Source organism: Syntrophobotulus glycolicus DSM 8271 (assembly GCF_000190635.1).
Taxonomy (GTDB): domain Bacteria; phylum Bacillota; class Desulfitobacteriia; order Desulfitobacteriales; family Syntrophobotulaceae; genus Syntrophobotulus; species Syntrophobotulus glycolicus.
Genome location: NC_015172.1, coordinates 1151058 through 1208728 on the forward strand (window position 1 = coordinate 1151058; position 57671 = coordinate 1208728).

Below are 57671 nucleotides of genomic sequence, written 5' to 3' on the forward strand. Positions count from 1 at the left end.
AAAACTGTGATGTCAACGCTAATGAGTGTAAAAGGTGCCCTCCAATGCCGCAGAGTTCTTGGGGAAAAAATCTTTATTAATGCCATAGAGGATGTAAAAAACCGATTCTATGCCTTTGTGGATGAAGAGGAGAAAAATTAAAATGAAAAGAGTTGTGGTTACTGGATATGGAGTAATTTCTTCTTTGGGAAATGAGATCAATCCTTTTTGGGATAATATTCTGGGCGGAAGGAGTGGGATAAAGAGCATTCAAGATTCATCTTTTTCGGAGATCCCCTCGCGAATTGCCGGTTATATTGAAGATTTCCCTGGTAAAGATTATTTTAACGGGAAAGAATTAAACAAATATGATTTGTTTGTTCAATATGCCTATGCTGCGGCCAAGCAGGCAGTGGAGATGGCAAATGTGCAGGAAACAAGTTTTGACCAAGATAGAGTTGGTATTTATGTAGGATCAGGTATTGGCGGCATAAAAAACATGATTAAGAATCATGAAGAATTCATGGCCAGAGGAAACAAAAGAGTTTCTCCCTTTATGGTGCCAATGATGATTAGTAATATGGCCGCAGGCATTATCGCGATTAAGACCGGCTTTAAAGGCCCTAGCTTTTCTCCGGTAGCGGCTTGCGCGACATCCAATCAGGCTATCGGGGAAGGGTTCTTAAGTATCAGGCATGGATATACTGATGCAGTAATCGCAGGTGGTGCTGAAGCATCGATTAATGCATTCGCATTTTCGGGATTTACTAATATGCGTGCAATGTCTACAAATAATGAGCATCCACAACAGGCATCCCGTCCATTCGATAAGCTGCGGGATGGCTTTGTGATGTCCGAGGGCTCAGGAATTTTATTCCTGGAAGAGCTAGAGCATGCCCAAAATCGCGGAGCTGAGATACTCGGAGAAATTGTCGGATACGGGTCGACGACAGATGCCTGTCATATTACAAATCCCGATTATCACGGAGCGGAAAGATCAATGAAACTGGCCATCGAAATGGCAGGAATAACCCCTAAACAGGTGGATTATATTAATGCACATGCCACAGGTACCGCGGAGGGAGATAAATCTGAAACAAAGGCGATTAAAGCAGTATTTAAAGAAGATGCTTACCAGATTAAAATCAATGCGACAAAGTCCATGACAGGTCATTTATTTGGTGCAGCCGGGGGAATAGAAGCTATTATCACATTAAAGGTTCTAAAGGAAGGCATGATACCGCCGACGATCAATTTGACCGTACCAGATGAGGATTGCGATTTGGATTATGTGCCAAACAAGGCAATCAAACATGAAGTAAATTATGCTGTCTCAAATGGTTTTGGCTTTGGCGGACATAACGCTTCCTTGCTTTTCAAAAAATATCAGATCAAGTAGACATCACAATTTTGAGGTGCTGCTTTTCATGGCAATGAGCTTTGCGCAATGAGAGATCAGTCCTCTTTGCAATCTCGAATTGATTTTTAGGCCCTTGCGATCAATCAAGGACCAAACAATAAATATCCGATATCCAGAAAAAACCAAAGCCAGAAAAACATCAGGATCCCGATACATAAGCAGATTTTTGCCGATGAATGTTTTCTTTTCCGGTATTCCAGGATTGTGAAAGGAAGGACAAGCAGAGAAAATGGGGTAGGAGAAAGAAGCAGCATCCCGTATAACTTGGTCTGATGGGTTGGAATAATCTGTATAAACTCATTGAGCAGAACGATAAAACTAATCGCGATAATCACCAGATAGATGAGTTCAAACAGGTGATATTGTCTTTGCCGGATCGTCTGAAGCATGTTCCTGGAATTCTCGTGAATACTCTTGGACAGCGTGGTGAAAACGGATAAACCCACACAAATGCTTAATCCGATGTAAAGCGCTAAGAGTATCAAATGAAGGTAGTCTTTGAACGTAAATAAAACAATGTAAGGAGTAACATTGTGATTACTATAATAAAGGATAAAATATCCGATAAAAAGACCGAAAAATAAACCGACTGTAAAATTGATGATCATTTGATTCCGGGGATTATAGAATTGATGAAAGGCCCCTTTGAGGGTATAAATTGCCGATAGGACCAGAACAAGGGACAAACCCGCAATCAGCTCCGGCAATACTTGGGAAAACGGAACCTTAAAAAATAAGGTGCTGAGATAAACATAAGCAAGAACTAAAAATGCGATTAAATTTAAGGAATAAAAAATAGATTTGTTCCGTTTAAAGTCATGTTCAGAAGGGGATTGATTCATGGTTCCTCATCTCCCAACCAGCGATATGGCTTGAGGGGTATCTGTAATGATGGTAATCGAAAACTGCTCTGAGGTCAAAAAAATTTTGCGCGTAAAGGATTTCCTTGAATTCTTAACGAATTCTCATCAATATGCAGCTGCAATCATGAACCATTCAAATGTTGCAAATCGTTCTCTTCTATGGAGGCCTGGACATGAACAAAACGATCTGTCAAATCGTTGATTCTTCAGGGAGCCTGCCGCGGGATTTGATCAAGGAGTACAACATCAGCGAGGTTCCGTTCTATTTCAAATTCGATAACCCTGAGTATTACTGCGAAAATGTTGATTATGGAAGGGCGGATTTTTATCAGCATATGAGGGAATATCCGGAAAAGATTCCTCAGACATCCGCCCCCAATGTGTATGACTGGCTGAAGGTGTTTGAGCAGCAGTATGCCAGGGGTCTGAGAGAGTTTATTGTGACGACGATTTCCGAAAAATTGTCCGCCAGCTTTCAAACGGCTCTCTTAGCCAAGGAAATGTTTGAAAAGGAAAAAGATGATGTGCGCATGGAAGTGATCAGTTCCAATACATGCGCCTGCGGGCAGGCCGCCCTGGAAATCGGGATAGCCAAAATGATTGATCATCACAGGGGATTTGGGGAGATCGTCAGAACAATACAAAAGCTGGTCACCAATATCAGCACACTTTTTGTCGTCGACAGCTTAACCTATATGAAGGCCGGAGGCCGAATCGGGGGAGCGGCCGCTTTCCTGGGGAAACTGATCAACCTGAAACCAATCTGTGAATTTGTGGATGGTGCTGTTCGGCCGATTAAAACAGTGCGGGGAAGAAATCATTCCCTGAAAACCATGATAGATATCGCGGTTTCGCGGTTTGTGGATATTAATCAAACCCTGATTATTATCCAAAACGCGGACTGCGCGGAAGATGCCGAGGATATGGTCAATTATCTGAGAGAAAAAACCAATGATCCCGGTCAAATATTTCAAAGCGATCTGGGGATTACGGTAGGGGCACATTCGGGTCCGGGCGCCATCGGGATTGGTTTTGTGGAAAATCCGGTTGTGTAGAAATCAATCTGGGAAATTGGAGTAAATAAAATGGGCAGAATTATTCTGAGCGCCGACAGTACTTGTGATTTGGATGAACGGTTACAAGAACGTTATGGGATTCATTCCTCTGCACATCATTTTAGGGGAGAAGAAATACCGGGGCAAGCTGGATTCGGTTTTTAAGCAATATACGAAGGATAAGCTCAGTGACCGTCCGGATCTTAAATTGGACAGGGTCTTTATCGTGCACTCGGGGGTATCCGCCGGCGATATCGGCTTGGTGCGGGAGGCAATCAGCGGATACGCCGACTTTAAAGAAATTCTGGTTGCCCGGGCCGGCTGTACAATTTCTTCCCATTGCGGACCGAATACCCTCGGAGTGATGTTTATGACTGAATAGCAGCGTTTGGCGGCTCTCCTCCAGGTTCCTCCGAACATATCCTGACTTCAGACAAAAAAGTCCGAAACGGCAGCGGTTTGTGGCTAGCTCCAACAAGCGTTTAGACACTGACCTGACCGGCCGTTTTTTTATTATGGGGAGGAATAGAGAGGACCGGAATACCTGGCGGAACAAGCAAAACCGCTTCGTGTTTACAGGCAAGTGTGCAAAAATCGAAGTAATGCGGTAAATCATTGCCATTTATTGCACACAAGTTAAATTTTTGCACAGAATTGGCAGGGAAATTGGTTTTTGACCTGAGAAAATCGTGCATAAGTTAAATTTTTGCACACCACGCAATAGAATTCTTACTGGAAAGAGGATTTGTGCCATTTTTGTTGCCGCAAAATTGAAACGTTTTGGCACAAGGGGAGTCTTATCTATAGGAGGTGAGAAAGTGAGAGACTTGGATTTCGGAGAAATTTATTCAGAATACTTTTCTGATGTATATAAATATGTGCTGATTCTGTGTCACAGTGAGGCCATTGCGGAAGAAGTGACACAGGAAACTTTTTTCAAAGCCCTGCGGCAGATCGACCAGTTCAATGGGAGTTGCAAATTATCCGTGTGGCTTTGTCAAATTGCAAAAAACACGTACTTCTCACTTTCTAAGAAGCGAAAACTGACGGTTCCGGATTTAGATGCAGATTTACCGGCGATAACATCAGGTTTGGAGGACCACTTCTTTGATCAGGAAGCAGCAAGACAACTGCATGTTTTACTTCATAGGCTGAATGAGCCATATAAAGAAGTCTTTACCTTACGGGTTTTTGGAGAACTGCCATTTTCTCAAATCGGCGAGCTGTTCGGGAAAACCGATAGCTGGGCAAGACTGATTTTTTACAGGGCCAAAAAACAATTACAGGAGGCAATGAAATGAAAATATCTTGTGAAATCATCAAAGATTTGCTGCCCTTGTACCATGATGGGGTTTGCAGCAACGACAGCAGGACGATGGTCGAGGAACATCTTGCTTATTGTGATCTCTGCAAAGCCGAGCTTCAGGCAATGGAGGATGAATTGCCCATTAATCAGGCGGAGCAGAATTTGAACGAAGCGGAAGCGGTAAAGAAACTGTCAAGGAGGTGGAAGCAAGGACGGATAAAATCGCTGCTGGAGGGTATTTTACTGACCGGCGTGACCGTTGCCCTGGTGGCCCTTGTTCTTTATAGCGTTATGGGGTTCAGAGTCATGCCAAGACCTTAAAGGATTGGAGGAAATCAGATGAGCGGTTACATGTTAACGGCAGAGCAGATCAGAAAAGAGTACAGCGGGAATCCCGTTTTACGGGATGTTTCTCTTCACATACAGAAAGGCCAAATTTACGGATTGGTTGGTAAAAACGGCTCTGGGAAAACGACATTGTTTCGTATTCTGACAGGACTTATTCAAAAATATTATCTTTGTTATTGATAGTTTGAGATTTTTTCTCAAAACCCTTGTGTTATATGTGGAAATTGGGCATAATATAGAAGATGAACTGGGAAATTATAGTGATTCTTAAGGAGAATGCTTTATGCTGATAAAGTATGTATTTCAAAACTTCCGTTCCTTCAAGGGGAAGACCCAATTGGAGATGAGAGCAGGAGCACAGCGAACTTTGGATGAAAATCTTATCCGAGAAAACGGACTGCGTATTCTTCCCTCTGCCGTTATATATGGTGCAAACGCCAGCGGAAAGTCCAATATAATGATGTCTCTGGCGCTGATGAGGGAGATCGTCTTACAAGGTTCTCTGGAGGCTTCATCTTCGGATCTGAACAATCTTGAATTATACCCGTTTGCCCATGATTCGGAACAAAATCCCATGTTGTTTGAAGTGGAGTTTACAAATGAAGGTTCTCATTTTTTATATTCCTTTGAAGTCATGACCAAGCAGTTTGACAAGGAAAAACGCCAGATTATATCGGAACAGCTATGGATAAACAGCAATAAGGGAATGATTCGGATTTTTGAACGGGACCGGCAGCGAGTTGAGATCAAACGGGATAAGAAGGTTCTTTCCCTTATCCAGTATGATGAAAAGCTTCTGGGGGAATTTGAAAACAAAATCAATAAAAACCTTGACCCGTCTGAGCTATTTTTAACACATGCGTTTAAGACGGTTGTCAGCAGCGAAATTGCCGATAAAGTAATTGATTTTTTTAAAAACAAGCTGATCGTAGTGAGTGATTTTACTCTGAAGAAAACGAATCTTACATTTTCTGCGGCCGAAATGCCGGATAAGGATTTTCTCGCGTGGAACAAAACGCTTGACGGTTTTGTAAAAAACGCGGATTTCGGCCCTCAGAGAATCCTATTCAAATCCCAAAAATCGGAGGATGAGCATTCTGCCGATATGCAGCTTGTCTCGATCTACAAGTCCAGTAAGCGGGATATGATGGTTTCTGCGGAATTGATGGAATCGAGAGGGACCTTGAAGCTTCTGGATTTTGCGATTCCCTTTGAAACCTTTTTCGCCAAGGGAGGCGTTTTTGTACTGGACGAATTTGATGCGGCAATTCATCCCGAATTGATTAAAGGCATCATAGCTCTGTTCAATGATCAGGCGGTGAATAAAAAAGGGGCGCAGCTTATCTTTACTACCCATAACCCGATTTATCTGAGCAACAAGATATTCCGGCGTGATCAAATCAAATTTGTCGAAAGGGATAAGGACACCTTTGAAAGCACCATTTATTCACTTGCCGATTTCGGTTCCACGGATGTTAGGAATGACCAAAACTATCTGTTAAACTATTTTAAAGGAAAATATGGTACACTTCCGTATATTGATTTTTCCAAACTTTTCACCGGAGAAGCAGAGGAGGAAGGATAATGTATCGTAAAACTTACTTCTGCGTTTGTGAAGGGCAACAGGAAGAAATGTATTTAAAGCGTGTGGCATTTCTTTTGAAAAAATTCCCCGAACGTGTTGTGACGTTCAACACAGCCTGCGGTTTACCCGAAAAGTTGAAAAAGAATTACACGGAGTATGATAATGCCGCTCTGTTCGATTATGATTTCAAGGACACGGAGTTTCGTCATAACATAAATATTTGTGAACAGCTTCAGCGAAAAAGCCGGAGAAAAAACGGGAAAAATGTTTATCACGCATACAGCAATGCAAACATAGATTTGTGGTTTATTCTTCATAAGGAGGATTTCAACAGGCCGGTTGCCGCAAATGATGCTTATATAGCTGATGTACGAAGAATCTATGGATTTAATCAAGAAGCTGACATAAAAGAAAAGACTAATCTTGAAAGGATACTGAAGCAAATCACCCTTGAGGATGTAAGAAATGCAATCAGACGTGCAGATCAAATCCGGGCTGGAAAATTAGAATCGGACTGCTTTATGGTAAGTACTGTCACCTGCTATGGCAATCCGGACTTCTCTCTTCATGAGTTTTTGAAGATTGTCTTAAGGGATTGTGGCGAATTGTAGAAACATATCAGCAGTATAGAATTGGTTCTATTTCACCACAACTGTTCCCAGTCCAGAATTTTTAACCTCAATAGATTATGTTATGCTTAAAAGTGTAGTAGATGAGGAGAAAAGCTTTGGGATGAAGATAAAGAAAATAACGTCGGACCGCAATGAAATTGCGATTGTAAAGAGCAGCGGGCACAGAGAAAGCGAGAACTTTGATATGGAAGACAAACGACGGAAATATGCGGTGTTATTTCGGGGAATCAATGCCGGCGGCAAAAATATTGTAAAAATGAACGACTTGAAACAATTTTTGCTTGGACTGGAATTGCAAAATGTTCAAACCTATATTCAAAGCGGCAATGCGGTTTTGGAGTCTGACCTTGACGAGACTGCTTTACAGGATAAGATTCACGATGGGTTTATCGGGCGGTTTGGATTTGAAAGCGGTGTGATAATCAGGAATATTGAGGAGATGCGGGCTCTTATCGGGCAGCTTCCGTTTACGCGAGATGAGATCGCTGCGGCCGAAGCAGCCGACTCTCAAGTGGAACACCTATACGTCTATTTTTTAGATAGTCCCCCGGAACAGATCAGGATTGACCTCATCTGCGAAGGCGATGACGGCCCTGACCGGCTGAGCGCCGGAAAAAGGGAACTGTATCTTCTTTGCCATCAAAGCGTACGAAAATCGAAGCTGGCTGTTCGCATGTCCAAGACCTTTGACATGGCTACGGGACGAAATTGGAAAAGTGTTTGCAAGCTATATCAGATGATGGCAGGCATCCCGGTGAGCTGTACCGTGTAAACAATCTTCATCCTGTTATCGCCGATTTTACCGGTAAGGCTGTCGGCTATTCAAACGCTTCATTGCTTAGGCAGGAGCGAGGTCAAAGGAGCAGACTGCTTGCTCTGAAATGAGAAGCATAAAGCCTGGGATTCAGAATCGCCCAAAAGACGAACGGAAAAGGATCGCAGGGAAAAGACGAAAGCAAACAATATGGAGGTTAAAGTATGGACAGGTTTGAAAAGGTAACCGTGATCAAAAAAGCAAATGTGTATTTTGAAGGGAATGTGACCAGCCGGACCATTATACTGGCGGATGGGACAAGAAAAACTCTGGGGATCATCCTCCCGGGTACATATGAGTTCGGAACCGGAGATCGGGAGATCATGGAAGTCCTGGCGGGTGTCATCAAGGTCTTGCTGCCGGGAAGCGAGACTTGGACACCGTATGCGGCCGGACAAAGCTTCGAGGTGCCGGCCAACAGTGTTTTCCAGGTTTCCGTTGATCAGGCCGCGGACTATTGCTGCTCATATCTCAAAGAGGGATAAGCTTTGCGGAATGGGAACATTGCCGCAGGGAAGGACGCCATTACCTTGTGACATCTTTTTTCCCTTCTCACGGAGGGGAGAGGATACTCAATCTGGGATGTATCCCAAACAGCAGGGTGAAGAAAGGGGCGGGGACGGGATGGCAACAACGGCAGATTTTATCGAATATGTTTGTGAGCAGATCACCGGTGTCGGTGCTGTTCGATATCAAAAAATGTTTGGAGAGTATATGGTTTATGTGAATGAGAAACCGATACTTCTCGTCTGCGATAATACGGTTTTTGTCAAAATGCTTGACTGTATCCGGGAAAAGATGAGAGACGCAGAGAAGGGCTTTCCTTATGGCGGAGCAAAGGAACATTATATCCTAGACATAGACAATTCTGAATTCAGTAAAGAAGTGGCGGCGTTACTGGAGCCGGTTATTCCCATTCCAAAACCCAGGAAGAACAGCCTGCGGAGGTGAAAGAGATGGCGGTTCAAAAGCAATACTTATCGGATGTTGAAGAGATATTGTCCCATAGACAGGATAATGGGGGCGACCTTTGGACCACACCGGACAGGCGGATTCTGAAAGGCTCCCCTTTCTCAACGCTGGGGAGCGCGCTTCTCTTGCTGGAATTGGGGATGGAGCCGGGAGAACCTCTGATGAAAGAAATCTCTGATTTGATTTTCAGTACCTGGCAGGAGGACGGTCGTTTCAAGGTGTACCCGAAGGGTGGTATTTATCCCTGTCAAACCGCGCATGCGGCCAATGCACTTTGCCACATGGGCTATGCTTCTGACCCCAGACTGCAGAAAACTTACCGTCACCTATTGGAAATTCAGTATGCGGACGGCGGCTGGCGGTGCAATAAATTCAGCTTTGGCCGAGGTCCGGAAACAGAGTATTCGAACCCCTTCCCAACCCTCATTGTTCTGAATGCGTTTCGCTTCAGCGACTATCTCAACAAAGAACCGGCGCTTGACAGGGCGGTGGACTTCCTGCTTGAGCACTGGACGATCCGAAAACCAATCGGGCCGTGCCATTATGGCATAGGCACGCTGTTTATGCAGGTCGAATATCCTTTCAGCAATTATAATCTTTTTATCTATGTGTATGTTTTATCATTTTACAATACGGCCAAGAAGGATAGCCGGTTCCTTGACGCTTGGAAAACGCTGGAATCAAAAATGACCGCCGGGCAGATTGTGGTTGAGCGCGTCAACCGGAAGCTGGCCGGTCTTTCCTTCTGCAAGCTGGGCGAACCCAGTATACTGGCAACAAAACGCTATCAGGAGATCCTAAAAAACCTTGGCTGTCCACACTCTTCTGCTGCAGAAGGAAGAGAGGAAAACCCTGAATGATCCAATGCGCGGACATTCACTCTTCCCAGGTCTGACCGGTATCCAGAACCACCTGTCTGGCGGCGATACGATTCATCAGCCCTTGGCGTGCTGCCATATCACCTGGATTTGCTCTGCTTCCGTTTTCCGGTTTTGAATAGGGAAGCGCGCCGGATATCGAATATTACAGACAAGTCGACCCGGAAAATGATAAGATAAAGGGTCATTGGACGGGCATCTTCACTCAAAAAAATGGACAAGCAGAAATTGATTTTACAGAAAATGTAACGACAAAAAAAGTATTGATGAGGCCTTTGGTTAAATTCTATTTGAAAAAACAACAAGCAATTTATATACAAGATTTATCAAAGGCATTGGGAAATTGCGATGAACAGTAACGAAATTATTGAACAATGAAAATCGGAAGTAAATCTGGCTGTTTGATCTAAAATCAAAACAGGAAACACCAAAATCGGGCGAAAAAGGAGGATCTTTTCAGTCCGATTTTTTTTGCTGCTCTTTTCGCGGATACCGGAGATAGAATACTGAGGGATTGGAACATATTCAGGAGCTTGTCCCGGGACATTGTCCGCGCCTGCCGGGCCTGTGGTTAAGACAGCTTTGTGTTGTCCCCGTGATCCAGCAGGCGGTTGATCAGGCCCAGGATCATGAGAACATCGCTGTCGTTGAGGTTGCTCAGGCCTTCGACAGCTTTTTGAATCAGCTGGGGGTTTTCCTGCTTATCATCAAAAAATTGGGCGGGCGTAATGCCGAAATAGGCGCATATAGCAAAAAACTCCGGCAATGGGGGGAGAGATTTGCCGGAAGAGATGTTATAGAGATAACCCCTGCTATGTCCTAAATCGTAACTCATTTGATACTCCGATACGCCCTTATGCAGTCTCAATTGCGTAATTCTGTCGCGAACAAACTTATCATACATTTTAATCACCTCGTCCTCATCATAATTTGAAAAAAGCGTGATTACTCTAATAAGATATGTTGTTCTGGTTGGAATATACAACCCATATATGTTATAATAGCGAATAATATGTCAAAATATAGATATTTTTAGCAAAAATCAAGGATAATTGGATGAAAACATCACTGATTTGACAGCGCGGAAATCAGGCTTGATATCGGAAAGGAACAGTCCCTCAAGGTATACTGGAGGAAGTGGAATGAGTAAAGTCAGCAGGCTAAACAGGTACTTTTTTTCCGACAGGCTGAGAAAACAGCTTGCCCAGATCCCGCGTTATCCATTAACTGTTGTTGAAGCGCCGTCCGGCTTTGGCAAAACCACGGCCGTCAAAAAATATTTGAAAGAAAACCTTCCTCCCGGAGCCCGGGAATACTGGTACACCTGCCTGGGGGAGCCGGCAGCTCTGGCCTGGAAGAGGATTTGCGGCCTGGTGGCCAATGTGAATGAGGAAATCGCCGGCAATCTGCGCAAACTGGAGATGCCGACGGTGGATACTTTGCTGTATATGACAGCGTTTTTCAGGGATTTCCACTGCCGGGCGGAAACGTATCTGGTGATTGATGATTATCAGCTCGTGAACTGCGCTATCCCGCGTGAGTTAATGAATGTTTTTTCTCTGCACGGAAATCCAAATTTACACATGATCTTCATCACCCAGCACCTTGCGGCCAGACAGCTGTTTTCCATGCACAACACCGATATCCATACCATTGACGCCTCGGCTTTTTTCTTTGACCGGGAAGGGACTGACGCCCTGTTCAGAATGGAAAGCATCCGCCTGGCTGACGAGGAACTGGAAAACGTATTCATGACGACAGATGGCTGGGTATCGGCCATCCGCCTGCAAATCATCAATTTCAAGGAAACTGGGTCTCTGGATTATACGGCCGATATTGAGCAGCTGGTGGAAAACGCGATCTGGAAGAGGCTGAGCACGGAAGAAAAAGAATTTCTCCTTGCGGTTTCGGTGCTGGACAGCTTTGACGCCCGCCAGGCGGCAAGCATGCTGGATCAAGATACCTTGCCCGGTCATCTTGAAGATCTGCTGAAGGAAAATGACTTCATTAAATATTTCCCTGACAGCAACCTCTATACCTTGCACAGCATTTTGCGGGATTACCTGCACAACCGCTTTTATCACCATCAGTCCGGGGATTTTCGGGAAAAAATATGGCGTTTGGCGGGGCAGTCCTATGCCGCTGTTTCTCAGTTTTATCCCGCCGCCCAGTGTTTTCTCCAGGCCAGGGATTTCGACAAAATTCTGGCCATGCCTTTCGACAGGGAATACCTCGCCAATCGAAAAGAAAATGATTTGCGGGGGTATCTGGAGGCCCTTGTCAAGGAATGCCCGGAAGAAACGCTCTGCAAATATCCCGCCGCCCTCTTGAATTTTGCCTATCCGATGCTGTTTGAACAGCAAACGGACATCTTCCGGGAGCTATGCCGGCTGATCAGCCTGGCCATCGACAAAAACCAGGCCGGGCTCAGTGCGGAAAAGATGCGCCGGTTAAAAGGAGAATTCACCCTCCTGACCTCTTACACCGCATACAATGATCTCGGGAAAATGAGCAAAGGCCACAAGGCGGCCCTGGAGATTTTAGGCGGACCGGGCAGGATCATGGGGAAGGATCTGCCGTGGACATTCGGGGGCGCTTCTGTTCTCCTGATGTTCTGGCGGGAATCCGGAAAGCTCGAGGAGACCCTCCGCAGTATGGATGAATGCCTGCCGCTCTATCTCAGGCTGACCCGCGGGCAGGGAGCGGGGGCCAACAGCGTGATCAGGGCCGAGGCCATGCTGATGCGGGGCCGGGACAGTGAGGCGGAAATCCTGTGCCATAAAGCGCTCTACGATGCCGGGAATCATCAGCAGGACAGCATCTGCATCTGCGCTGAATTGGTCCTGGCCCGGATTGCCATTCTGCGTGGAGACGCGGACGGCTACTTTACCGCCGTGAAAAACATCCAAAGCTACGAACGGGAAACCGCCCGTCCGCATGTCTCGCGCATGGTGGATCTGGCCCTGGCGGCCCTGAGTCTGATCCTGGGAAGCACAGACAATGTGGCCAGATGGTTTTGTGATATGAAAAGCATCCGGCAGGCTCTCTATGCGCCCGCCATTCCCTATGCCCAGACCCTCTATTCGCGGCTGTTGCTGCTGGAGAAGCGGTACAGTGAATTTCTGGGAATTTCCGGGGAAATGATGGAGACGGCGAAAAGCATGCACTGCCTGATGCCGCAGATCTATCAAGGCAAATACCTGGCGGCGGTCAAGCTGATGGACGGGAATAAATGGGAGGCTATGGCATACTTGGAACAAGCCCTGGCCCTGGCCCTGCCCGATCAGATTTATCTTCCCTTTGCCCAGCAGATGGATTCGCTCGATGTTCTTTTGAAATCAGCGGGCAGAGCTGTCCTGGATGAAGAGAGCCTGAACGCGATCGTGACCTTGAGCGGCCGTCAGGAAAAAGGAGTAAATCTGATTAAAAAGGCAATCCAGCGGGCCAAATCGCCCTTGACGCCCAGGGAAACAGAAATTGCCCGGCTGGCCCGGGGCCGGCTGAGCGCCAAAGAAATTGCCGATAAGCTGTACATCTCGGAAACGACCGTCAGAACGATCCTCAGGAGCGTCTACAGCAAGCTGGATATTCATTCCAAGACCGAGCTGAATTTCAAGGAATTTTGACCAAAAATGAAAAATACTACAAAATAGACGATGTGAGAAAAAATCACCTGCTGTATTCTTCTAGACAGCAGGTGATTTTTTTGTGGGCTTCGGAGGCAGGGGAACAAGGAGCAAAGAACAGAGGGTGAGAGGTTAAGGAGGAAGCAGATTGGGCAACGGATTTTCAAATGAGTCCATGCTGGAGATCTACATCTATGAAACTACGCAAAATATTGAACAGCTTGAAGAGGCGATTCTGAGCGGGGAAAAGGCAAGCTGTTTTGCCCTGGACACGGTCAACCAGATTTTCCGGATCATGCATACCATCAAGGGATCTTCCGCCATGATGATGTATAACAACATCTCCCTGCTTTCCCATAGCATGGAGGACCTTTTTTATTTTATCCGGGAAGAAAAGCCGGAGAACATGGACTGTGCCCTGCTCTCGGACCTGGTGCTGGAGGGTGTGGATTTCATCAAGCTGGAGCTGGAGAAGGTGAAAAACGCTGATCACCTGGATGGGAATCCCGCCGGCCTGATTGAACATATCGGAAAGTTCTTGTCCGCCATCAAGGGGGAAAAGGGCGGGGCGGACAGCCCCGGGAAAAAGCAGGCGGCTCCCGGCCCGCAGCAGTATTACCTGGCGCCCGGCAAGAGCGGCGGAAAGATCGAGCTGAAATGCTATGAAGCGGTCATTTATTTTGAGGATGGCTGTGAGATGGAAAACATCCGGGCCTTCAGCATCATCCATAATTTAAAAGAGATCGCGGAGGATTTCCGCTGCTTTCCCGAGGATATCATCGAAAATAACGAAAGCGTGCGGGTGATCCGGGAACAGGGCTTCAGGATCACCCTCAGAAGTAACAAAAGCTTCGGCGATCTGCAGGATTTTTTTACAGGGACCGCTTTTATCCGGGACCTGGAGCTGAGGGAGCGCCCGGACGGCTCCGGGCAGTTCGCGCGGCCGCGGGAGATGAAGATCGAGCAGTCCCCCGTGCAAAGACCGAGCCTGCGGGACCACCGTGATCCGGGAGAGCGCGGGGAGCCGGGACAGGCTGAAAGCAGAGGCCTTCAGCAGGGGATGATCAGCGTCGATGTGCTGAAGCTGGATAAGCTGATGGATCTGATGGGGGAAATGGTGATCGCCGAAGCGATGGTCACGCAAAACCCCGAGCTTAAGGAGCTGCAGCTGAACAGTTTTCATAAAGCGGCGCGCCAGCTGCAGAAGATTACCGGTGAGCTGCAGGATATGGTCATGTCCATCCGCATGGTGCCCCTGGCGGCCACCTTCCGGAAGATGCAGCGCATCGTGCGCGACATGGGAAGAAAGCTCCATAAAGAGGTGGAACTGATTCTGATCGGGGAACACACCGAGGTGGACAAAAAGATCATCGAACAGATTTCCGACCCTCTGATGCACTTGGTCCGCAATGCCGTAGACCACGGTATTGAAACACCGGAGGAGAGGATAGCGGCAGGCAAGCGGAAAGCGGGGCAGGTGATCCTGGAGGCGAAGAATGCCGGGAGCGAGGTTCTGGTCATTGTCCGTGACGACGGCAGGGGCCTGGATAAAGAAAAGATCCTGCAAAAAGCCCTGGACGCCGGCCTGCTGGGTAAGCTGGAAAGGGAGATGACGGATAAAGAAATTTACAACCTGATTTTTCTGCCCGGCTTTTCCACCAATGATCAGGTGACGGAGTTTTCCGGGCGGGGCGTGGGTATGGATGTGGTGACCAAAAATCTGGAAGCGGCAGGAGGCTCGGTATCCACAGACAGCACGGAAGGGGCGGGAACGGCGACCACGCTGAAAATACCGCTCACCCTGGCGATCATCGACGGGATGAATATCCGGGTGGGCCGGGCGAAATATACTCTCCCCACCACCTCGATCCAGGAAACCTTCCGGGCCCGGAAAAAGGATCTGGTCAAGGACCCCCACGGCAATGAGATGATCATGGTGCGGGGAGAATGTTATCCCATTCTCCGTCTCCATGAGCTGTTCGCGGCAGAAACAGAGGTTACCGACCTGACGAGAGGGATCATGCTCATGATCGGTCAGGACGGCAGGAGCCTCTGTCTTTTTGCTGATGAGCTGCTGGGCCAGCAGCAGGTGGTGGTCAAGGCTCTGCCGGCCTATATGAAAAACATCGGCAGACTGGAAGGGCTTGCCGGCTGTACACTTCTGGGGGACGGCAGCATCAGCCTGATTCTGAATATCAGCGGATTGGTCAGCCTGTGAAACAGGATAGGACGGATATCGGCAGGGAAAAAGAGCGAAGGAGGGGGTAAACATGGCAGAAACTGAAGTACTGAACCTGACGGAGGAAGAAGAAGATACCCTGAGGGGGAAATACCTGATCTTCTCGATGGGCGAGGAGCTCTATGGGATGGAAATCCGCTATATTACGGAAATCATAGGGATTCAGCCCATAACAGAGGTTCCGGAGATGCCCGCATATGTCAAAGGGATCACCAATTTGCGGGGGAAGATCATTCCCGTTATGGACGCCCGCCTGCGGTTTAGAAAGGCGGTCCGGGAATACGACGACAGAACTTGTATTATCGTGCTGGAGACCAACGAGCTGTCCATTGGCCTGATCGTGGACAGTGTTTCAGAGGTGATCGCCATGGCGGAGGAGGACATCGCGCCTCCTCCGGAGATCAGCAAGGGGGGCCACAACTATATCAAGGGCATCGGCAAGGCCGGCGGAAGCGTCAAGCTGCTTTTGGACTGCCATAAGCTGCTGACGGACGATGAGGCCGGGGCCCTGATCAGCATGGCCTGAAGGCGGGAAATTTTATGATAGGGATCAAAGAACGGGAATTCAGGGAGTTTGCCGATTATATCAAAACCAATTACGGCATTCATTTCAAGGATGAGAAGAAAACGTTAATCGAGGGAAGGCTCGGTCAGGTCCTGGCAAACCTCAATTTGGCCAGCCTGACTGAGTACATGGACTATGTGGCGGCGGATCAAAGCGGGCAGGCCGCGGACCTGATGCTGGATAAGATCACGACCAATCATACCTTTTTCATGAGGGAGCCGGCCCATTTTGAGTATTTTCGGGAGACCGTGCTGCCCTATCTGATCAGAGCGGTGAGGGACCGCGATCTGCGGATCTGGAGCGCGGCCTGTTCCTCAGGAGAAGAGCCCTATACTCTGGCGATGATCCTGGACGAATTTTTCGGTCCCCACAAAACCGGATGGGATACGAAAATCCTGGCTACGGATATCTCTCAGGGCATTCTGGCCGCCGCCCAGGCCGGTGTTTACAGCAGGGAAAAAATGGAGGGCCTGCCGGAAAGCTGGAAAAGGCGGTATTTCAAAGAAGACCGGGCCGGGCAGTACCTTTTGGCTGAGAAAATCAGGAAGGAAGTGATTTTCAGCAGAATCAACCTGATGGACCCGGTGTTCCCCTTCAGAAAGAAAATGCACGTCATCTTCTGCCGCAATGTCATGATCTATTTTGATCAGGAGACAAAGGACCGGCTGGCCGAGCGCTTCTATGAGATTACCGAGCCCGGAGGCTTCCTGTTCATCGGGCATTCGGAGGGCCTGGACCGGGAAAAAACGCGGTACAGATATGTCATGCCCGCTGTTTACAGGAAGGAGTAGGGGCAATGGAGACAGGCACTCAGGACCGGAAAGCAGACAGGATTATCGCCATCGGGGCGTCCACCGGGGGAACCGAAGCCATTTTCAGCATTTTGCGCGCTCTTTCCCCCGCCATTCCGGGGATAGTGGTCGTCCAGCATATCCCGCCCGTTTTTTCCAGGATGTTTGCGGAAAGGCTGGACAGCCAGACCGCTCTGCAGGTCAAGGAAGCTCAAACCGGAGATTACGCTGATGCGGGCCGGGTGCTGATCGCCCCGGGGGACCGCCATATGCGAGTGAAGAGGATCGGCAGCCGCTACCGGGTGGAGTGTTTTGACGGGAACAAGGTCAGCGGCCACTGCCCTTCCGTGGATGTTTTGTTTGAATCCTTAGCCCGGGAAGCGGGCAGAAGGGCGGTAGGAATCCTCCTGACCGGGATGGGCTATGACGGAGCGAGAGGGCTTCTCGCCATGCGGCGCCAGGGCAGCCGGACCATCGGCCAGGATGAGGCCTCCTCCGTCGTGTATGGGATGCCCAAAGCAGCCTTTGAGATCGGGGCCGTGGAAAGACAGGCGGCCTTGGGGCGCATTCCCCAGGTCCTGGCCGAGCTGATCGGGTAGGCGGCCGCGATGGACCTGATCGTAGGCATGGGGGAATACAAGGTATCGAACAGAGCGGACGACATCCTGCGGACCTTTTCCCTGGCAACCTGTGTGGCCGTCACCGTCTACAGCCCGCTGAAAAAAGCGGCCGGGATGATCCATGTGGTCCTTCCTTTCCCCTTTGACCGGAAGGACAGAGCGGAGCGTCCGGGCTATTTCGCGGAAACCGGCGTCCCATTGCTGATCAATACGGTTTGCCGGACATACGGCTGCAAGCAAGAAGAGCTTTTGATCCAAATCTACGGCGGAGCGGACTCCCGGCTGGAGCAGGATATCTATAATGTGGGAAAAAAGAACATTGACGCGGTTAAAGCGGCCCTGATCGGGATGGGGCTGACCATTGTCAAGGCAGACCTGCGGGGAAAGGAAAGCAGGACCGTATCCATGGAAGTGAAAACCGGCAGGGTGGAGATCCACCGCCGGCCGATCTGAAAAGAAGAAGGTGATGGGATTGCCGCAAAACACAGACCAATCAGAGCGCCTGGAATTTATCGCCGCTGCCATGGCCGGCATGGGAGATGGTGTGATCCTGACGGATCGGGCCGGCCGGATTTTGGATATCAATCGCTCGGCAGAGCAGCTGACGGGCTGGACGGAAAAAGAAGCGGCGGGAAAGCCCTGCGGTGAAGTGTTTGTTTTGGTCGATACCGTCACCGGCAAGCGCCTGGAGAGTCCCGTTTTCATTTCCCTGAGGGATGAGGCGCCGGTGGGCCTGCCGAAGCACTCCGCTCTCATGACCAGGGAAGGAAAAACGTTTTTTATTTCAGCGAGCTGTTCCCCGGTCCGCGCTTCGGACGGCAAAGCGCAAGGCGCGGTGCTGGTGTTCCGCGATATTGATCGGCTGAAACAGATCGAGGAAGAGCTGAAAAAGGAAAGAAACAATCTGAACAATGTGCTGGAGGCCCTGCCCGCGGGAATCGCCCTGGTCGGGGAAGACGCTGTGGTCAGGTGGGTGAACAGGCCCCTGCTGGAGCTCTTTCAGATCCGGGAGGAAAACATCCTCGGCCAGCGTTTCGGAAACGGGGCCCATTGTATCTACAGCAGGGAAAAAGGGTGCGGGGAAGGCGAAAAATGCCGCTTTTGTGAAATCCGCCAAAACATTGGGCTGGTCCTCCGGGAAAAGGTGAGCCTCAAGGACGTGATGCTCCAGCGTTCTTTCCACAGAGCGGAGGAGGAGAACTGCCGCTGGCTGAACATCAGCTTCATCCCGCTGGCCGCGGCCGGGGAAAAGCGGATCGTGCTCGCCATTGAGGACATTACGGAACAAAAGAATTATGAAGAAGCGTTGCAGAAGAGCCGTGATGAGGCTGAATCGGCCAACAGGGTGAAGAGTGAGTTTTTGGCCAATATGAGTCATGAAATCAGGACCCCTTTAAACGGATTGGTGGGGATGATGGACTTGCTCTCCCGGACCGATCCTGATGAGGAACAGCAGGAATGTATCCGGATGGCGAAATTCAGTGCCAATACCCTTTTTAAGGTCATCGACGGCATTCTGGATTTTTCCAGGATCGAGGCCGGCAAGATCGCCATTGCCAAGATTTCCTTTGATCTGAAGGCCCTGCTGGAGGAGGTCATAAAAATCCACACCGTCCTTGCCGAACAGAAAGGCCTGGCCCTGGAACACGACATTCCCCCGGACCTCCCTCCCTATCTGACCGGCGATCCTGACCACCTGCGCCAGATCTTAAACAACCTGATTGGAAATGCCCTCAAGTTTACGGACAGAGGACAGATCAAGGTCAGTGTCCGGGAAATCAGGCATCAAGGACAACAGGTGGAGCTGGAGTTCTGTGTAGCCGATTCGGGGGTCGGCATTTCTCCCGGGAAAATGGACCTGCTGTTCAAACGCTTCAGCCAGGTGGACAGCTCCGTCACCCGAAGGTACAGCGGGACAGGGCTGGGGCTGGCCATCTGCAAGCAGCTGGCGGAGCTGATGGGCGGCGCGATCCGCGCGGAAAGTGAAATGGGAAAAGGGAGCGTCTTCCGCTTTACCCTGGTATTCACAGCGGCCCCCGGCCCGGGGCCCGCGGAGAGGGAGCAGGCCTTGTCCCCGGTCATCATCAGCGGCAGTGAGCTCAGCCGGCTGGTGGGGGAGGAACCGGCGGCCGGAGCCGAACAAATCATGATTCTGGACAACCAGGCCGGGGCCGAAAAGTGCAGCCGGGTCAGACTGGGAGAGCATGGAGAAATCATCTTCGGGAAGGCGGCAGATACCGGGGAGAAGAGGTCCGCTGAGCTGGACATCCTGCGCCGGGCCTTGGGGGAGCTGCGGAAGATCATTGCGGAGAACCGGTTTCCCCTGCTGGAAGAAGCGGCCCATCAGGTCAAAAAGAGCGCCCTTCGGCTGGGAGAGGACGAACTGGCCGATCTCTCGTTCAAAACCGAGCTTGCCGCAAGAAAGAAGAAATGGGACAGCGCCGCGCAATACTGCCTGGAGATGACGGCGGAATTGCGCCGGCGCGATAAGGAGGCCTAGAACATGAAAATTTTGATTGCCGAGGATGATCTGATCAGCAGAAGTTTTCTGGGCAAATTTTTGGAGAAGTACGGAGAATGTGATCTGGTGGTGGACGGTCTGGAAACCCTGGATGCTTTTCTGATGGCCCTCAAGGATCAGGAGCCCTACCAGCTGATCTGTCTCGATATCATGATGCCGAAAGTGGATGGGGTAAAAACCTTAAAAGCCATCAGAGATCTGGAAAAACAGTATGGGGTGGCTCCGGAAAACAGGGTCAAGATCATCATGACCACGGCCCTTGCCGAAGCCCAGCTCGTGCGGACGGCTTTTGACTATGGCTGCGAGGCCTATGCGACCAAACCGATCGACACCAAGAGGCTGGTGGAGGTCATGGAAAAGATCGGGCTGGTGAAGGAGAGCGGGGGGGAAGAGCGGAGCTTATCCGAGCCAAAGGGAGAACGATATTTCCAGAAGGTCCGGGCCCGCCCCGGCTATCAGCTGGAAGTGACGATGGAGACCGGGACGGCGATTCATTTTGATTTCCGTTCCAGGCTCAATACCGCGCGCTTCGGGATGCTCAAGGATGAAGAATTATTCCGGAGTGTGCGCACTGACGGGTATGACCTGATTTTTGCCAAGGCCGGCCGGATGCCGGTGAAAATCGCCGCGGCTGATTTTATGGATCTTGTTCTGATTGACCGCAGAAGATGAAGAGCGCTGACGGGCATGAGGAGGCGAAGGGAAACGGAGCGGCAATCGCATCACGGAAAGGAAAGTGAACAATGTCAGAGCAAAGCAAAAGGGCCGAAAAGAAAAGGGAAAGAGGAGACGTGATGAAAAATCTATCCATCAGCAAAAAGTTAATTGTGGGCTTCGGGATCGTCCTTGCACTAATGATTATGTCCATTGTGCTGTCCATCGTCAGCATCAGCAGTGTCGGCACCCAAACCGAGAAATATGGGAGCATGACCGTTCCCAACGTCTCCAGCACCTGGGAGATGAGGCGGGACCTGGTTTCGGCCCAGCGTTACATGCTGCGGGCCTTTGTCGCCACAGACCGCCAGGCGATCCAGAAGGAGCTGGACAAGTCGGCGGCCGATGCCCAGAACATCCTGGTCAATCTGGAAAAATACGCGGCGAATCAACCCGATTCAAGTCAAAATGAGAAGGTAAGCGAATTTAAAACAGTGCTGGCAAACGCCGCCACGGCCCGGGAGGATATTGTCGGCAAGCTCCTGCTCGGCACCGATCAGGCTCTGGCGGACGCCGAGAAAAAATTTAACGAGGTGTATGTACCGTATTTCGACCAGGCGGCGGCAATCATTGTCGAGCTGTCCGACGCGGAGGCGGTGCGGGCCGATCAGCAGAGCGCGGCGGCCAAGAGCGCTCAAACGACGGCCTGGGTGATGCTTCTGGTCATCGCCGCAGGATCTCTGGCCATCACCGTGATCGTGATCAGCGCGATCCGCAAATCGATATTGAATCCGGTCAGGGAGATTGTTGATGTGTATGAGGAAATGGCCAAGGGCAATATGCAGGTCGATATCCAATATGAAAGCCGTGATGAGATGGGGAAAATGGCCCAGAGCATCAAAAAAACCAATGCCCTGCTCTCCGGCTATATCGGCGATATTTCCGACAAGCTGGGGCAGATGTCCCACGGCGATATGCGGATCAGGGTGGATATGGATTACATCGGCGATTTTGCGGCGATCAAGCAGGCGATGCAAAATACAACGTCAGCCTTGAATGATACCTTATCCATCATCAATACCGCGGCCGAACAGGTCAGCACAGGGGCGGCCCAGGTTTCCAGCGGAGCCCAGGCTCTGGCGTCAGGCTCGACGGAACAGGCTTCATCTGTGGAGGAATTGACCGTTTCCATCGGAAAAATCGCTGAACAGGCCACGGAAAATTCGGAAAATGTCAAAACAGCAACCCAATATGTGGAAGAGGCCGTGGCGGGAGTCGGTACGGGCAATGAACATATGGAGCAGCTCACGGAAGCAATGGCGGAAATCGGTTCGGCGTCCGATCAGATCACCAATATCACAAAGGTTATCGAGGATATCGCCTTCCAGACCAATATTCTCGCCCTGAACGCCGCGATTGAAGCGGCCCGGGCCGGCAACGCCGGCAAAGGCTTCGCGGTGGTGGCCGATGAAGTCCGCAATCTGGCGGCCAAATCGGCGGAAGCGGCCAAGCAGACGGCAGAGCTGATCCAGGCCTCTGTGGTCACGGTAAACAAGGGGACGCAGACAACGGCTCAGACCGCGCAAATCCTGCATGAGGTCGGAGAAAAGGCCAAAATGGTCAATGACAGCATCATCAAGATCGAACAGGCGTCGGCTGAGCAGGCCGGGGCGATTGAACAGATCAAGGAGGGACTGGCCCAGGTCTCCTCTGTTGTGCAGACCAACGCGGCCACAGCGGAAGAAAACTCCGCGACCAGTGAGGAAATGTCCGCCCAGGCCGCCACGCTGCAAGAAGAGGTCGGGAAGTTCAAGCTGAGTGACGGATATGAGCAGGACAGGCCGGTTTCCAGTTCCTTGTTCCGGGAGCTGCCCGAGACGAGGTCCGGTTTGCTTCAGGCCGCGGCCTCCTCTGATCTGGGCAAGTATTAAGGCTGGCCGGAGCAAGCCCAAAACTCTGATCGTGATCCTGGATAACCGGCGGCATTTTTGCGGCAGCACAGGCATTGCGGGAAGGCATGCGGTGTTCCCGGATAAGGAAAGCCCTTTTTCCAAGCAAGGAGCCGGACTCTTCCCGCCGGTGCCTTGCCCGCAAAGAAAGGATGGTAAAAATGAATCAAGACCTGTATGTGAATATCCTGAATACCCTGCCTTTCGGCATGGGATACCTGCGGCTGCTTACGGACAGTCAGGGCGGGGCGGAGGACTACCTGTACCTGGAGGTCAACCCGGCCTTTGAACAGCTTACCGGCTTGCGCCGCGAGGACATCCTGGGCAAAAAGGCATCGGAGATTTTCGGGGAGAACAAATTGGGGGCCTTTGACTGGATCGACTACTGCTCAAGGGCCGCCCGCTCGGGTAAGGTGCAGGAGACGACACAGTGGATTAAAGAGCGGAAGCGCTATGATAAGGTCATGGTCATTCCCTTGAGCCGGGAGGATTTTGTCGTTGTGATCCGCGATGCCACCGCGGAAATCATTTCCGCCGTTCAAAAGGAAGGAAATTCCCCCTTGCCGGACGACCTGGAGGCGGTGTTCAATCATACCCACGACGCGATAAGCCTTGTAGAATACCTCAATGGCGGGTTCCGCTATATCAGGAACAATGCCGTACATAAAAGAATGACCGGGTTCAGTGACATCAGCGGTCTGGGGCCTGTCGAGCTTCTGGGAGAGGAAACCGGCGGGACGATTGAGAAATATTACGAACGCTGCATGAAGACCGGCCGCCCGCTCACCTATGAACAGGTCTTTCACTTCGCTCCGGGCAAATGTGAATGGCAGACCGAGGTGACGCCGATCCTGGGGGACGGCACAATCCGTTATTTACTGTGCACCAGCCAGGATGTCACCGATCTGAAAGCGGCCCAGAAGGAAAGAGACATCCTGGCCCGCAGGCTGCAGTCCACCTTCGACCAGCATAACGCCGTCATGCTGGTCATTGATCCTGACTCAGGCCGGATCGTGGACGCCAACCCCGCGGCCTGCACCTTTTACGGGTACACCAAGGAAGAGCTGCTCAGCCTCAATATCGACCAGATCAATATGCTGCCCTCTGAGCAGGTCAGCGCCATGTACAGGCAGGCCAACGGGAAAAAACGGAACTATTTTCTTTTCCCGCACCGCCTGAAAAACGGGGAGATCCGGCCTGTGGACGTCTTTTCCTGTCCGATAGAGGACGGGGAGAAGACCCTGCTTTCTTCGATTATTTTTGATGTGAGCGACCGGGAGGAATACCGGGGCGAGCTGTACCGGGAAAAAGAGCTCCTGCGCACGACCTTGCAGTCCATCGGGGACGGAGTGGTGACCACAGACAGCGCCGGGAGAATCACCAGTCTCAATAGTGTGGCCCAGGAGCTTACAGGCTGGAAGAACAGCGAGGCCAAGGGCAAATACTTTTCCGAGGTGTTCATTTTGCAGAATGAAGAAACGGGAGCGCCGGCGGAAAATCTCGTGCGCAAGGTTTTGGAAACCGGCCGGATCATCGGCCTGGCCAACCACACCGAGCTGATCGACCGCAAAGGGCGGCCGGTCCCCATTGCGGACAGCGCCGCCCCCATCAAAACAGAGGACGGGGAAATCTCGGGTGTCGTCATGGTTTTCCGCGATATCAGCAATGAGCGGGACCAAAACAGACAAATTCGTTTTTTAAGCTACCACGATTACCTGACGGGGCTGTATAATAGAAGATATATGGAAGAAGCGATGATTCTGCTGGATACGGACAGGAACCTGCCCCTCTCTGTGGTGATGGGCGATGTGAACGGCCTGAAGATTACCAACGATGTATTCGGACATGAGGCCGGGGACAATCTGCTCCGGCACATCGCCAGGCTGTTTGAGAAAAACTGCCGCCGGGAGGACATCATTGCCCGCTGGGGCGGTGATGAATTTGTCGTGATCATGCCCCGCACCGGGTTGGACGAAGCGGATCAGATCATCCGCAGGATCAAGCGGGATCATGTCGAGATGGACGAGAGCGGTCTGCGCCTGAGCCTGTCCCTCGGCTGCGCGGTCAGGGACACGATGGACAGGAGTATCCGGGCCGTTTTGCGAGAAGCGGAAGGCAATATGTATCAACAGAAGCTTCTGGACGGGAAAAGCAGCCGCAACGCCATCATCAATACCCTGCTGGCGACGCTTTATGAAAAAAGCATGGAGACGGAGGGTCACGCCAAGCGGATGGAGACCCAGTGCCATTGTATCGGCAGAAGTCTTCAGCTGTCCTCCAAGGAGCTGGATGAATTGTCCTTGCTGGCCGTCCTGCACGATATCGGGAAAGTGGCGGTCAACCCGGCTATTCTGAAAAAGCCGGGCCAGCTGACGGCGGAGGAATGGGCCGAGATGAAGCGCCATCCGGAGATCGGGTACCGGATCGCCCAGGCGACGCCGGAGCTGGCCAATGTGGCTGACTTTATCCTCTCCCATCATGAAAGATGGGATGGAAAGGGATATCCGCGGGGGCTCCGGGAAAAAGAGATCCCGCTGCTCTGCCGCATTCTGGCCGTGACGGACGCTTATGACGCCATGACCAATGACAGAGTATACCGGAAGGCGAAAAGCAGTGAAGAAGCGCTCAGCGAGCTGGAGGGAAACGCCGGAACCCAGTTCGATCCTGAAATTGTCAGGTTGTTTATCCAATCTCTGCAGACCGAGGGAGCGGGGCGCGCCAGCGAAAGTCCGGACTAAACAAAGGGTGGTGCAGATGTGATGAAAACCTTTCTCCTGATCGCGCTCATCATGATAACAGGACTGATCTTCCCGCTTGCGGTCCAAGCGGCGCCGGACAGTCCGGGAACGGAGCTCGGCGCGAGGGATGACGGCGGGGGGCCGGGCGGGAGCGGTGAGGACGGGCCCGGGAAAACGGAGCCGGCGGCCGGACGGGAAAAGCTGCTCAGCGCGGCCGCCCTGGCCGGCGCTGTCCTCCTGGTCCTGACGGCGGTGCTCCTGAGGATGCTCCGGAAAAACAATCAGGCCCTCGCGGCCGCCCAAAAGGAGCTGGAGAACAGCCGCCGCCTGATGCAGACCTTTATCGACGCCGATGACACCATGGTCTACCTTAAGGACGAGCATCTGAACTATATCCTGCTCAATCAGGCTTTCGCCGATTTTTACGGCTGTTCGCCGGAAACCATCCTCGGACGTGACGAGTTTGCGCTGTCTGCCCCGGAATTCGCGGAAGGCCGCAGGAAGCAGGATCTGGCCGCGTTAGAGCGAGGGGCGCTGGTGATCGAGGAGATCGCGGTCAAGGGCAGAACCTACACGGCGCGAAAATTCCCCGTGCGCATGCCCGGCGGAGAGTACGGTGTCGGCGCTTATATCCGGGATATCACGGAAGAACACTTCCGGCAGCGCAGCCGGGAACGCATGCTCAGACAGAACAAGCTGCTTCTGGAGGTGCTGGGCCGCAGCTTCGGCAGCAGGCAGGAGCAGCTTGATTATGCCCTGCATGAGCTTCTGAAATTAGCGGAGAGCCGCTATGGCTGCATCTGCTTTTATGATGAGGAAAAAGAGGAATTTACCCTCCAGGCCTGGGCAAAGAGTATCCCCGGGGAAGGCGGAGTGCCGGGCCGGGGAGAGGGGCCCGCGGAAATCGGAATCTGGGGGGAGGCGGTCAGGCAGCGCCGCCCGCTGATCGTCAATGCGTTCACCCCACCCGGTCTCCGGAAAGAGGGAGACCTCAAAGGGCATCCCGGACTGCAAAAGTTGATGGCGGTTCCCCTTTTCATTGAGGGTAAAATCGTGGCCGTCGCCGGCTTCGGCAACCGGCCGGCCGATTATGGCCAGGCGGACGCCGGGGAAATGACCATGCTGCTGAGCGGGGTATGGAACGCCGTACAGCGCAGAGCATCGGTGGAAACCCTGGCCTACGAGCGCAACAAATACCGCCAGACCCTGCTGTCCATCGGGGACGGGGTCATGGTGATCGACAGGGATAAAAAGATTGAGATGCTCAACGCGGTGGCCTGCAGGCTGACGGGCTGTTCGCCGGAAGCGGCGGTCGGTGTGAATTACAAGGAGGTCTTCTCTCTGTCCCATGAGCAGGAGGGGTTCACCATAGACGACCCCATCGAAAAAGTGTTTTTGACGGGAGAAGTCCAGGAGCTGGGAAACCACGCCATCCTCACGGCCAGGGACGGAACCGAGTACAATCTGGAGGACAGCGCCGCCCCCATTAAGGATGACAAAGGGGCGCTGGCCGGTGTGGTCCTCGTGTTCAGAGATGTCACGGAGAAAAAGGAACAGAGAAAGAAAATTGAATATATCAGCTTCCACGATTCCCTGACCGGCCTGTACAACCGGCGCTTTTTTGAGGAAGAGCTGCACCGGATCGATACCGGGCGCAATCTGCCGATTTCCATCATAATGGGCGATGTCAACAGCCTGAAGCTGACCAACGATATTTTCGGCCACGCTTTCGGCGATATGCTGCTGGAAAGAGTGGCCGAGGTGATGACCAGCATCTGCCGGGCCGATGATATCATAGCCCGCTGGGGCGGCGACGAATTCATCATCCTGCTGCCGCGAACAGACTCCGCACAAGCCGAGTCCATCGCCGGGAGGATAAAAGAAGAGGTGAGCGCCCAGCAAATCCGCGCCATCAGAAGCAGCATTTCCATAGGCCATGCCACCAAGGTGAGGATGTCTCAGGATATCATGCAGGTCCTGGGCAGCGCGGAAACGAAAATGTATTCCGTCAAAACCCTGGAGCGCAGTGATGTGCAGAGCCGGGAGCTGGCCGCCATCATCAATTCCCTCTCCGCAAACAGCGAGCTGGAAAGCCGGCACGCCATGCGGGTGAGCGCGCTGTGCCGGGAGTTCGGCAGGGCGCTGGAGCTGCCGGAATCGGAGATCCAGAAGCTCACGGAAGCGGCGCGGCTTCACGATATCGGGAAAATTGTCCTGGAGCCGGGCTTTCTAAAAAAAGGGGACAATCTCAGTCCGTCAGAATGGAGCGAGATGTACCGGCATCCCGTAATCGGCTACAGGATCCTGAATTCGTTCGACCATACGCTGGAATTGGCGGAGGTGGTGCTGGCTCATCATGAGAACTGGGACGGCTCCGGCTATCCCAAGGGGCTCAAAGGGGAGAAAATACCGCTTCTGGCCCGGATCATCTCAATCGCCGGGGTGTATGACCGCCTGAGGCATGACCCGGCCCAAGCCGGGACGAGAAGCCGGGAGGAGGCGCTCCGGGAGATCAGGCACTACGCGGGGACGCAATTAGACCCGGGGCTCGTGGACGCCTTTGTGGAAATGCTGGAAAACGGCCGGCTTGCGGAACCGGACCACTCAGTCTGATGGGCAATGCAGGAAGGTTGTAAAAGGACCGCACCAATACATAAAATAAGGCCCGACCAGGGAGGTTGAATGAAACGTTAAATTCTGGCAGATGAAAAGGCCGGGGATGCAAAAGAAAGAGCCGGAGGCATTTTATTAGGATTGCAGCGCCTAGAAGAGCTTAAAAGGCTGTAACCGAATGATTGGTTGATTGTCTCCAACCGCGCCCGTCAGATGCTGACGGGCCATGTTCGTTTCCTGGCGCAGAAAAGCCCTGCTGCTTGCTTCCACATTATTGCCATGAAACCTGCAAGGGTTCCCTGTCCACTAATCGTTTAAAAGTATAGGCCAGATATCCAACGAGCAACGCACCTGTGACGCTTTTGTTCTCGGGAAGCTGGAGAAGTTGCAGCAGAGGTTCATATCCCGCTGCAGCGCAATATTCGAATAACCCTGACCAGCAAGTGCCGAGCCCAAGCGCCGGTGCATAGAGCTGGGCATAGGCAAGCGCAAAATGAGTGTTGTCCCGGCCGAGAGCGAAACGCTCTTTCTGTGCCGTGGCGATGATCACACAGGGCGCATCCCTTAAAATCGTATCCTTACCATTTTCACGATATCCGCGTATGGTATTGACGGTGTTTTTCGACCATGGGGATTTCCCCAAAGCACCGTGTCTTAAATCATCCTCTGCCCAATCCGCAACCGCAGCTGCGATTGCTTTTAAGGTCGCAGGGTCATCCACAACAAGATAGGATACTCCTTGTGAATTGCAGGCTGTTGGTGCGAAACGGGCAATATCAAGAAGTTCGCAGATGGTTTCGCGCGGCACACGCTTCTTTTGGAAAGAGCGGACAGACCGCCGTGACCGGAGAAAGCGGACTGCCGTATTGGCGTCCGGCATGGATGCTTTTTCAATCAAGACCTGTTTTTCAAGCGGGGCCAGTCTGTGATCCAATGCTCCGTTTGGGCAAACCGCTACGCAATGCCCGCAGGCAATGCAGAAATCATCGACGACCTCGGGGCCATGCCCGCCCATGCCAAGCGTACCTCGACAGACCTTTACGCAAAGCCCGCATTTTATGCATTGCTCCTGATTTACCTGAATCAAATTCTCTGCGGCCATGGTCACTCTCCAGCCGGTACAATATTTAAGGCTTTAATTTTTCCGTTTTCAACCGTAAAGTGAAAATCCAGCGGAACCGGGCTGCCCTCGAAGCTGCCGGAAAGAGTAGCGGTGACAACCGTTCTCCCGTTTTTCTCCATGCAGCCGGTGATTTCGGTCCTGACGTTAGCGTCCCGGTTTGCCGCCAGAATATGTCCGCTGACGGCTTCTGGTCCATGATCGTCCATTCCCTCGTCAGCCGTAAAGCAGCCCGCAAGCAGAATATCGTCATACACATCGGAGGCATGATAAAAGGCCGCAATCGGCTGCGGCAATGGGATTGCCCTGCCGTTGGAGGAAAGAGCAGTGCGCAGGCGCGTGACTTTATCCCCATCGACTGTAAAGTGAAGATCAAGATAGAGCGGGTCCGGCAGTCCGGTCTTGTCATAATCTCCGTCTGATTTTGCGGTGACGACGAGTTCTCCGGCATCCTGAACGGCGTTTGTGACTTCCAGCCTCAGATGGTCGCCGAAATAGTCGCGGTCGCTCCACGCTTTGATTGCGGCTTTCCCGCGATATTCTTTCCCGGCGTCTATGACAACGGCGTCCTCGGCAAAAGTGGAAAGGAAAGCCACGGGGGCGTCTGTGTTTGTCGCCTGAAAATGTATTTGGACCGGTTTTGGTAATTTAAATTGATTGTTTGCCATGATTTTCATTCTCCTTTATTGTGCGGACAATTCCGCCGTCGATTGTATGCTCCGCCCCCAGAATGGAGGAAGCGCGGTCGGATACCAAGAAAGCGACAAGTTCAGCCACTTTTTCTGGCCGCGCAGTACGCCCTAGGGGGATACCGCCTAAAGAGTCCATCAATGACTGCCGGGCATCGCTATAGTCGTATCCCCGTTCCTGTGCCATCCGCTCGATAAGTCTCTCGGCGGCCTTTGTTTCCGTGAAAACGGTTTCGTATTAGGTCGTTTGCATGTTCCAATCATATCAGCCATAACCTGACAACATCACGTCAAGTTCTATTTTTATATTTGTTCACCATGTCATTTAATTCGTCCCGGAGCGCGTCGCGTATTTTCTGAGGGGATAACACCTCTACATCAGCGCCGAACGAGAGGAGATAGCTGATCAGCCATTTGCTGTCCGGCAAAGAGGCGGTGACGGTTAAGGAGCCATCCTTGTTTTGCGTAATATCCTTTTCATCAAATTCACCGTATACCCGATATGCGCCTTGGGCGGAAGTCTTCAGACACAAATCAATCCAGTTCTGGGCTTTTGGCGTCTGCCCGCTTTCCTGCAATTCGTCCGAATTTTTTTTCGCGAATGTCTGGGGCGTCATTCGCAAATTCGACATCCGCGAAATTTTAAAGGTAAGATTGGTGTTTTTAGTCAAACAGAACGCTTGCAGGTACCAGGCGTTTACTTTGAAAACGAGTTTTACCGGTTCCACTTTCCGGGTGCTTTTTTCACCAGATGAATTAAAATAATGAAATTCAATGATTCGGCGACTTAAGATGGCATCTTTCAAAACAGTAAATTGCCCTATGCTGCTTTCGTCACTGCCCCAGGGACTAAAATCCACCTCAATCCAACTTGTTTTGTTCTTATGAAACAGACTGCTCAGTTTAGCAAGCACTTGATCCGTCTGGGGAGCTTTCGTGACTGACAGGCTTTGCAGGGCATATAGAATTTCGTTTTGTTCTCTTTCTGAAAGGATAGATTTATCGAGCACATAATCATCCAGCAACGAGATTCCGCCGCCCTTGCCTTGGCTTGCATAAATCGGTATCCCTGCCGAAGACAGAGTTTCGATGTCTCGATAAATGGTTCTTTCAGATACTTCAAAACGCTCCGCCAGTTTTTTGGCGGTTGTGGTCTTTTTATCAAGCAAAATATAGATCGTTTCAAACAGCCTGTTAATTTGCATATCATCACCCCGATTTCATTATAAACGTATAACTTGACAATAGTATGTCAAGTTATACATCAATGAACCAAATATGTGGTTTCATTGCTCAAACTTCGGCTGTCGCTGCGCAGAAAACCCAGAAACGACTCCTTCTGACGCTGTATCTGCTCGGCTTCCTGCATCAGGCGCTATGCGGGAACGCAATTAGACTCTGCTTTATTCAACGATTTGCTCATTTTTGCAACTTTTGCGGTATGTTTTCCGGCCAGACAGAGTCTTTTAAAAGAAAAGAGACGTAAAATTGTGTATTTTACCTGCATATATATCGCAAAAGTTGAAATTTTGAGCAGTTTATTGGGATGTATTGACAAAACGGCCATGAAAGCTTAGAAGATTAATATCCATAAGAAGGCGGACATTAAACTACCGGGAATCCTGGATGCTGCCTGAACGATTCTCAACTATAAGTTCGTTTAATGTATGCATTCATTCGGTCCAGTCAGGTGACAAGGTGCATTTTTTTATGGTTGAAATCAAAAGAATGAAAAATAATTGTATCAATTAGTACATTAAATATTGACGATCAGCATATAATAGCTTAAGATAGTGTTCGACAGGGAGGAATCCGATGAGCGAGCACTATAATACGAGCTATTCGAAAGAGGAAATAGCGGCGATTTTACAAAAAATACAGGATTGCGTGCGAGCGGGGAAATATACAATCGCACAAAATGAGAAACGGGCACAAAACCAAGCCCTGATACGGGAGTATAACCTGCGGACGGAAAGACAGAGGCATATCCTTCTGCAGATAGAGCCGGAGGATTTTTGCCATTCTTTGCAAAACACGAACATCGGGTTTGAACATGAAGTGTTGTATGTGTTCTGTCCCCAGGTCATTCTGTTTAACTTCCACGGGGAGGAGAAACAGGTGGACATCTATACGAAGTTCAATATCATTGATCTGGACTCGGGGAGCCTCATAGTCGTTATTTCGTTCCATGAGCGAAACAAGCCGATGGATTATCTTTTCAGGTAAGCGATCGGAACCATTGAAAAGGAGGAATTGCGATGAGTAAGCAGATTGTCTTTTGCCCAGAGTGCAGACAGGACGCAAAGTATTCTGTCAAAGAAAAAACGGAATCTGCTGAACTGAAGGGCGAAGTCTATGAGTTCACAGCGCAAACGGCCTACTGTGAGCAGTGCGGGGAGGAAGTCTATGTTGCGGAGCTGGAGGACGCCAATTTAAAGGCGCTGTATGATGTGTACCGTCAGAAGAACGAAATCATCTCTCTGGAGGATATTCAGGCCATTCCTGAGAAATACAACATCGGGAAAAGACCGTTGTCCCTTTTGCTGGGATGGGGGGAGCAGACCTTCAGCCGTTATTATGACGGTGATATGCCCACAAAGCAGTATTCCGAGATACTAAAGCAGATCTATGCGGATCCTGCTTATTATCTTTCCCTGCTTGAGAAAAGTAAGGAAAACTTAAAAAGCGAAAAGGCCTATGAGAAAAGCAAGGCCTCAACGCAAAGGCTCCTTGATATTCCGGTGGTGGAGCCGCAGGCAAAAATGGATGTGGTTGTAGATTATCTCTTATCCCGGTGTCAGGATATTACACCGTTGTCCCTGCAAAAGGCACTGTATTATGCCCAGGGGTTTTTCTATGCCTTCTACAGGACTTACCTGTTTACAGAGGATTGCGAAGCCTGGGTGCATGGCCCCGCGTATCCGAAAATTTACCGTCGCTACAGCAACTATTGCTTCGATCCGATCGAGGGTGTGGATGAAGTGGAGGCTTCGGCCTTGTCGGGAGAGGATCAATTGCTTTTGGACAGCATCGTCAAACACGTTTGCTGCTACAGCGGGAAGACTCTGGAGGCTTTCACTCATACTGAAACACCCTGGGTTTTGGCCCGGGCGGGGTTACCGGCGGAAGCTTTGTCGAATCGACCCGTAACGAAAGAGTCCATCGGTGAGTTCTTTACTTTGGTAAAGGAAAAGTACCGCATGCTTACGCCCGCAAATATCAAAGACTATACCAGGGATTTGTTTACCCAGATCTAAGCTTCGGGGGGATGCCCTGAAAACAAAAGGACCACCGGTTAGGAATTTCTCATGACCGGCGGTCTTTTTCTTGAAGTGGAAAGTGGAGACGAAAGGAAAGGATCCCTGTACTTTCACGACCTGACGAGATGTAATCAGGTTATGGAAGTAAGGTCTGGCGGATATGTTGCCCCGAATAGAAGTTGCCTTCATCCGGTCATTCGGCCATTCTCAGGCGTTCGACGATGCTTTGCCGGCTGGTTGCCCGGTAGGCGAGATAGGGGATGAGAAGGCCCAGCAGAAGCAGGACGGGCAAAATCAGCACCAACGGACGGAAAACAAAGGCAAAGCTCAGAAACCAGATCTGAGCAGAGAGCGGGCGCACGATGAGCAGAGAACAGCCCAGGCTCAGGATGATGGATCCGGCCGCCGTCAGGGCCGCATAAGAGGCCCCTTCACAGCAGAGCATGGTCACCAGCTGTTTCCGGGTCATGCCGATGCTGTTCAGCACGGCAAATTCGCGGCGGCGGGACAGGATGCCGGTCAAAACCGCGTTCACAAAGTTCAGGACGCCGATCAGCCCGGTGATCAGGGCCAGACTGCCGCCGATCAGAACCACCGTATCCCGCAGGCCCTCCAGGGAGGCCAGGGCGGTAAACTTGGAGTTGTAGCTCATCAGGGGCTCGGAGCTGCCGGTGTATTGCCGCAAAAAGCTCTCCATCGAGCTTTCCTGATCAGCGGCCACATTGAAGGCATAGCTCATGGGATGGACAGTGCCGGTAAATTCCCGGAACACCTCGCCAGGCAGGTAAAAGACAGAGCCTCCCCAGCGCCCGCTTGTATTGACGCCGGAGCGGGCAAGCACATGGGCCAGTACGGTCATTTCCCTGCTCTGGCCGCCGCAGGTCAGGACAATGCGGTCGCCGGTCCGGTGGTTAAAGCTGTGCGGATCCACTTTGCCGTGATCATCGGCCTGAACACCCTCCAGAATATAGCTGCCGCCGGCAAGCTTTTCCGGGTCCAGTTGGCCGTCCACCAGGCGCAGGCGTGAGAACGGAAAAGCATCAAGGCCGTAAATGTCTGTGGAGAAGGAGCCGTCCGGCCGCCGGTTCATGGTCTGCTTTGAGGTTTGGCTGGTGTAGCTTCCCCCGCTGCCATAGAGGCGCCCTCCGGTCTCAAATCCCTCCCGGGTGCTGACGGCGCTGATCAAGCTCTCGCTGAGCGCGCTTTCTCCGCCGTTGTACTGGTGGTTGAACAGATCGGCGTGGCCGATCAGAAAGTCCGAATCGCTGAAGCGGTCCAGGGCTTTGGCCGTGTCCACACTCTGAGACAGGGTAAACACCGTGTTGGTGAGGACAATGCTCAGGCTGAGGCTCAAAATGACCAGCACGGTGCGTCTTTTATTGCGCCCGAGGTTGGCCAGGGCCATACCCCCCGGCCTGCCGCCGTTTTGGGATTTTTTCAGCGGTTTTCCGCTCCTGTACGCGCTGCCGGTATAGCGGGCCGCTTCCACGGGAGAGACCCTTGCCGCCATTTGCCCCGGCTTGTGGGTGCTGATCAGTACGGTAAACAGGGCGAAAAGGGCCGCTCCGGCAAAAATGAGGGGATGGGGCGATACGGAAGGCGTACTGCCCGCATAGGAGGATTGTGCCATTAAATACGGCACCAGGGCCTTTCCGGTAAAGTAGCCCGCCCCCAGACCCGGAGGAATCCCGAGCAGGGAGAGCAGGAAGGCCTGGCGGCGGATAATGGCCCGAAGCTGGCGGCCGGTGGTCCCGATGGTTTTCAAGAGTCCGTAAAAACGGATATCCCGTAAAACGGAGATTTGAAAAATGTTGTAGATGATCAGATAGCCGGTGAGGACAAACAGCAGCAGGGCGCAGGCCAGGGCGGTCAGGCTTCCGGCGTCCGCTGTGAGGCCGGTGGACAGATAGGCCCAGTTGATCCCGGTCTCCAGGTAGTTCGGCGCGCCCTCCTCCGGGGAGAAACCGCTTTCGGTCAGGACGGTCCCCAGCTTTTGCTCGATGTTCAGGCTGTCGGCGAACTTGATGTAGCCGTAGACGGTCCCGGTAAGGGAGGAGTCCTCCTGATAAGTGTTCCGCAGTTCAGCCGGGCGGGCGTCTACATAAGCGCGGGAAGAAAGGATCTGCCCGGTCGGGTATCCCGGGTCGCTTTCCCACCAGCCGGCCAGCACGAAAGCACGGGTGACCGGGCTGCCGTGGACGGTCAGCTCCAGGGTGAGCGGCGCGCCGACGGTCAGGGGGACTCCCAGAAGCTCCAGGGTTTTGGTGTCGGCGATCACCTCATTCGCGGCCTGGGGCTTGTGCCCGCCTGTGGGTTCCGCAAAGAGGTATTTCAGTCCAATGTCGTCATTGTACCAGAATTCCGTGCGCCGCTTGCGCAGAGCCTCGTTGTCAACACTGTCGCTGAGCATCCGGCAGTAGGCGATTTCCTTCACCAGCGGATGCTTGCTTATGGCTGTGTATTCCTGATCGGTGACATACTTGACAACGGCGTGTCCGTCCCCGCCGGACATGATCATGGCAGCGCGCTGGAGGCTTTCCGTCAGGCCGGACCCCATAGTGAAAAGGCTGGTGAATAAGAGCGCGGTCAGGGCAATGGCGAGGACGGCGATCACATTGCGCGTTCCGGCGGCGCGAAAGCTCCCGGCGGCCAGCCTGCGGAGCGCTTTTTTGTTGTTTACTCGGATCATGGGCGCTCACCGCCCGCGATCCGGCCGTCTTCGATCCGGACGATGCGGTCCGCAAGCTGGGCCAGTTCTTCGTTATGGGTAATCATGACAATGGTTTGCCGGAATTTTTCCCCGCTCACCTTTAAAAGGCCCAGCACATCCTGGCTCGTTTTGCTGTCCAGATTGCCGGTCGGCTCGTCGGCGAGGACGATGGCCGGCTTCGCGGCCAGGGCCCTGGCAATGGCCACCCGCTGCTGCTGCCCGCCGGAAAGATTGCAGGGCAGATTGGGCAGCTTGCTTTCCAGACCCAGTGTTTGGATGATCCGCCCGACATAAGCCTCATCCGGCTCATTGCCGTCCAACTGGATGGGCAGGACGATATTTTCATACACGTTCAGCACCGGCACGAGGTTATAGCTTTGAAAGACAAAGCCGATCCGGCGGCGCCGGAAAATCGTCAGCTCTTCGTCCTTCAGGGAAAAAAGTTCTTGGCCGCCGACGAAAACGGTGCCGCCGCTCGGGCGGTCGAGCCCGCCGAGCAGGTGAAGCAAGGTGGATTTTCCGCTGCCGGAGGTTCCGACAACAGCGAGAAACTCCCCGTCTTCCACCGCCAGATTGACGCCGTCAAGCGCCCGTACGGCCGTCTCGCCGCTGCCGTAATATTTTTTCAGGTCCGTTGTTTTTAAAATGGGCATCAAGGCTCCTCCTTCAAAGATTCTGAATCACAAAAAAGCCTGAAGAATAAAAAAGTCCGGATCACTTTTTTGTGATACAGACAGGATAACAAAACAATCTTTCCAGAGCGTTTCGCAAATCTGACAGTTTGGCAAGATTCAGCTTTTCTGTGCCGGCAGGAAAAGGGAAAAGACACAGCCCTGTCCCGGTTTGGAGGCCACCTTGAGATACCCGCCCCCGGAGGCCAGGATTTCTCTGGCCAAAAACAGGCCGATTCCCACGCCCTCTTGCTGGGCGGCCGCGGGGGAGCGGTAAAAACGGGCGAAGATTTTGCTCTGCTCCTCCTCCGCGATACCGGGGCCCTGATCGGTGACATCAATCCGGAAAAACAGCTCATAGGGCCGGGCCGCAACCCTGATCACGCTCTGGCGGGGGGAGTATTTCACCGCATTGTCGAGGACATTGGCCAGGGCTTCGGCCGTCCATTTGGGGTCGTAATAGGCTGTGCCCTCGGCGGCCGGCGCTTCAATGGTGATTTCCCGGGCCTCCGCTTTTGGTCCGATCTGAGGGATGACGGCATCCAGCAGGGACTGCACCGGGTTTTGGCGGGGAGTCATCGTAATCATTCCGGTTTCCAGGCGGGACATTTTGACAAGGGATCCGATCAGAAAGTCCAGCTTCTGCGCTTGGGCGGACAGGGCATTGACACACAGGGCACAGTCCGCCGGCAGCCGGCGTTCGCCCAGAAGCTGCGAATAAAGCAAAATGTTGGTGAGGGGGGTTTTGGTCTGATGGGAGATATCTGAAATCAGCTCTTTGATCTGTTTTTTTTCCGCGCTCAGGCTTTGGGCGGACAGGGCGCAGAGGGCTAAAAAACGGGCCATTTTGGCTTCCACGGCCGAGAGGAGGGACTCATCAAAGCTGCGCTCAGAAAAGCTCCCGTTTATGGCCCTGTCCAGCATGGTGTTCAGGGCATCCATGATGCGCCGGGTTTTTCGGCGGGAGAGGAGAACCGCCGCGCCCGCGCCGGCAATCCCGGCAGCAGCCGCGGTGATGGCGGCAATCCCGCTTGGCCCCAGCCAGTCCGCCATCATTGCGCCACCCATGTGTAGCCGATCCCGTAAACGGTTTTAATGTACCGGGGGGAGGACGGGGTGTCTTCCAGCTTGTCCCGCAGCCGCTTGACCGCCACGGAAAGCGCGTTTTCCTCCACATACCCGCTGCCGTTCGTCCATATGGCATCCACCAGCCGGGCCCTTGTCAGAGTATGGCCCCTGTTTGCCAGGAAAAGGCGGAGCAGCTTTTGCTCGGTTTTGCTCAGCTCGACCGGCACACCGTTTTTGAAAAACTCCATTTGATCGAAGGAAAAGCGGAAGCCGTCGATCTCGATCCTATCCCAGGCGGGGGAAGGTCCGCTGCGCAGGCGGGCCTTAACCCTGGCCCGCAGGATCATCAGGCTGAAGGGCTTGGTGAGATAATCGTCCGCCCCCAGCTCAAGTCCTGTCACCACATCGATTTCCAGGTCATTGGCGGTCAGGATGATGACCGGGACGGCGGAGGACCGGCGCAGGGTTTTCAGAAAATCAAGTCCGTTTCCGTCCGGCAGGTTGAGGTCTAAAATGATCAGGTCGAAGGCGGCGCTTTGGATATGCTGCCCGGCCTCGGCCAAATTTTTGGCCCGGACAAAGGTAAACTCGCTGTCCTTGAGGGCAAGGGCGATCCCCGCGCTCAGGGACAGGTCATCTTCAATGATCAGGATGGTTTTCAGATCAATCGCCTCCCGCCTGAAATTGTCCGGCAGCTTGAACCCATCTTTCTCGGATAGGATTCTGCTCTGTCACCAGTATTGTAGCATAAACCCTCCCGGATGAGAAAGAAGGGGCAAAGCCGGGCCGGGCGGACGAGGGGGAGGGCGGTTAGCCTTTCTGAGGATCACAGCGGCAGGGATTTCCTGAGGCATTGTCGAACTGGACATCAATATGGGAAGCACCAAAAGACGCAGTTTGAATAGGAGAAACGATCAGGCACAGTCTGAATGGGGGAAGCGATAAGATGAAGTCTGAATAGGAGAAACGATCAGGCATAGTCTGAATGGGGGAAACGATAAGACGCAGTGTGAATAGGGGAAGAGATAAGAGCAGTCTATATAAAGAAGTGATAAGACACAGCCTGAATCGGAGAAGCCATAAGACACAGTTTGAATAGGAGAAACGATCAGGTACAGTCTGAATAGGGGAAGAGATAAGAGCAGTCTGAATAAAGAAGTGATAAGACACAGCCTGAATAGGGAGGATTCGACCGTGAATGTCGTCAAGTTCATAAAAGATGATCATTTGAAGAGCTTATTTCCGTTACATACGAATCTTTTCTTTACTGAATATGGGGAGAAAGAACTGAGAGATTTTATTTATCACAAGGTTTTTGACCCGAAAAATCCCGGTATTTCCTTTCTGCCGGCTCCTTCCGTTTATGCCCTGAAGGATCAGTTCCACCTCAGAAAATCCCTCCAGCTCGACCCTCTGGGAACATTTTATCTTTATGATTTTGCCCTGAGAAACTCAGCTTGCTTTCAACAGGCTTCTGACCAGAAAGCCCTGCGCTTTAATTTCGGTTATGGGTTCAGAGGCTCGTCATGTATCAGCTCGTATAAGGAATATCATGCGTTCAGAGAGCGGAAATATGAATTGAAGAAGCAGTTTAAATACTTCGCGAAGTTGGATATCGCAAATTGCTTTAACAGCTTCTATCACCATGATCTTGTGAGCTGTATTGCCACCCTTGTTTCTCAGCCGGAGTCCGCCCAAATCGGCCAGTTTCTGCGGGAAAGCAGTGGGGGAAGGTCAATTAACTGTTTCCCGCAAGGGATATACCCGGCGAAATTGATCGGAAATTTTTTCTTGAAATTTATCGAGGAATCACGAGAATTAAAGAGCTCTGCCCTGATCAGGTTTCTTGACGATATTTTTATCTTTTCCAATAGTCAAAGGACAATAGAGCAGGATGTGATCAGAATACAGATGTTCATTGGTGAGTATGCCCTCGCTCTGAATGCCGATAAAACGAAGTTCGGTTCCCGTGCCTCTGATTTCGAGGAAAGGAAGCTTGACGCGATTAAAAAATCGCTGCTGAAAAAACGGGAGAATGCCAGCGATTATGACGATGAGGAAGGGGCGCCTGTGGCCCTTGACCCCGAAGAGGTCGAATATCTTGTCTGGCTGATCGACCAGAGAAATGTGACGGAGGAGGATGTGGAGCTTGCGCTTTCCCTGCTGAAAGAGGATGAGGAGGAAGCGGGCCGGCTGACAGAGCTGGTTTTAACCAAATATCCCGGGCTGATCAGGAATTTATATAAATTGATTGATGAAATTGAGGATGAAGGAAAAATCTGGGAATCCATAACGAAAAGGCTGCAGGCGGCGTTCATTCAGGAATATGAGTTGTTCTGGATTGCCCGAATCGTCATCGACTTATACGCATTCAATGAAGACTGTGCCGAAGTATTATTAAGGATATTTAACCATCCGTCGTCGACGACTATTGTAAAATCCGCTGTGCTTGAAGTGCCCAATAATGATTATGGACTATTTGAATTGAAAGATGCCTTTCTGAAAAATTCCCCCGGCGGGATTCAGGCGGCTTGTGCCATCGTGGGGTTAAATACGGTGGAAAAGGCCAAGCGCAATCAGATTTACAAATATGCCGGGAAAGCCAGTCCGGTCATGAATCTGTTGTGTCAGATTGCGGCAAAGCACGGATGACGGACAAAAAAAGAAATCTTCCAGCGACAGCAAAGGCTTAAAGGAAAAGGAAAAGCCATAATCAAAGGATTTTGATCAGAAGGGGGTTGAGGGACATTGAGAGATGAAGATTTAGTGAAAAAGGTTGAACGTCTGGAATTTTATATTCAGCTGCTGCGGGATTTTGCGGTAGAGCCAGAAGCGTTTGTCCTGTGGGACTATGTGATGACCGAAGAGCTTGACGGGGAACAGACAAACCGGCTGATGAATATTCTGGGAAAGCATAAGGGCCTGATTTGGGCGATAGATGAACAGACCGAGCCTTATTCTGATCAGACGGAAGAGGAGCTCAATGTGCTGGAAGCGCAGCTGAAGCCCTTATTCCAATCATTTAAAAATCCTCATCCGACGGATCGCGATGCTGTGCTGAGGGTGGTTCGAAGAGCGGCGAAACTGCCGGAAATGATTCTGTATAAGCGGATGTAGCCGAGGGTTTTTTTCTGTACAGCTTCCATAGAACGCGGGAATTCATGGGCGGTTATTGCGCCCATTTTTTATTTGACTTTCGGGGATGAGGATAAAGATTTCAGAGAAAAGGCCATGAAGTTTTATATCATTAATATCAGGCGGTAACGACAAATTTTAAGAGAATAAGGTAGAACTTGTAAATTGCGCATGTGCCTGGTGCAGTAGTATAATCGAGTAAAGAAAGTAAAGATGTAAAGAATAAAGAGAAAGGTGGTTCTGTGATGGAAATATCAAGAATTAGCTCAAAAGGACAGGTTACGATTCCAAAGCCGATACGAGACCTGTTGAAATTAAGTGAGGGTGATCGGGTCGCATTTTTGGAGGATAACGGCAAGGTTGTCATTACCAAGGCCAGTTTAATTGCCTTCCGCGAATTGCAGGATGCCCTGAGTATAGAGGCACAAGAGAAAGGGATTACCGAGCAAGACCTTCTTCATGAACTGGAAGTGGTTCGGGAGGAAATGTGGAATGAGCGAAAAAAATAATGCCTTACGCGTATTTGTTGACTCAAATATCCTCATATCTGCGGTGTTATCAGAATCATCAACAGCAAGTAAGCTTCTGACTTTGCTTATCGGGCAACATCACTTGATTATTTGCAGTTACTCAATAACGGAGATCTCCAAAGTCATTGAGCGGAAATTTCCAAAGATTATTCCCAAATGGGATAAATTTCTTACAACTCTTGAGTTTAGGATAGCCTATACTCCTTCAGACTTATCCGCAATAAAAGTTCCCCATATAAGAGACCCAAAAGATTTACCAATTTTGGTTTCTGCTATGGTGGCCCAGCCGGACATCCTTGTTACCGGAGATTTTGATTTCCACACGCCAGAAATTCAGGAGCATTTTGCCGTAATGACTCCGGCTGATTTCTTAAGAGCTTTCTCTGATGACTTAAGTCATTGAGCAAACGCAAAGCGCGCTGTTGTCCGCGGGATGAAACTATGCTATGATAAAAACAATTGCAAACGGTTTTTACGGTCAAATCTGATCTGATGAAAGTCTGATCAGTGGAGGGTTGAATACCTAAGTCTTCGGGATAGGGTTGTCAATCTGTGAGAACTTGGCTTACTGGGGTGGGTAGTCTGTACATCAGGCTGCCTATCCCTTTTTTATTTTGCCGAAAGCCCAAAAGGGATGATCCGCGGCAGATTTTGATTTGCGGATGATCCCGGTAAATTTTGATGGCAAAAGGAGGAGGCGGGCACGGAAAAGACAAAGCTCACGTTCCTGGTAAAAAGGAAACTCCTGCTGACAGTTATCCTGAGCTCCTGAATGGAATCGCGGTCAGAGGAGAAGAATTGAATGAGATAAGGTTCGAATACAGGAAGAGGTTCAAATACAGGGAAAGGTTTAGAATACAGGCTGTAGAAGCGGAGGACAGGGACAATGGCAAAGCAGAAAAGAAAAACGATCAGTTTATTGCGGGAGTTTTCAATTCCCCTGATTTCGGGCGTGTTGATCGCCTTAATCTGGGCCAATGCGGCGCCGGCAAGCTATCATCACTTTGTGGACAATAAGATTTGGGGTGATTTTACCCTCCATTTTTTCGTCAATGACCTTTTTATGGTGTTCTTTTTCGCGATAGCGGCGGTGGAAATAACCCAAAGCTTATTGCCGGGCGGGGACTTAAACCCGCTGAAACGGGCAATCAATCCGATGATGGCCACATTGGGCGGAATCGCCGGCCCGGCCCTTTTATACCTGGCCTTGAATACCTTCATGGGCAGTCAGGAACTCGTCCGGGGCTGGGGTATTCCTACCGCCACAGACATCGCGCTGGCCTGGCTGGTGGCCAGACTGGTTTTCGGAGCGGCTCACCCCGCTGTTTCTTTCTTATTGTTATTAGCGATCGCCGACGATGGGATCGGTCTGATCATCATCGCCCTTTTTTATCCCGACCCGGCCAATCCGGTCGTTCCGGTATGGCTGCTCTGCACACTGGCAGGGATGCTGATCGCTTTGGCCCTGAAAAAGGGGAAGGTGAAAAGCTACTGGCCATATATCCTTCTCGGCGGGGCCTTAAGCTGGACCGGCCTTTACCGGGCGGGGATTCACCCCTCCCTGGCCCTGGTGTTCATCGTACCGTTCTTGCCTCATTCCCCGGGGGAAAAGGCGCATTTGTTTGAGGATGATCCGGAGGATTATTCCACCTTAAGGCGCTTTGAACAGGAATGGAAGTTTTTTGTGGATATGGGGCTTTTTCTGTTCGGTCTGACCAATGCCGGGGTGGAGTTTTCAGCGGTCAGTACAGTGACCTGGCTGGTGTTCCTGGCCCTGCTTTTCGGCAAAACAGCGGGCATCTTTCTCCTGGGCTCCCTGGCTTCTTTCCTGGGCTTCCCCTTGCCTGAGGGAATGAGGCACAGGGAGCTTTTGGTCGCCGGCCTGATCGCTTCGATCGGGCTGACGGTGGCTTTATTTATCGCCGGCGTGGCTTTTTCGGACCCCGGCCTGCAGGGAGCGGCCAAAATGGGGGCATTATGGAGTGTTTCCGCCGTGATCATCGCTGTAAGCGCAGGCAGGCTGCTGGGCATTGAAAGAAAGACTGCCACGCAGGAGCCCGTCTTGCCGGTGGAATCGCAAGGAAGAAGAACAGGGGAAGGCTGACGGGTGCAGACTGAAAAAAATCAGCTGTTTTTTTCGTGTTTCCAGAGCTCAATTCCATGTATAAGGTCATGCCCGGTGGGCTTCTGATAAAGGCGCAGGTCGAACAGCGGCGCGACAGACAGAATGTGGTCGAAAATATCCGCCTGGATGGATTCGTACGTATTCCAATCCGTCGTACTGGTAAACGCATAGATTTCCACAGGCAGTCCTGATTCGCAGGGCGCCAGCTGCCGGACAAGGATGGTCATCCCCTGATGAATCTGCGGGTGATGCTTCAGATAAGCCCTCAAATACGCGCGGAAGGTTCCGACATTGGTCAGCCGCCTGCCATTGACCAGACTGGAAAGATTGATGCGGTTATGTTCATTATAGGCGCGAATTTCCGCGGTTTTTTCGTGCAGGTAGCGGTGGATGTACTGAATCTTTCTATACTGGTCCAGCATTTCCTTCGTGCAAAAGCGTATACTGGTCGTGTCGATCAGAAAAGAACGCTTGATCCTTCTTCCCCCGGCTTCCGTCATGCTGCGCCAGTTCTTGAACGATTCCGAAATCATGGAGTAGGTCGGAATGGTCGTCACGGTTTTGTCCCAGTTTTCTACCTTCACCGTGTATAGAGTGATTTCCTTGACTTCACCGTCCGCGTTGTGGGCCGGCATTTCGATCCAGTCGCCGATGCGAAGCATCTTGTTTTCCGTAAGCTGGATGCTTGCCACAAAGCCGAGGATCGTGTTTTGGAACACGAGCAGAAGCACGGCGCTGGCCGCGCCCACTCCGCCCAGAAGCAGGGCGGGAGAGCGATTCAGAATCACGCCGACCATCACGATGATCCCGAGGACATAAACCGCGATTTTAATGACCTGCAGAAAGCCTTTGATCGGTCTGGTTCTGGATGCTTCCGTCTTTCTGTAGAGGGTATCCGCCACACCAAGACATTTGTCCGCTGTTCGCAGGATGCCGAAGATAATCATGCAGACAGCCAGCCGCGCCAGCCAATTCTGGCCGTCTTTCAGCAGGGGAGACAGCAGATAAATGATGAGGGCAGGAACAAAAATCAGCAGCTGGTCGAATACCCGGTGCTCCTGAAAGACGTCGTCCAGCCGGGTGCTGCTTCGGGAAATAATGTTGAAGATGAGCTTCAGAAAGACACCTTTGAATAGGCGGTAAGCAGCGCCGCTCAACAGGGCGATCACCAGGACGCATACCGCTGTGGCGAGATAATCGGATGCGGTTTGGCTCAGCCCGGTGTTATCCATCAGGCGGTATACCCAATCACTCATGCGGATACCTCCCCGCTGTCTGATGATCCAAAGACTCCCGCAAGGCGTCAAACCGGCTTTGGACGCGCATGATCAGGCCGTGGTCCGCCTCCCGGTCCAGACCTTTGTAGAGGCCCCTGTGATAATCCCCTGAGTAAGAGAGCACATCGGCTACCGAATGATGAGCGGCATACAGGGATTTGACCTTTTTCGCCTCGGCGTCAACCGGCTTTTCCGCGAGTACACAGTTCAGAATGGCGCAGGCGGCGCCGAATTCAAGCCCGTCCGTTGTGATCCCGTAGGACTGCGACAGGCGAATAGTGCCGATAATCCGTTCTTCCCGCTGCAGCTTTCGCAGAACGTCCCGGCCAACGCGTGAGCATCTATCTTTGAAGGATTTCCGGCATCGCTTGATAAAACTGCCGATAAAATCCTGAATATACCGGTCGAATTGTGGGGCTTCTTTTAGTAAGGCCGGCATGATTTCTTGTTTCATCATGCGCCGCGCCAGCGACTCCACGCGCGGATCACCCATTCCTTGACCGATTGTCTGATAGCCGAGCAGCATAGAGTACCAGGCGATGACCGCGTGCGTACCGTTGGAGAGCTTGTTTTTGATTTCCTGCAGGCTCCGGATATCCTCGACCACGATCACTTGCCGCAGAGAATCCACGACCGGGCTGCCGGAAGCCGCATATAGAGGCATATCCGGCTCGGCGATAAACATTGTATTGGTCACCTCGTTCACTGCGTCAGACAAATGACGGAGTACGGAGAGGCTCTTGGACACGTTGACCGGCTCCGTTTCCGTCCAAGCCGGTGTTTGGAGCTTTTTTCTCTTGTGTTCGGAGCTCTTGGCCATCTGCAGGAAAAACCGGGTGATCTCATTCATGTGATCAAAAATATCCTGCATGTTATGGTGCAGGAGATACAAGTCGTTTTGAAATTTGGACAGCAGGAAATCTTCCGAAACCGGCATCACCATACGGTTGACCACCGTTTCGACAAAACGGGTTCGGGCTAATATCTGTTCCGTTTCTGCCGTGTCCGTGATGGAGGTTAGGGCGCTTTTCACATGCTGCCGAACAAACCTTGCCGCCCCCGTCTTATTCATGGCGATCAGGATTGTCAGATCCTTTCCGAGGCTTGCATAACGGGCCCGCAGCCCGGAGGCTATGGTTCCGGCCTGCTGTCGGATCGCGTTTTCAGGGAGGGCCAGGCCGATGATGTCCGATTGCGTGTACATTGAACACATAGCCGCTTCATCGTCCATGTGGATCAGGCACACCGGGGATATCGTCTGAAAATAGGCCTGACTCTCATAGCGAATCCGATATTTTCCCAACGCGTTGACCAAATGGATCATCAGCTGGTTGCGTGTCGCGCCAATGATGCGGCGGGGCCTGGTATATCCGTCCCAGTGTGAGAAAATCGGCGCCAAATACCCGCCGCCGATAGCGCCGAAGCCATGGATGCCGGCCGTGATGTTCTCGTCATTGAGCGGAAATTGTTCATTCAGCTTCGGCATGGGAAGCTTTGGGGTGAATGGCGCGAAATCGTCCAGAAACTCGGTCATCGCGTCATACGCCCGAAAGGCCAGGGCCTTGACGCCGGGCTCGGGCTCCTTTATGTCCTGAATAAAAATAGGAATACCGCCCGCCGCGGCGGCAGCTGCCAGACCGTTTGGTGAATCCTCGAAAATCAGGCATTCCGACGGCGGACACATCAGCTCGGACGCCGCTTTCAGGAAGATTTCCGGATCAGGCTTGCCCTTTGCCACATCATCCCCGCAGACGAGGATATTGAAATAGCGGTAGACCTTGGCCTGAATCAAATAGTCTTCGGCAACGGCGCGCCGGCTGGAGGTGGCCAGTGCGAGGAAAACATCATTTTTTTTCAGCCGCTCCAGCAAATTGTACAGCCCGTCCTTGACCGGTACACCCTGCCTGTGGATGTATTCCCGCTCCATTTCATCCGCACGGGCGCGTATTTCCCGGTAAGGGTAGTTCTGCCCGTAACGCTCCCGCGCCATTTGCTCCGCCGTGATGGCGCTCACACCCAGACAATCGATCAGCAGTCCGTCGTCCATCTCCTCGCCGTATAGTTCCCGCGCCGCCTTTTTCAGCATGTCCATGCGCAAACGCTCCGTATCGAACATCGTTCCATCCATATCAAAAATCGCCGCGGTAAATGGCTTGTCAAAAAAACGCATCTCTCTCTCCTCTCACCTTGGATAAGGTTACTTATGATCTTATGATATAAAAAAAGAAGCCCTTTGATGACCATGGGGCTTCCTTGCCACTGAACAGAAAAGAAAAGCGTCATGAATTTTCGCGCTATTGGATAACCAAACGTAAAAAGAGTGGAATTCAGTCTGACTTAAGGTGTGTAAGCAATCCGATTTTTGGCCCCTATGGGATCAGCAGGTCAAACAGGATTCCCAAACTTAAAACACAGTGATCAAATAGCAGTTGCCCCAGATAACTAACAACTTTATTGTAATTAAAAAGTTGTTAGATGTCAACGACAAAGTATAAAGGGAAGAAGATTCGCGGAAAAGCGGAAACTAAACATAACGGATGAGCGTCAACAGACAGCGATACATCTAATGATTTCAGCAATTTTTTCGATATATATCATAAATGAAAGTTTTGAAAAAACATTGTTTTCTTTTCGAATCTGTTCAGTCGTTCAATGCGGATAAATTTCTCGGTCAAGACAGATTGATTTCTAATCTGTGCTTGCCGTGATGGACTGCTGCAAGCTTGGTTAAGGAGGCTAATCACATGAACATCAACACGGATACCTACTTCATGGGGGCATATAATCAGCGGATGGCAAAGCAAAACAGCATGCGGTCTGCCCCCATGACGAAGATGCAGGAAGTTACGGCAGAACTGGAGAAAATCGGTTTTCAGGAAATACCTGCAGTGGTATCTTTGTCTGATAAAGCCAAGATGTTATTTGCTGATTCAGCGGTGGACAAGTTGCAAAATGATCGGGAAGAATTATATCAGAAGGCCATGGCAACCCGTTTGAAGAATGAAGGTACTGATGAATTTGCTGTAAACGGCAATGACCAATGGCTCGTGTTCAGTAATTTTTTGCACAATGTTGGATTTTATGACGAGATGTCAAATGAACACCTGAAAAAAACAGAACAAATATTAATGAAAATTACTGACGGAATGGATGATGTATTTAGCTGGGAGCATCACGTCGGATTTGATTTATCTGACCAATTTCATGGGGAACAACTCGATTCTCATGAAGCTCGGGTAGAATTGGAAAGTTCTACGGCGGCACTTCGATACTTTTCTGAAAATTTATTGGATGGAGAGATCAAAACAGGTTTCGATGAATTGATAAAAAAATGTGATATCCATAACTCTGCGATACTAAATGATGGATATTCCTCAATCGAGGAGAAGTTCCGTTCAGGGCGCAGTCAATTGTCCGCCGATACCAAGGGAAAATTAGAAGCAGAAAGACTCCGGCAGCCAGAAAGCCTTAGGAGTGAACAGGCTGCCAAGGATTTAGAAATAGGAGATATTCTTGGTTCTATGACCTCTATTACCGAGGAAATCAATGCGTATACGGCTGAAATAGCCGACTTGTTTTCAAGCTTAAATCAGGAGAATCAAGTTGACATTTTTAATCAAGTGAAAAAAAGATTTTTCGCATTTGTGATAAAAGATAGCGATAATGAAGCGCTCAAGGAATTTGTGATGAGACATTCTGATCATGTATTTAATAATATAAACAATTATTGGAGTGATCTTATGAAAAGAGTTGAGGAAGAAAAACAAAACTGAACCGTTGCCGGCGATAAGCCGGTAGAGTGTCACATGGCCCGAAGGGCTTCTTCGAGAAAAGCATCCTGCGGGCAGAAGAGGCCAGAGGGCCCGCCTTGCCGCTGGAACCGCAAGGAAGAAGAACAGGAGGGAAGAGGAACAGGGCGGGAAGGCTGAGGCCGGAAAAATAAGCACCATCAGCGCTGCCCGTCCGGGATCGATGCTTCACCCCTCAGACCGCGGAATCCTCTTTGACGGTTAAGCCTTGCTTCTTTTTGGGGAACAGTCTTGCTGCGGCGTCCGGCAGGGCCAGCACCGCCGGCAGGAAGACAGGCAGCAGGATGAAGCAAAGCACGATTAAGCCGGCAATGACCGCTGCCGCCAGTTGCACTAAAAGAGTTAAGCCGGAGGGCAGAAGGGTGGCGAAGGTGCCGCCCAGGATGAGGGCTGCCGATGTCACTACTCCGCCTGTATGTCTGGAGGCCAGAACAATCGCTTCCTTGGCCGACAGTTGGGGGTATTCCTTAAAGCGCATCATCAGGAAGATGCTGTAATCGACCCCCAGGGCTACGATCACAATAAAGGAGAAGAAGGGAACATAGGAAGAGATGCCCTCCAGGCCCAGCAAATTGAGGAAAATATAGTTTTGGGCAAACATAGCCGCATAGTAGGCCCCCAGCAGGGAGGCCGTGATGAAAACAGACGGCCACAAGGATCTGATCACCAGAAGCAGCACCAGGAATACCCCTGTCAGCACGATTACGATCATCCTGTTTAAGTCCCGATTCAGAACATCGTTCATATCGGCAGTCATAGCGCTCGGGCCCGCCACGCCGAATTGGGCGCCGGCAAGGACTGTGCCGTCAAGTCCGCTCGTCAGGGTCTCGTTGATCTGCCGGACCGTATCTAAGGCCTGCTCGGAGTAGGGATCAGCATCCAGCACAATGATCATTTTGGTCATGGTCCGGTCGGCGGACAGGAACATTTCCAGGGATTGCTGAAAGCCTTCGTCAGTCAGGGCTTCTGCGGGCAGATGGAAGGTTTGGCTGGTATTCAGCTGGGAGAGAAAGCCGTTTGTCAGGCCCAGACCGGCGGAAAGTTGTTCCAGGCCGCTGTTGACAGACTTTAAGCGGGTACCGAAGGAGCTGAACCCGTCAAGTCCGGCCGCAAGCTGCTGCTGTCCTGATTCCAGTTGGCTGAGCCCGGCGGTGACACTGTCCATATTCTCAGCGATTGTGCCGAGGCCTGAGGCTGCTGTATCCAGGGCGCTTTGCAGCTCTTGCAGCCCGGAAGAGATTTGCTCCAAACCGCTTCTCATTGCCGCCAGGCTTTGATTGGCGGCGGCAAAGCCGGAAGAGAGGGCGGCATAGTTTTCATTCAGGGCTTCGATTCCCTGGGGGGTGATTCCGCTTAAGGATTGGGTTAAGCTGTCCACGCTCTGCTGTAATTGCAGGTAATTGGGATCGCTCTGGGCCCCGGCGTAGCTGCCGCCGAGGGCTGTGATGACTGCCTGCAGCTGGGTCAGGGCGCTTTTGGCCCCGAGCAGGGCCTGGGCCGCCTGTTGGTATGAGGCGCCCATCTGGGCATAACCGGCCTGGATGGTTTCATAATTGGCGGCCAAAGCGGCCACCCCTCCGCTCATCGCGGCCAGATTGGTTTCCAGGACCGCCATCCCGTTGCTGAGGGTCGGGGAATCAGGCGAGCCGCCGGCAAGCCCGGCCTGAACCTGCTTCAGGCCATCGGTCAGAGCTGTCATGCCATCTTGCAGCCGGACTGTGCCGTCCGCGATCTGGCCGGCCTGGGAAAAATCAGCGGAACCCAGCTTGTCCTGAGCCAGCTTCAGTCCGTCCGCGATTTGCTCCGTACCGTCCTGCGTCCGGCTCAGGCCGCTGTTGACAGAGCCGACTTGGCTGCCGATATAAAAATCGGGAATTGGGCTTCCTTGAGGCTGGGTGACGGAGGAGACCTGATCGACCCCCTCGATTTGCTTGAGTCTTTCGGTCAGGGTGTCGATAACGGCAAGGGCCTCATTCTGATCAAGGGCCGCATGATTGTCGATAATAACACTGACCGGCATAGCCCGGCCCCGCCCGAAATGGTCGGCCACGATGGCGAAGCCTTTGGTCGAGGGATAGGCAGGACCAAGCTCGGCAATATTGTCAAAATTGAGTTTTTGTTCGTGAAAATAGACGGTTGGCGCAACCAGCAAAGCGATAAGTAAAACAGCAATCACCGGCCGCCTGGTTGAAGCGGAGGAGATTTTACCCCACAGGGTGCTTTCCCGGTGGCCGCCTGTTTTTTGGGAAGGCCAGAAGAGCCTATGACCCAGGACCTTCATGGACAAGGGAGTCAGGGTCATGATTTCCAGCAAAAGAACGGCGACGCCGATCACGACCACAATGCCGGATTGATAAATGGGGGATTCGGAAAAAATGAGACTGCAAAAGGCGATAAAGACGGTGAGGATACTGTAGGCGATGGTTTTGCCTGCGGATTTGTAGGTATTGAGGATGGCCTCATCAGTCGGACAGCCATGAGCCAGTTCTTCCCGGAAACGGTTGAAGAGCAGGATATTGTAGTCCGTCCCGATCCCGAAAAGGATCAGGACCAGGAGAACCTGGGTGAGGCTGGTGACCGGAAAACCGGTGTTGGCAATCAACTGGGCGGCAATCCCCATCGAGCACAGATAGGAAAAGGCCACAGCCGCCAGGGAGACCAGGGGTGTCACCACCGATCTGAACAGGATGATCAGGATGATGAAAATAAAGAGCACGGTCAGGACAGCGCTCTTCTCGACGCCGGCCAACGCCGCCTCAAGATAATCATTTTGGATAAAATCCTCCCCGGTCAGATAATGCTCCGCCCGGACATTGCCGAGCTTGCCGGCAATGGCGTTTTCAATATCATCTATTTCTCCCGCTTTCTGGTCAAGCTTGAAGCTGACCATGACAGTTGTCCCGTCTCCTGAAATCAGGGAGTCCGCAGCCTCAGGCGTACTGAAGGGATCGATGATCTTCGAGATCCCCAGTTCGGAGCCGCTGTCCCGGATGGCCTGCACTCCGGCCCGGATGCGCTCCATTTCTTCGGCGGAAATGCTGTTTTCGTCATAAAAAACGAGCAGGCTGTCGGTGCCCTGGGACATCTCCATTTTACTGAAGAGGGCCTGGGCGGCCGCTGTGGGACTGTTCGCGCTGAGAGCCTGCTGGCCCTGCTGTCTCAAGATGGCATTGATATCAGGCTGAAATGCCGTTAGGGCGATGGTGGCCGCCAGCCACAGGGTAAAAATGATCCAGCGCGCTTTGATGATTTTTGTCATCCCGATTGCTCCTCTCCTCTAAGCGTTTGCGATTTTATCATACATAATGTTGAATAACCTTCATTGTTGAATTATAATATTCATAATGTCCAGTTTCAACCGGCAGATTTGTTGAGATTGTGCATTTTGCTACAGAGTTGGGAGTTTTGTCGGTTATCCTCAAAAATGGAAAAAGGAGCAGTCATGAAAACAGAAAAAACAGACCGCCGGGTTAAATATACGAGAATGCTGTTGAAAAACAGTCTCATGGAGTTGATGCGGGAGCGGCCGATCTCCAAGATATCGGTCAAGCTGTTGTGCGAAACGGCGGATATTAACCGGAGCACCTTTTATGCCCATTATACGGACCAGTATGATTTGCTGAAGCAGCTGGAGCAGGAAGTGATTGCCGAAGTGAAAAAGCACATCGCCAAAGACGCCTTCGCCAAGCCGACGGCGCAGACCATGCAGTTGATGAACCAGATCCTGGACTATATCGCCCAAAATGCCGACTTGTTCAAGATTCTGCTCAGCGAGTACGGTGATTCTACGTTTCACAAAGAAATCATGCTGCTCGCCCAGCAAAAAATCATCACGGATATTCACAACAATCTCGTCCTTGATTCCAGAACCTCAGAATACCTGCAGTATTTTGCCGTCACAGGCGCTTTGAGTATTATCCAGAAATGGCTGCAGGACGGGATGAGGGAACCGACCCCAAAAATGTCCGAGCTGATTGCCAGACTGCTTTACAAAGGAGTTTTGGATTTTTCGCCTCAGACTGGGGCGGATTCAGGGCAGGATGCCTGTTCTGGCCGGCGGCCGTGCTGACGGGAGGAGCAAGGGAGAGGACTGAGGAAAGACAATCCCTGGGAAACGGGGGTTAAGGAAGCAATGAGCGGGCGGGTCCTCCGAAACCGGATTAATCGACACAAAACCAGCAGGAATCATTTTTCCTTGCTGGTTTTTTCAGGTGCGCCGTCCATGGGCGCGCGATTTGGCGGTGAAAGTCGTTATGGGGCCGGCAGTGGGCACTGGCGGCGACAGGGCAAGGGTGTGCCGTTGTGTTGTGTCTTGAAAGGGTGGGTGAGTAAAGGAAATTGAAGCCGGTGAGATCAGGAAGGTGAAGCCTGCGCACAGTCCTTTTGGGCCAGCACCTTGTCCAAAATCTCACCAATACATTCCTGGGTAGCGGGCTTGCTGACCACTTGCAAAGGCTGGACCGGCATGAATTGATCATGATCCTCCGCGGAGGTCACAAACACGATACTGCAGCCCGCCATGGCGGCGGATTGCCGTATTTGTCTGGCGGTTTCCAGACCGGTCAGCTTTTTCATGCTGTTGTCGAGAAAAAGAAGGTCAAAAACCATACCCTGCCTGTCAATTTCTTCGAGGAGCCGTTCACCGCTGTCAAATTGGTGAACATGAAAGAACAGCCCCTTTTCTTTTTCATAAAGACGAAGAAAGGATTCCCATAACCGACGACACAACGGCCTGTCATCACAGATCCCGATTGTAAGCAAAGCATCTCCTCCAAAGCCAGTTTTAGATACAACTAAAAAGGTAGTAGAATCATTATATAGCGATAAAAATACAATTACAAGTGTATAAATACCTCTGTACTTTGTTAAGAATGCGGTTCATAATTGCTAAAGTAAACAAGGTGATAAGATTTGAAGATTGATTACAAAGTATTAGGTGAGCGGATTGCGAAAAGGCGCAAAGTGTTGAACCTGACGCAGGACGACGTCGCGGAAGCTACAGGACTGAGCAACAACCATATTTCCAACATAGAAAACAATCACTCTATTCCCAGCATTGAAACATTGCTTAAAATATGCGAAGTTCTGGACATCACGCCGGATTACTTCCTGCTGGGCATTGTCAGACACAAAAATGACGGCCTGCTTTCTCAAATTAATCAAAAAATCAAGCTGTGCGAAACAAAAAAACTGGAACTGGTTGATCATTTCATCACTTGGGTAGTTGATGAGAAAATATAGCTTCCCCAAAAGTGCGGCAGTATCCCGGTGCGGCTGTCGCTGAGGTGCCTTTTTCAGGAGGGCCCGGAAATGCCCGGCTGCATCCTCAGGGCGGAGCAGCGCCCCGGCCGGCTGAACAAAAAGCGGACTTACGCAGTTTTGAGTAAGTCCGTTTGTGATTGGCAAAAAACCGTCCTGCTCGCCCGGCAGCCGCAGGCTCTGTATTCTTTTATTAATGGAAAAGCCGGTTATACTAAGGACATCCAAAATTTTGACACGAGGAGGCCAAGCATGTCTTACGAAAGATTTCTTTCCCCGGGGAAGATCGGTTCCCTGACCCTGAAAAACCGCTCCATCTTTCCGCCGATGGGCACCCATTTTGTGGCGGACGGCTTTGTGACCGGGCAGATGATCGCCTATCAGGCCCGCAGGGCCGCAGGGGGCTGCGCCATGAATATCGTGGAGATTGCCAGTGTGCACCGCACCTCTTCGGCCAAACTGATCCTCGGGATTGATGACGATAAATTTGTTCCGGGGCTGGCCAAGCTGGCCGCCGCCATCAAGGCCGGGGGCGCCAAAGCCTGCATCCAGCTCTGGCATGGCGGCAGGCAGCATCCGGGCGCTGAGTTCGGCGGCCAGTGCTGGGGCCCTTCCGCGGTACCCTGTCCGATGATCCAGGAGGTTCCCCATGTCATGACCTTGGGTGAGATCCGGGAGATTATCGACGCTTACGGGGAGGCGGCGCGCCGGGCCAAAGAAGCGGGCTTTGACGCCGTGGAGATTCACGGGGCCCACGGTTATCTGATCGATTGCTTTTTAAACGCGTATTCCAATACCCGTACTGACGAATACGGCGGTGATCTGGAGCGGCGGGCCCGGTTCGGGCGGGAGGTGATCCGGGCCGTGCGGGCCGCGGTCGGGGCCGATTTCCCGGTTTTGATGCGCATGTCGGCGCGGGAAAATTATCCGGGCGGCATTACCCTGGAAGAGGGCATCAAGGCCGCCAGGCTCTATGAAGCGGAAGGGATCGACGCCCTGGATATTTCTCAGGGCTGCTACGGGGCCATGCCGTATACTGTTCCTCCCTACTACCTGCCGGAGCGTGTCAATGTCTACAACGCTTCCCAGATTAAAATGAATGTCCAGATTCCTGTGATTGTCGCCGGCAAGATTTACACCCCGGATATTGCCGAGGAGATCCTGCAAAACGGGGAAGCGGATTTCATCTCTCTCGGCCGCATCCTGCTCACCGATCCGGATTTTGTCCGGAAGACGCAGGAGGACCGGCCGGAAGAGATCAGGCATTGTGTGGCCTGCAACTCGGGCTGCGTGGAGCGGATGTTTGCCGGCAAGGTGACCAGCTGTGTCTTTAACCCCCTGACCGGCTACGAGACCGAGATCGAGATCAAGCCGGCGCCGGAGAAAAAGCGGGTGCTGGTGATCGGCGGCGGTCCGGGCGGACTGGAAGCGGCCCGGGTGGCGGCCGAGCGCGGTCACGCTGTCACCCTGTTCGAGCAGACGGGCGACCTGGGCGGCCAGTATATCATTGCCGGGCGTTCCCCGCATAAGGTGATGATGGAAAACGCCGCCCGCCATCTGGGCTACCTGGCCATGCGGGCAGGTGTCAACGTGCGGCTGTATACCAAGGCCACACCGGAACGCATTCAAGCCCTGCAGCCGGACGCCGTGATTGTCGCTACGGGCTCGGAGCCGCTCATTCCTTCGGTGGAAGGGGTGCGCGGCAGCAATGTCTATGAAGCGCGCAAGGTCATCAATGGCAATGTGCGGATCAGGGAACACCAGGTGGCGGTGATCGGCGGCGGTCTGGTCGGCCTGGAGGCCGCTGAATTTCTGGTGGAACAGGGCAAGCGGGTCTGCATCATTGAACGGCTGGACCAGGTCGGCAAGGACCTGGAAATGTATATCCGGCCTCATATGATGCAGCTTCTGGAAGTCAACAAGATCGATGTCCATGTCCGGTCCAAATGTGTGGCCATCGGCACGGACAGTGTGACCGTGGAGAAGGACGGCCGCCGGGAGAGCATCGCCGCCGAGGCCGTGGTGATCGCCGCGGGCGCCAAGAGCGACCCGGGAAACGTGGCCGCGATGGCGGCCCGGCTCGTGCCCCAGTGTCAGGTCATCGGCGACGCCAAAACGCCAGGCAACGTGATTGACGCCATCTGGCAGGGAAATGAGGCCGCCCGGTCCCTGTAAACAGGCAGCAGGACGCCGGGTGGACCGGAAAGGATAAAGCCGGGAAAGCAGATGAGGAAGGTCATCGGTTTCCCGGCTTTTCTTTATTTAAACGGCCCTAAAGGCTTAGAAGGTTAGGCGATGTCTTTTCCGGCGTAAGCACTGCCGCTATGATCGTTTGAGAGATATTCCCTCTTTTTCCCCGTATTCAAAAAAATGCCGCAGCCGGTTCAAACCGGCCTCATCCAGGGGGTATTGCTCCTTGATCGTCCCCTGCTCCAGACAGAGCACATAGTTGCAGCAGCGTACAATCAGCTCCGGGTCGTGGGTGACGATGAATACGGTCTGCTTCCCGCCCAGAGAAGCCAAAAGACCTGCGGTTTGCTCCATGTGACGGAAATCAAGACCGCTGGTGGGCTCGTCGAAGACCAAAAACTCCTTGCCTGCCAGGAGGGCGGAGGCGATGGCGACCCGCTGCTTCTGCCCGCCGGAGAGGGAAAGGGGGTGCCGTTCCCGGAAGCTTGTCAGTTCCAGAGCGCTCATGACCCGCTCCAGTTCCGCCTGATCTTCTCCGCTCATTCCCAGACGAAGCTCTTCCTCCACACTTTCGCAAAAGAGCTGGTGGTTCACATCCTGCATCACCATATAACTCTTTTTCAGCATCCGGCGGCGGGAATAGGGGACTTCGCCGCAGACGCAGACTCCCTTTTGGTGCTTGACCAGCCCGCACAGGCATTTGGAAAAGGTGGATTTTCCCGCCCCGTTGTGGCCAAGGACAGCAATGACTCCACCCTTTGGCAGACTGGACTGGGGAATGTCAAGAGCAGGGGACCGGCCGGTGGGGTAGGCATACCGGTAGCCCCGCAGGGTAAGGCTTTCTGCGGGCGGCGGCTGTATTTTCTTTTGTGGCAGGGCGGCCAGGGAAAGGGTGCGCAGGTCCAGCTCCGCCAAGGTCCCGGCGCTGTAGCCGCAAAACTCCGCCATAGGAATGTCCAGTGCGATTCTTCCTTCCCGAAGATAAATCACCCTGTCGCACAGCTCTTTCAGCCAGTACAGCCGGTGCTCGGCAATGAGAATGGTTTTTCCTTGCGCCTTCCAGAGCCGAATGGTGTCTTTTAAATCCCGGATGGCCCGGATGTCCAGATTTGAGGTGGGTTCGTCCAGGACAAAGACCTCCGGGCCCATGGCAGATACCGAAGCGCAGGCGATTTTCTGCTTTTCACCGCCGGACAGGTGAAAGATGCTGCGCCCCAGCAGGTCTGTGGCATGCAGCTCGCGGGTGGCCAAGGCCACTCTGCGGTCGATTTCCGCGGGCGGCAGGCCGAGATTTTCGCAGCCGAAGGCGATTTCCCCGGTGGTGTCCACACAGAAGAATTGACTGCGGGGGTTTTGGAACACGCTGCCCACCAGCCGGGCGGTTTCATACAGCTCCGCGTTCTTTATGTCCAGACCGCCCACAGTGACCTTGCCGGACAGCTCTCCTTCGTAGTAGTGGGGGATAAGGCCGTTGATGAGACGGGTGAGGGTGGTCTTGCCGCAGCCGGACTGACCGCACAGCAGCACGCATTTTCCGCGCTCCACCTGCAGGGAGATGTCCCGCAGGGAGCCTGAAGCGGCGTTGGTATAGTGAAAGCTGACGTGATGAAGATCAATCATGGCCTCTCCTTCACAATACGCCCAAGTGTGCCAACGCGGC

At 51.9% G+C, this 57671-nt stretch carries 51 protein-coding genes and 1 pseudogene (2 of these 52 cut by a window edge); 36 read left to right on the forward strand and 16 right to left on the reverse strand.

Annotation, left to right across the window (positions count from 1 at the left end; all coding sequences use genetic code 11):
* Positions 1 to 141, forward strand: partial view of a TetR/AcrR family transcriptional regulator gene (locus SGLY_RS05820; protein WP_013624348.1) — the end only. The gene continues 426 nt to the left of window position 1, outside the view; 141 of the gene's 567 nt are visible here — the last part of the coding sequence; its start codon lies off the left edge, out of view; its stop codon occupies positions 139 to 141.
* A 1-nt stretch (position 142) separates the two neighbouring features.
* On the forward strand, positions 143 to 1378 hold the full coding sequence (gene fabF / locus SGLY_RS05825; protein WP_013624349.1) for a beta-ketoacyl-ACP synthase II: 1236 nt from the start codon (positions 143 to 145) through the stop codon (positions 1376 to 1378).
* A gap of 104 nt (positions 1379 to 1482) precedes the next feature.
* Here fabF and SGLY_RS05830 read toward each other — a convergent pair whose 3' ends face one another.
* Complete coding sequence (locus SGLY_RS05830) at positions 1483 to 2241, reverse strand: hypothetical protein (RefSeq protein ID WP_013624350.1); 759 nt, start codon at positions 2239 to 2241, stop codon at positions 1483 to 1485.
* Between the two features lie 194 nt (positions 2242 to 2435).
* Between SGLY_RS05830 and SGLY_RS05835 the strand changes: the two genes are divergently transcribed.
* From SGLY_RS05835 to SGLY_RS05885, 11 genes are all read left to right on the forward strand, one after another.
* Positions 2436 to 3317 carry a DegV family protein gene (locus SGLY_RS05835; protein WP_013624351.1) on the forward strand — a complete coding sequence of 294 codons (882 nt, stop codon included), beginning with the start codon at positions 2436 to 2438 and terminating at the stop codon, positions 3315 to 3317.
* A gap of 73 nt (positions 3318 to 3390) precedes the next feature.
* Entirely contained in the window at positions 3391 to 3699 is a 309-nt protein-coding gene (locus SGLY_RS05840; protein WP_041444687.1) for a hypothetical protein, read from the forward strand.
* 436 nt (positions 3700 to 4135) lie between these two features.
* On the forward strand, positions 4136 to 4618 hold the full coding sequence (locus tag SGLY_RS05845) for an RNA polymerase sigma factor (RefSeq protein WP_013624352.1): 483 nt from the start codon (positions 4136 to 4138) through the stop codon (positions 4616 to 4618).
* On the forward strand, positions 4615 to 4944 hold the full coding sequence (locus tag SGLY_RS05850) for a zf-HC2 domain-containing protein (RefSeq protein WP_013624353.1): 330 nt from the start codon (positions 4615 to 4617) through the stop codon (positions 4942 to 4944). The genes SGLY_RS05845 and SGLY_RS05850 overlap by 4 nt, the downstream gene beginning before the upstream one ends.
* Positions 4945 to 4962: 18 nt before the next feature.
* Positions 4963 to 5151: an ATP-binding cassette domain-containing protein gene (locus SGLY_RS05855; RefSeq protein WP_013624354.1), complete on the forward strand. Its 189-nt coding sequence runs from the start codon at positions 4963 to 4965 to the stop codon at positions 5149 to 5151.
* 103 nt (positions 5152 to 5254) lie between these two features.
* The gene (locus SGLY_RS05860; protein WP_013624355.1) at positions 5255 to 6556 is read left to right on the forward strand and encodes an AAA family ATPase; all 1302 of its coding nucleotides are present in this window, start codon (positions 5255 to 5257) and stop codon (positions 6554 to 6556) included.
* Complete coding sequence (locus tag SGLY_RS05865; RefSeq protein ID WP_013624356.1) at positions 6556 to 7167, forward strand: RloB domain-containing protein; 612 nt, start codon at positions 6556 to 6558, stop codon at positions 7165 to 7167. The genes SGLY_RS05860 and SGLY_RS05865 overlap by 1 nt, the downstream gene beginning before the upstream one ends.
* Before the next feature lie 121 nt (positions 7168 to 7288).
* Positions 7289 to 7960, forward strand: coding sequence for a DUF1697 domain-containing protein (locus tag SGLY_RS05870; protein ID WP_013624357.1), 672 nt, complete (start codon positions 7289 to 7291; stop codon positions 7958 to 7960).
* Between the two features lie 206 nt (positions 7961 to 8166).
* Entirely contained in the window at positions 8167 to 8487 is a 321-nt protein-coding gene (gene ppnP, locus SGLY_RS05875; protein WP_013624358.1) for a pyrimidine/purine nucleoside phosphorylase, read from the forward strand.
* Between the two features lie 139 nt (positions 8488 to 8626).
* Positions 8627 to 8953, forward strand: a complete 327-nt coding sequence (locus tag SGLY_RS05880) for a TfoX/Sxy family protein (protein WP_013624359.1) — start codon at positions 8627 to 8629, stop codon at positions 8951 to 8953.
* 5 nt (positions 8954 to 8958) lie between these two features.
* Positions 8959 to 9834, forward strand: coding sequence for a prenyltransferase/squalene oxidase repeat-containing protein (locus tag SGLY_RS05885; RefSeq protein ID WP_013624360.1), 876 nt, complete (start codon positions 8959 to 8961; stop codon positions 9832 to 9834).
* 589 nt (positions 9835 to 10423) lie between these two features.
* Here SGLY_RS05885 and SGLY_RS05890 read toward each other — a convergent pair.
* Entirely contained in the window at positions 10424 to 10756 is a 333-nt protein-coding gene (locus SGLY_RS05890) for a helix-turn-helix domain-containing protein (protein WP_013624361.1), read from the reverse strand.
* Positions 10757 to 10994: 238 nt separating this feature from the next.
* Between SGLY_RS05890 and SGLY_RS05895 the strand changes: the two genes are divergently transcribed.
* The 11 genes and pseudogenes from SGLY_RS05895 to SGLY_RS17040 all read left to right on the forward strand — a co-directional run bounded on the left by SGLY_RS05895 (position 10995) and on the right by SGLY_RS17040 (position 28168).
* Positions 10995 to 13478, forward strand: a complete 2484-nt coding sequence (locus SGLY_RS05895) for a winged helix-turn-helix domain-containing protein (protein ID WP_013624362.1) — start codon at positions 10995 to 10997, stop codon at positions 13476 to 13478.
* Positions 13479 to 13626: 148 nt separating this feature from the next.
* Positions 13627 to 15696, forward strand: a complete 2070-nt coding sequence (locus SGLY_RS05900; protein WP_013624363.1) for a chemotaxis protein CheA — start codon at positions 13627 to 13629, stop codon at positions 15694 to 15696.
* Between the two features lie 52 nt (positions 15697 to 15748).
* Positions 15749 to 16243, forward strand: a complete 495-nt coding sequence (locus SGLY_RS05905; protein ID WP_013624364.1) for a chemotaxis protein CheW — start codon at positions 15749 to 15751, stop codon at positions 16241 to 16243.
* Positions 16244 to 16257: 14 nt separating this feature from the next.
* Positions 16258 to 17073, forward strand: a complete 816-nt coding sequence (locus SGLY_RS05910; RefSeq protein ID WP_013624365.1) for a CheR family methyltransferase — start codon at positions 16258 to 16260, stop codon at positions 17071 to 17073.
* Positions 17074 to 17078: 5 nt separating this feature from the next.
* Entirely contained in the window at positions 17079 to 17672 is a 594-nt protein-coding gene (locus tag SGLY_RS05915; RefSeq protein WP_013624366.1) for a CheB methylesterase domain-containing protein, read from the forward strand.
* A 9-nt stretch (positions 17673 to 17681) separates the two neighbouring features.
* Entirely contained in the window at positions 17682 to 18146 is a 465-nt protein-coding gene (locus tag SGLY_RS05920; RefSeq protein ID WP_013624367.1) for a chemotaxis protein CheD, read from the forward strand.
* 19 nt (positions 18147 to 18165) lie between these two features.
* The gene (locus SGLY_RS05925) at positions 18166 to 20193 is read left to right on the forward strand and encodes a PAS domain-containing sensor histidine kinase (RefSeq protein ID WP_013624368.1); all 2028 of its coding nucleotides are present in this window, start codon (positions 18166 to 18168) and stop codon (positions 20191 to 20193) included.
* A gap of 3 nt (positions 20194 to 20196) precedes the next feature.
* Positions 20197 to 20589, forward strand: a pseudogene (locus SGLY_RS18395) (response regulator); the annotation flags it as partial.
* A 419-nt stretch (positions 20590 to 21008) separates the two neighbouring features.
* Positions 21009 to 22799 carry a methyl-accepting chemotaxis protein gene (locus SGLY_RS05935; protein ID WP_013624370.1) on the forward strand — a complete coding sequence of 597 codons (1791 nt, stop codon included), beginning with the start codon at positions 21009 to 21011 and terminating at the stop codon, positions 22797 to 22799.
* Positions 22800 to 22978: 179 nt separating this feature from the next.
* Positions 22979 to 25555, forward strand: a complete 2577-nt coding sequence (locus tag SGLY_RS05940; RefSeq protein ID WP_013624371.1) for a PAS domain S-box protein — start codon at positions 22979 to 22981, stop codon at positions 25553 to 25555.
* Between the two features lie 21 nt (positions 25556 to 25576).
* Positions 25577 to 28168, forward strand: a complete 2592-nt coding sequence (locus tag SGLY_RS17040; RefSeq protein ID WP_013624372.1) for a diguanylate cyclase — start codon at positions 25577 to 25579, stop codon at positions 28166 to 28168.
* Positions 28169 to 28439: 271 nt separating this feature from the next.
* Here SGLY_RS17040 and SGLY_RS05950 read toward each other — a convergent pair whose 3' ends face one another.
* The 4 genes from SGLY_RS05950 to SGLY_RS05965 all read right to left on the reverse strand — a co-directional run bounded on the left by SGLY_RS05950 (position 28440) and on the right by SGLY_RS05965 (position 31182).
* Positions 28440 to 29270: a nitroreductase family protein gene (locus SGLY_RS05950; protein WP_013624373.1), complete on the reverse strand. Its 831-nt coding sequence runs from the start codon at positions 29268 to 29270 to the stop codon at positions 28440 to 28442.
* Positions 29271 to 29272: 2 nt separating this feature from the next.
* Positions 29273 to 29956 (reverse strand): nuclear transport factor 2 family protein, encoded by a 684-nt coding sequence (locus tag SGLY_RS17865; protein ID WP_013624374.1) that lies wholly within the window; start codon positions 29954 to 29956, stop codon positions 29273 to 29275.
* Positions 29937 to 30164, reverse strand: a complete 228-nt coding sequence (locus SGLY_RS05960; RefSeq protein WP_041444688.1) for an SDR family oxidoreductase — start codon at positions 30162 to 30164, stop codon at positions 29937 to 29939. Before SGLY_RS05960 ends, SGLY_RS17865 begins: the two co-directional genes overlap by 20 nt.
* A gap of 103 nt (positions 30165 to 30267) precedes the next feature.
* Positions 30268 to 31182 carry a helix-turn-helix transcriptional regulator gene (locus SGLY_RS05965; RefSeq protein ID WP_013624375.1) on the reverse strand — a complete coding sequence of 305 codons (915 nt, stop codon included), beginning with the start codon at positions 31180 to 31182 and terminating at the stop codon, positions 30268 to 30270.
* A 610-nt stretch (positions 31183 to 31792) separates the two neighbouring features.
* On the opposite strand from SGLY_RS05965, the gene SGLY_RS05970 reads away from it, so the two are divergent.
* Both SGLY_RS05970 and SGLY_RS05975 read left to right on the forward strand, forming a co-directional pair.
* The gene (locus tag SGLY_RS05970; protein ID WP_013624376.1) at positions 31793 to 32203 is read left to right on the forward strand and encodes a hypothetical protein; all 411 of its coding nucleotides are present in this window, start codon (positions 31793 to 31795) and stop codon (positions 32201 to 32203) included.
* A 32-nt stretch (positions 32204 to 32235) separates the two neighbouring features.
* Positions 32236 to 33234, forward strand: coding sequence for a type II TA system antitoxin MqsA family protein (locus SGLY_RS05975; RefSeq protein ID WP_013624377.1), 999 nt, complete (start codon positions 32236 to 32238; stop codon positions 33232 to 33234).
* A 196-nt stretch (positions 33235 to 33430) separates the two neighbouring features.
* Here SGLY_RS05975 and SGLY_RS05980 read toward each other — a convergent pair whose 3' ends face one another.
* The 4 genes from SGLY_RS05980 to SGLY_RS05995 form a co-directional block, all read right to left on the reverse strand.
* Positions 33431 to 35926, reverse strand: coding sequence for an ABC transporter permease (locus SGLY_RS05980; RefSeq protein WP_013624378.1), 2496 nt, complete (start codon positions 35924 to 35926; stop codon positions 33431 to 33433).
* Complete coding sequence (locus tag SGLY_RS05985; protein ID WP_013624379.1) at positions 35923 to 36600, reverse strand: ABC transporter ATP-binding protein; 678 nt, start codon at positions 36598 to 36600, stop codon at positions 35923 to 35925. The genes SGLY_RS05980 and SGLY_RS05985 overlap by 4 nt, the downstream gene beginning before the upstream one ends.
* A gap of 138 nt (positions 36601 to 36738) precedes the next feature.
* A complete protein-coding gene (locus SGLY_RS05990) occupies positions 36739 to 37671 on the reverse strand; it encodes a sensor histidine kinase (protein WP_013624380.1) in 933 nt (310 codons plus the stop codon).
* Entirely contained in the window at positions 37671 to 38312 is a 642-nt protein-coding gene (locus SGLY_RS05995) for a response regulator transcription factor (protein WP_242823011.1), read from the reverse strand. Before SGLY_RS05995 ends, SGLY_RS05990 begins: the two co-directional genes overlap by 1 nt.
* Here SGLY_RS05995 and SGLY_RS18405 point away from each other — a divergent pair.
* The 6 genes from SGLY_RS18405 to SGLY_RS06020 all read left to right on the forward strand — a co-directional run bounded on the left by SGLY_RS18405 (position 38229) and on the right by SGLY_RS06020 (position 43455).
* Positions 38229 to 38405: a hypothetical protein gene (locus SGLY_RS18405; RefSeq protein WP_242822985.1), complete on the forward strand. Its 177-nt coding sequence runs from the start codon at positions 38229 to 38231 to the stop codon at positions 38403 to 38405. The genes SGLY_RS05995 and SGLY_RS18405 overlap by 84 nt on opposite strands.
* A 475-nt stretch (positions 38406 to 38880) precedes the next feature.
* On the forward strand, positions 38881 to 40338 hold the full coding sequence (gene drt5 / locus SGLY_RS06000; protein ID WP_013624382.1) for an antiviral reverse transcriptase Drt5: 1458 nt from the start codon (positions 38881 to 38883) through the stop codon (positions 40336 to 40338).
* Between the two features lie 96 nt (positions 40339 to 40434).
* Positions 40435 to 40803 carry a hypothetical protein gene (locus tag SGLY_RS06005; protein WP_013624383.1) on the forward strand — a complete coding sequence of 123 codons (369 nt, stop codon included), beginning with the start codon at positions 40435 to 40437 and terminating at the stop codon, positions 40801 to 40803.
* 263 nt (positions 40804 to 41066) lie between these two features.
* Positions 41067 to 41330, forward strand: a complete 264-nt coding sequence (locus SGLY_RS06010) for an AbrB/MazE/SpoVT family DNA-binding domain-containing protein (protein ID WP_013624384.1) — start codon at positions 41067 to 41069, stop codon at positions 41328 to 41330.
* Entirely contained in the window at positions 41314 to 41754 is a 441-nt protein-coding gene (locus tag SGLY_RS06015) for a putative toxin-antitoxin system toxin component, PIN family (protein ID WP_013624385.1), read from the forward strand. Before SGLY_RS06010 ends, SGLY_RS06015 begins: the two co-directional genes overlap by 17 nt.
* A gap of 483 nt (positions 41755 to 42237) precedes the next feature.
* A complete protein-coding gene (locus SGLY_RS06020) occupies positions 42238 to 43455 on the forward strand; it encodes a Na+/H+ antiporter NhaA (RefSeq protein ID WP_013624386.1) in 1218 nt (405 codons plus the stop codon).
* 20 nt (positions 43456 to 43475) lie between these two features.
* Here SGLY_RS06020 and SGLY_RS06025 read toward each other — a convergent pair whose 3' ends face one another.
* Positions 43476 to 44732, reverse strand: coding sequence for a mechanosensitive ion channel family protein (locus tag SGLY_RS06025; protein ID WP_013624387.1), 1257 nt, complete (start codon positions 44730 to 44732; stop codon positions 43476 to 43478).
* Positions 44725 to 46923 (reverse strand): bifunctional mannitol-1-phosphate dehydrogenase/phosphatase, encoded by a 2199-nt coding sequence (gene mtlD / locus SGLY_RS06030; RefSeq protein WP_013624388.1) that lies wholly within the window; start codon positions 46921 to 46923, stop codon positions 44725 to 44727. The genes SGLY_RS06025 and mtlD overlap by 8 nt, the downstream gene beginning before the upstream one ends.
* A 574-nt stretch (positions 46924 to 47497) precedes the next feature.
* Between mtlD and SGLY_RS06035 the strand changes: the two genes are divergently transcribed.
* A complete protein-coding gene (locus tag SGLY_RS06035; protein ID WP_013624389.1) occupies positions 47498 to 48526 on the forward strand; it encodes a hypothetical protein in 1029 nt (342 codons plus the stop codon).
* Between the two features lie 211 nt (positions 48527 to 48737).
* Here the strand turns inward: SGLY_RS06035 and SGLY_RS06040 are convergent, their stop codons facing one another.
* Positions 48738 to 51821: an MMPL family transporter gene (locus SGLY_RS06040; RefSeq protein ID WP_013624390.1), complete on the reverse strand. Its 3084-nt coding sequence runs from the start codon at positions 51819 to 51821 to the stop codon at positions 48738 to 48740.
* A 183-nt stretch (positions 51822 to 52004) separates the two neighbouring features.
* On the opposite strand from SGLY_RS06040, the gene SGLY_RS06045 reads away from it, so the two are divergent.
* On the forward strand, positions 52005 to 52631 hold the full coding sequence (locus tag SGLY_RS06045) for a TetR/AcrR family transcriptional regulator (protein ID WP_013624391.1): 627 nt from the start codon (positions 52005 to 52007) through the stop codon (positions 52629 to 52631).
* Between the two features lie 284 nt (positions 52632 to 52915).
* On the opposite strand, the gene SGLY_RS06050 is transcribed toward SGLY_RS06045, so the two are convergent.
* On the reverse strand, positions 52916 to 53323 hold the full coding sequence (locus SGLY_RS06050) for a LytR/AlgR family response regulator transcription factor (protein ID WP_013624392.1): 408 nt from the start codon (positions 53321 to 53323) through the stop codon (positions 52916 to 52918).
* A gap of 150 nt (positions 53324 to 53473) precedes the next feature.
* Between SGLY_RS06050 and SGLY_RS06055 the strand changes: the two genes are divergently transcribed.
* Positions 53474 to 53803: a helix-turn-helix domain-containing protein gene (locus SGLY_RS06055; protein ID WP_013624393.1), complete on the forward strand. Its 330-nt coding sequence runs from the start codon at positions 53474 to 53476 to the stop codon at positions 53801 to 53803.
* A gap of 69 nt (positions 53804 to 53872) precedes the next feature.
* A complete protein-coding gene (locus tag SGLY_RS06060) occupies positions 53873 to 55996 on the forward strand; it encodes an oxidoreductase (protein ID WP_013624394.1) in 2124 nt (707 codons plus the stop codon).
* Between the two features lie 147 nt (positions 55997 to 56143).
* Here SGLY_RS06060 and SGLY_RS06065 read toward each other — a convergent pair whose 3' ends face one another.
* Entirely contained in the window at positions 56144 to 57631 is a 1488-nt protein-coding gene (locus tag SGLY_RS06065; protein ID WP_013624395.1) for an ABC transporter ATP-binding protein, read from the reverse strand.
* A 10-nt stretch (positions 57632 to 57641) separates the two neighbouring features.
* Positions 57642 to 57671 carry the final stretch of an energy-coupling factor transporter transmembrane component T gene (locus SGLY_RS18545; RefSeq protein WP_242822986.1) on the reverse strand. 378 nt of this gene lie beyond the right edge of the window, so only the last 30 of its 408 coding nucleotides appear in the window; its start codon lies off the right edge, out of view — the gene reads right to left on this strand; it ends in the stop codon at positions 57642 to 57644.

What these genes read in the sequence shown, in the direction of transcription:
- SGLY_RS17865 (WP_013624374.1), bottom strand. Translation starts at nt 29,956, where the DNA reads ATGGCAAACAATCAATTTAAATTACCAAAACCGGTCCAAATACATTTT.
- SGLY_RS05965 (WP_013624375.1), bottom strand. Translation starts at nt 31,182, where the DNA reads ATGCAAATTAACAGGCTGTTTGAAACGATCTATATTTTGCTTGATAAA.
- SGLY_RS06015 (WP_013624385.1), top strand. Translation starts at nt 41,314, where the DNA reads ATGAGCGAAAAAAATAATGCCTTACGCGTATTTGTTGACTCAAATATC.
- SGLY_RS05855 (WP_013624354.1), top strand. Translation starts at nt 4,963, where the DNA reads ATGAGCGGTTACATGTTAACGGCAGAGCAGATCAGAAAAGAGTACAGC.
- SGLY_RS06045 (WP_013624391.1), top strand. Translation starts at nt 52,005, where the DNA reads ATGAAAACAGAAAAAACAGACCGCCGGGTTAAATATACGAGAATGCTG.
- SGLY_RS05920 (WP_013624367.1), top strand. Translation starts at nt 17,682, where the DNA reads ATGGACCTGATCGTAGGCATGGGGGAATACAAGGTATCGAACAGAGCG.
- SGLY_RS05895 (WP_013624362.1), top strand. Translation starts at nt 10,995, where the DNA reads ATGAGTAAAGTCAGCAGGCTAAACAGGTACTTTTTTTCCGACAGGCTG.
- SGLY_RS06025 (WP_013624387.1), bottom strand. Translation starts at nt 44,732, where the DNA reads ATGAGTGATTGGGTATACCGCCTGATGGATAACACCGGGCTGAGCCAA.
- ppnP (WP_013624358.1), top strand. Translation starts at nt 8,167, where the DNA reads ATGGACAGGTTTGAAAAGGTAACCGTGATCAAAAAAGCAAATGTGTAT.
- SGLY_RS06065 (WP_013624395.1), bottom strand. Translation starts at nt 57,631, where the DNA reads ATGATTGATCTTCATCACGTCAGCTTTCACTATACCAACGCCGCTTCA.
- SGLY_RS05970 (WP_013624376.1), top strand. Translation starts at nt 31,793, where the DNA reads ATGAGCGAGCACTATAATACGAGCTATTCGAAAGAGGAAATAGCGGCG.
- SGLY_RS18405 (WP_242822985.1), top strand. Translation starts at nt 38,229, where the DNA reads ATGCTGCCCGGCCTCGGCCAAATTTTTGGCCCGGACAAAGGTAAACTC.
- SGLY_RS06010 (WP_013624384.1), top strand. Translation starts at nt 41,067, where the DNA reads ATGGAAATATCAAGAATTAGCTCAAAAGGACAGGTTACGATTCCAAAG.
- SGLY_RS05975 (WP_013624377.1), top strand. Translation starts at nt 32,236, where the DNA reads ATGAGTAAGCAGATTGTCTTTTGCCCAGAGTGCAGACAGGACGCAAAG.
- SGLY_RS06060 (WP_013624394.1), top strand. Translation starts at nt 53,873, where the DNA reads ATGCCCGGCTGCATCCTCAGGGCGGAGCAGCGCCCCGGCCGGCTGAAC.
- SGLY_RS05850 (WP_013624353.1), top strand. Translation starts at nt 4,615, where the DNA reads ATGAAAATATCTTGTGAAATCATCAAAGATTTGCTGCCCTTGTACCAT.
- fabF (WP_013624349.1), top strand. Translation starts at nt 143, where the DNA reads ATGAAAAGAGTTGTGGTTACTGGATATGGAGTAATTTCTTCTTTGGGA.
- SGLY_RS05915 (WP_013624366.1), top strand. Translation starts at nt 17,079, where the DNA reads ATGGAGACAGGCACTCAGGACCGGAAAGCAGACAGGATTATCGCCATC.
- SGLY_RS05910 (WP_013624365.1), top strand. Translation starts at nt 16,258, where the DNA reads ATGATAGGGATCAAAGAACGGGAATTCAGGGAGTTTGCCGATTATATC.
- SGLY_RS05960 (WP_041444688.1), bottom strand. Translation starts at nt 30,164, where the DNA reads ATGGCACAGGAACGGGGATACGACTATAGCGATGCCCGGCAGTCATTG.
- SGLY_RS05905 (WP_013624364.1), top strand. Translation starts at nt 15,749, where the DNA reads ATGGCAGAAACTGAAGTACTGAACCTGACGGAGGAAGAAGAAGATACC.
- SGLY_RS05865 (WP_013624356.1), top strand. Translation starts at nt 6,556, where the DNA reads ATGTATCGTAAAACTTACTTCTGCGTTTGTGAAGGGCAACAGGAAGAA.
- SGLY_RS05935 (WP_013624370.1), top strand. Translation starts at nt 21,009, where the DNA reads ATGAAAAATCTATCCATCAGCAAAAAGTTAATTGTGGGCTTCGGGATC.
- SGLY_RS05980 (WP_013624378.1), bottom strand. Translation starts at nt 35,926, where the DNA reads ATGATCCGAGTAAACAACAAAAAAGCGCTCCGCAGGCTGGCCGCCGGG.
- SGLY_RS05885 (WP_013624360.1), top strand. Translation starts at nt 8,959, where the DNA reads ATGGCGGTTCAAAAGCAATACTTATCGGATGTTGAAGAGATATTGTCC.
- SGLY_RS05830 (WP_013624350.1), bottom strand. Translation starts at nt 2,241, where the DNA reads ATGAATCAATCCCCTTCTGAACATGACTTTAAACGGAACAAATCTATT.
- mtlD (WP_013624388.1), bottom strand. Translation starts at nt 46,923, where the DNA reads ATGCGTTTTTTTGACAAGCCATTTACCGCGGCGATTTTTGATATGGAT.
- SGLY_RS05985 (WP_013624379.1), bottom strand. Translation starts at nt 36,600, where the DNA reads ATGCCCATTTTAAAAACAACGGACCTGAAAAAATATTACGGCAGCGGC.
- SGLY_RS06040 (WP_013624390.1), bottom strand. Translation starts at nt 51,821, where the DNA reads ATGACAAAAATCATCAAAGCGCGCTGGATCATTTTTACCCTGTGGCTG.
- SGLY_RS05950 (WP_013624373.1), bottom strand. Translation starts at nt 29,270, where the DNA reads ATGGCCGCAGAGAATTTGATTCAGGTAAATCAGGAGCAATGCATAAAA.
- SGLY_RS05940 (WP_013624371.1), top strand. Translation starts at nt 22,979, where the DNA reads ATGAATCAAGACCTGTATGTGAATATCCTGAATACCCTGCCTTTCGGC.
- SGLY_RS05840 (WP_041444687.1), top strand. Translation starts at nt 3,391, where the DNA reads ATGAACGGTTACAAGAACGTTATGGGATTCATTCCTCTGCACATCATT.
- SGLY_RS17040 (WP_013624372.1), top strand. Translation starts at nt 25,577, where the DNA reads ATGAAAACCTTTCTCCTGATCGCGCTCATCATGATAACAGGACTGATC.
- SGLY_RS06035 (WP_013624389.1), top strand. Translation starts at nt 47,498, where the DNA reads ATGAACATCAACACGGATACCTACTTCATGGGGGCATATAATCAGCGG.
- SGLY_RS05880 (WP_013624359.1), top strand. Translation starts at nt 8,627, where the DNA reads ATGGCAACAACGGCAGATTTTATCGAATATGTTTGTGAGCAGATCACC.
- SGLY_RS05890 (WP_013624361.1), bottom strand. Translation starts at nt 10,756, where the DNA reads ATGTATGATAAGTTTGTTCGCGACAGAATTACGCAATTGAGACTGCAT.
- SGLY_RS05870 (WP_013624357.1), top strand. Translation starts at nt 7,289, where the DNA reads ATGAAGATAAAGAAAATAACGTCGGACCGCAATGAAATTGCGATTGTA.
- SGLY_RS06020 (WP_013624386.1), top strand. Translation starts at nt 42,238, where the DNA reads ATGGCAAAGCAGAAAAGAAAAACGATCAGTTTATTGCGGGAGTTTTCA.
- SGLY_RS05990 (WP_013624380.1), bottom strand. Translation starts at nt 37,671, where the DNA reads ATGGCGGACTGGCTGGGGCCAAGCGGGATTGCCGCCATCACCGCGGCT.
- SGLY_RS05835 (WP_013624351.1), top strand. Translation starts at nt 2,436, where the DNA reads ATGAACAAAACGATCTGTCAAATCGTTGATTCTTCAGGGAGCCTGCCG.
- SGLY_RS05860 (WP_013624355.1), top strand. Translation starts at nt 5,255, where the DNA reads ATGCTGATAAAGTATGTATTTCAAAACTTCCGTTCCTTCAAGGGGAAG.